Annotated in this window: 47 protein-coding genes and 6 pseudogenes; 26 read left to right on the top strand and 27 right to left on the bottom strand. The window is 49.1% G+C overall.

What is annotated here, in order from left to right; translation table 11 throughout:
* Positions 1–7 precede the first annotated feature (7 nt).
* Positions 8–1,446 (bottom strand): annotated as a pseudogene (locus tag ACOZIO_RS20575) (ABC transporter transmembrane domain-containing protein).
* Positions 1,439–2,713: an HlyD family secretion protein gene (locus ACOZIO_RS20570; protein WP_421595653.1), complete on the bottom strand. Its 1,275-nt coding sequence runs from the start codon at positions 2,711–2,713 to the stop codon at positions 1,439–1,441. The pseudogene ACOZIO_RS20575 and the gene ACOZIO_RS20570 overlap by 8 nt, the downstream one beginning before the upstream one ends.
* Positions 2,714–3,468: 755 nt before the next feature.
* Here ACOZIO_RS20570 and ACOZIO_RS20565 point away from each other — a divergent pair.
* Entirely contained in the window at positions 3,469–3,819 is a 351-nt protein-coding gene (locus tag ACOZIO_RS20565) for a hypothetical protein (RefSeq protein WP_129952602.1), read from the top strand.
* 40 nt (positions 3,820–3,859) lie between these two features.
* On the opposite strand, the pseudogene ACOZIO_RS20560 reads toward ACOZIO_RS20565, so the two are convergent.
* The 3 genes and pseudogenes from ACOZIO_RS20560 to ACOZIO_RS20550 form a co-directional block, all read right to left on the bottom strand.
* Positions 3,860–3,976 (bottom strand): annotated as a pseudogene (locus tag ACOZIO_RS20560) (IS3 family transposase); the annotation flags it as partial.
* A gap of 279 nt (positions 3,977–4,255) precedes the next feature.
* Positions 4,256–4,798, bottom strand: coding sequence for a DUF3916 domain-containing protein (locus ACOZIO_RS20555; protein WP_112198288.1), 543 nt, complete (start codon positions 4,796–4,798; stop codon positions 4,256–4,258).
* Between the two features lie 415 nt (positions 4,799–5,213).
* The gene (locus ACOZIO_RS20550) at positions 5,214–5,939 is read right to left on the bottom strand and encodes a type 1 glutamine amidotransferase (protein ID WP_421595652.1); all 726 of its coding nucleotides are present in this window, start codon (positions 5,937–5,939) and stop codon (positions 5,214–5,216) included.
* A 117-nt stretch (positions 5,940–6,056) separates the two neighbouring features.
* On the opposite strand from ACOZIO_RS20550, the gene ACOZIO_RS20545 reads away from it, so the two are divergent.
* Positions 6,057–6,830, top strand: a complete 774-nt coding sequence (locus tag ACOZIO_RS20545) for an AraC family transcriptional regulator (protein ID WP_129950988.1) — start codon at positions 6,057–6,059, stop codon at positions 6,828–6,830.
* A 150-nt stretch (positions 6,831–6,980) separates the two neighbouring features.
* Positions 6,981–7,103, top strand: a complete 123-nt coding sequence (locus ACOZIO_RS20540; RefSeq protein ID WP_258453513.1) for a hypothetical protein — start codon at positions 6,981–6,983, stop codon at positions 7,101–7,103.
* 7 nt (positions 7,104–7,110) lie between these two features.
* On the opposite strand, the gene gstA is transcribed toward ACOZIO_RS20540, so the two are convergent.
* Positions 7,111–7,722: a glutathione transferase GstA gene (gstA, locus tag ACOZIO_RS20535; RefSeq protein ID WP_129950989.1), complete on the bottom strand. Its 612-nt coding sequence runs from the start codon at positions 7,720–7,722 to the stop codon at positions 7,111–7,113.
* A 130-nt stretch (positions 7,723–7,852) separates the two neighbouring features.
* On the opposite strand from gstA, the gene ACOZIO_RS20530 reads away from it, so the two are divergent.
* Entirely contained in the window at positions 7,853–8,728 is an 876-nt protein-coding gene (locus tag ACOZIO_RS20530) for a LysR family transcriptional regulator (protein ID WP_421595651.1), read from the top strand.
* Positions 8,729–8,967: 239 nt separating this feature from the next.
* The gene (locus tag ACOZIO_RS20525; RefSeq protein WP_421595650.1) at positions 8,968–9,975 is read left to right on the top strand and encodes a hypothetical protein; all 1,008 of its coding nucleotides are present in this window, start codon (positions 8,968–8,970) and stop codon (positions 9,973–9,975) included.
* 179 nt (positions 9,976–10,154) lie between these two features.
* On the opposite strand, the gene ACOZIO_RS20520 is transcribed toward ACOZIO_RS20525, so the two are convergent.
* From ACOZIO_RS20520 to ACOZIO_RS20495, 6 genes are all read right to left on the bottom strand, one after another.
* Complete coding sequence (locus ACOZIO_RS20520; protein WP_129950991.1) at positions 10,155–11,792, bottom strand: dipeptide ABC transporter ATP-binding protein; 1,638 nt, start codon at positions 11,790–11,792, stop codon at positions 10,155–10,157.
* A 5-nt stretch (positions 11,793–11,797) separates the two neighbouring features.
* Positions 11,798–12,661: an ABC transporter permease gene (locus ACOZIO_RS20515; RefSeq protein ID WP_421595649.1), complete on the bottom strand. Its 864-nt coding sequence runs from the start codon at positions 12,659–12,661 to the stop codon at positions 11,798–11,800.
* 1 nt (position 12,662) lies between these two features.
* Complete coding sequence (locus ACOZIO_RS20510; RefSeq protein WP_129950993.1) at positions 12,663–13,592, bottom strand: ABC transporter permease; 930 nt, start codon at positions 13,590–13,592, stop codon at positions 12,663–12,665.
* Position 13,593: 1 nt separating this feature from the next.
* Positions 13,594–15,117 carry an ABC transporter substrate-binding protein gene (locus tag ACOZIO_RS20505; RefSeq protein ID WP_421595648.1) on the bottom strand — a complete coding sequence of 508 codons (1,524 nt, stop codon included), beginning with the start codon at positions 15,115–15,117 and terminating at the stop codon, positions 13,594–13,596.
* Positions 15,118–15,268: 151 nt separating this feature from the next.
* Positions 15,269–16,432 (bottom strand): acetyl-CoA C-acyltransferase FadA, encoded by a 1,164-nt coding sequence (gene fadA, locus ACOZIO_RS20500; protein ID WP_421595647.1) that lies wholly within the window; start codon positions 16,430–16,432, stop codon positions 15,269–15,271.
* A 10-nt stretch (positions 16,433–16,442) separates the two neighbouring features.
* Positions 16,443–18,629, bottom strand: a complete 2,187-nt coding sequence (locus ACOZIO_RS20495) for a 3-hydroxyacyl-CoA dehydrogenase NAD-binding domain-containing protein (protein WP_421595646.1) — start codon at positions 18,627–18,629, stop codon at positions 16,443–16,445.
* Between the two features lie 272 nt (positions 18,630–18,901).
* Here ACOZIO_RS20495 and ACOZIO_RS20490 point away from each other — a divergent pair, with 272 nt between their 5' ends.
* Genes ACOZIO_RS20490 through ACOZIO_RS20475 form a run of 4 tightly spaced genes read left to right on the top strand, consistent with a single transcriptional unit; the run spans position 18,902 to position 24,895 of the window.
* A complete protein-coding gene (locus tag ACOZIO_RS20490; protein ID WP_129950997.1) occupies positions 18,902–20,113 on the top strand; it encodes an aminotransferase class I/II-fold pyridoxal phosphate-dependent enzyme in 1,212 nt (403 codons plus the stop codon).
* A gap of 49 nt (positions 20,114–20,162) precedes the next feature.
* Positions 20,163–21,308, top strand: a complete 1,146-nt coding sequence (locus ACOZIO_RS20485; protein ID WP_217219037.1) for an MFS transporter — start codon at positions 20,163–20,165, stop codon at positions 21,306–21,308.
* A 17-nt stretch (positions 21,309–21,325) separates the two neighbouring features.
* Entirely contained in the window at positions 21,326–22,930 is a 1,605-nt protein-coding gene (locus tag ACOZIO_RS20480; RefSeq protein WP_421595645.1) for a carboxyl transferase domain-containing protein, read from the top strand.
* Between the two features lie 3 nt (positions 22,931–22,933).
* Entirely contained in the window at positions 22,934–24,895 is a 1,962-nt protein-coding gene (locus ACOZIO_RS20475; RefSeq protein ID WP_217156418.1) for an acetyl/propionyl/methylcrotonyl-CoA carboxylase subunit alpha, read from the top strand.
* A gap of 75 nt (positions 24,896–24,970) precedes the next feature.
* Here ACOZIO_RS20475 and ACOZIO_RS20470 read toward each other — a convergent pair whose 3' ends face one another.
* Positions 24,971–25,162, bottom strand: a complete 192-nt coding sequence (locus ACOZIO_RS20470; RefSeq protein ID WP_235174041.1) for a hypothetical protein — start codon at positions 25,160–25,162, stop codon at positions 24,971–24,973.
* Positions 25,163–25,343: 181 nt separating this feature from the next.
* Positions 25,344–25,940 (bottom strand): TetR/AcrR family transcriptional regulator, encoded by a 597-nt coding sequence (locus tag ACOZIO_RS20465; protein WP_129951000.1) that lies wholly within the window; start codon positions 25,938–25,940, stop codon positions 25,344–25,346.
* Between the two features lie 116 nt (positions 25,941–26,056).
* Between ACOZIO_RS20465 and ACOZIO_RS20460 the strand changes: the two genes are divergently transcribed.
* A complete protein-coding gene (locus tag ACOZIO_RS20460) occupies positions 26,057–26,812 on the top strand; it encodes an SDR family oxidoreductase (protein WP_421595644.1) in 756 nt (251 codons plus the stop codon).
* Between the two features lie 238 nt (positions 26,813–27,050).
* Here the strand turns inward: ACOZIO_RS20460 and ACOZIO_RS20455 are convergent, their stop codons facing one another.
* The 7 genes from ACOZIO_RS20455 to nac form a co-directional block, all read right to left on the bottom strand.
* Positions 27,051–27,788, bottom strand: a complete 738-nt coding sequence (locus ACOZIO_RS20455) for an amino acid ABC transporter ATP-binding protein (protein WP_013576021.1) — start codon at positions 27,786–27,788, stop codon at positions 27,051–27,053.
* Positions 27,789–27,800: 12 nt separating this feature from the next.
* A complete protein-coding gene (locus ACOZIO_RS20450; RefSeq protein WP_129951002.1) occupies positions 27,801–28,550 on the bottom strand; it encodes an amino acid ABC transporter permease in 750 nt (249 codons plus the stop codon).
* A gap of 4 nt (positions 28,551–28,554) precedes the next feature.
* Positions 28,555–29,250 carry an amino acid ABC transporter permease gene (locus tag ACOZIO_RS20445; protein WP_013576019.1) on the bottom strand — a complete coding sequence of 232 codons (696 nt, stop codon included), beginning with the start codon at positions 29,248–29,250 and terminating at the stop codon, positions 28,555–28,557.
* Positions 29,251–29,300: 50 nt separating this feature from the next.
* Positions 29,301–30,050, bottom strand: coding sequence for an SDR family oxidoreductase (locus ACOZIO_RS20440; RefSeq protein WP_013576018.1), 750 nt, complete (start codon positions 30,048–30,050; stop codon positions 29,301–29,303).
* Between the two features lie 133 nt (positions 30,051–30,183).
* Positions 30,184–30,966, bottom strand: coding sequence for a LamB/YcsF family protein (locus ACOZIO_RS20435; protein WP_129951003.1), 783 nt, complete (start codon positions 30,964–30,966; stop codon positions 30,184–30,186).
* Positions 30,963–31,403 (bottom strand): acetyl-CoA carboxylase biotin carboxyl carrier protein, encoded by a 441-nt coding sequence (locus ACOZIO_RS20430; protein WP_129951004.1) that lies wholly within the window; start codon positions 31,401–31,403, stop codon positions 30,963–30,965. The genes ACOZIO_RS20435 and ACOZIO_RS20430 overlap by 4 nt, the downstream gene beginning before the upstream one ends.
* 140 nt (positions 31,404–31,543) lie before the next feature.
* Positions 31,544–32,467, bottom strand: a complete 924-nt coding sequence (gene nac / locus ACOZIO_RS20425; RefSeq protein ID WP_129990874.1) for a nitrogen assimilation transcriptional regulator NAC — start codon at positions 32,465–32,467, stop codon at positions 31,544–31,546.
* A gap of 369 nt (positions 32,468–32,836) precedes the next feature.
* Here nac and ACOZIO_RS20420 point away from each other — a divergent pair, with 369 nt between their 5' ends.
* Complete coding sequence (locus ACOZIO_RS20420; RefSeq protein ID WP_217157415.1) at positions 32,837–34,042, top strand: pyridoxal phosphate-dependent aminotransferase; 1,206 nt, start codon at positions 32,837–32,839, stop codon at positions 34,040–34,042.
* 68 nt (positions 34,043–34,110) lie between these two features.
* On the opposite strand, the gene ACOZIO_RS20415 is transcribed toward ACOZIO_RS20420, so the two are convergent.
* The 3 genes from ACOZIO_RS20415 to ACOZIO_RS20405 are packed head-to-tail and all read right to left on the bottom strand — an operon-like array spanning position 34,111 to position 36,662.
* Positions 34,111–35,097 (bottom strand): biotin-dependent carboxyltransferase family protein, encoded by a 987-nt coding sequence (locus tag ACOZIO_RS20415; RefSeq protein ID WP_421595681.1) that lies wholly within the window; start codon positions 35,095–35,097, stop codon positions 34,111–34,113.
* Positions 35,098–35,108: 11 nt separating this feature from the next.
* Positions 35,109–35,819: a 5-oxoprolinase subunit PxpB gene (pxpB, locus tag ACOZIO_RS20410; RefSeq protein ID WP_129951007.1), complete on the bottom strand. Its 711-nt coding sequence runs from the start codon at positions 35,817–35,819 to the stop codon at positions 35,109–35,111.
* A 3-nt stretch (positions 35,820–35,822) separates the two neighbouring features.
* Positions 35,823–36,662: a transporter substrate-binding domain-containing protein gene (locus ACOZIO_RS20405; RefSeq protein WP_041689107.1), complete on the bottom strand. Its 840-nt coding sequence runs from the start codon at positions 36,660–36,662 to the stop codon at positions 35,823–35,825.
* 239 nt (positions 36,663–36,901) lie between these two features.
* Here ACOZIO_RS20405 and ACOZIO_RS20400 point away from each other — a divergent pair, with 239 nt between their 5' ends.
* The 8 genes and pseudogenes from ACOZIO_RS20400 (at position 36,902) to ACOZIO_RS20365 (ending at position 44,094) form a co-directional block, all read left to right on the top strand.
* Positions 36,902–37,822, top strand: coding sequence for a DMT family transporter (locus ACOZIO_RS20400; RefSeq protein ID WP_129990872.1), 921 nt, complete (start codon positions 36,902–36,904; stop codon positions 37,820–37,822).
* Between the two features lie 85 nt (positions 37,823–37,907).
* Positions 37,908–38,066, top strand: a pseudogene (locus tag ACOZIO_RS20395) (IS3 family transposase); the annotation flags it as partial.
* 251 nt (positions 38,067–38,317) lie between these two features.
* Positions 38,318–39,016: a D-galactonate utilization transcriptional regulator DgoR gene (dgoR, locus tag ACOZIO_RS20390; protein WP_013575998.1), complete on the top strand. Its 699-nt coding sequence runs from the start codon at positions 38,318–38,320 to the stop codon at positions 39,014–39,016.
* A complete protein-coding gene (locus tag ACOZIO_RS20385; protein WP_129990871.1) occupies positions 39,013–39,909 on the top strand; it encodes a 2-dehydro-3-deoxygalactonokinase in 897 nt (298 codons plus the stop codon). The genes dgoR and ACOZIO_RS20385 overlap by 4 nt, the downstream gene beginning before the upstream one ends.
* A complete protein-coding gene (locus ACOZIO_RS20380; protein WP_129990870.1) occupies positions 39,893–40,510 on the top strand; it encodes a 2-dehydro-3-deoxy-6-phosphogalactonate aldolase in 618 nt (205 codons plus the stop codon). The genes ACOZIO_RS20385 and ACOZIO_RS20380 overlap by 17 nt, the downstream gene beginning before the upstream one ends.
* A complete protein-coding gene (gene dgoD / locus ACOZIO_RS20375) occupies positions 40,507–41,655 on the top strand; it encodes a galactonate dehydratase (protein ID WP_015690092.1) in 1,149 nt (382 codons plus the stop codon). Before ACOZIO_RS20380 ends, dgoD begins: the two co-directional genes overlap by 4 nt.
* Positions 41,656–41,817: 162 nt before the next feature.
* A complete protein-coding gene (locus ACOZIO_RS20370; RefSeq protein ID WP_217137953.1) occupies positions 41,818–43,134 on the top strand; it encodes an MFS transporter in 1,317 nt (438 codons plus the stop codon).
* A 9-nt stretch (positions 43,135–43,143) separates the two neighbouring features.
* Complete coding sequence (locus ACOZIO_RS20365) at positions 43,144–44,094, top strand: 2-hydroxyacid dehydrogenase (protein WP_129990868.1); 951 nt, start codon at positions 43,144–43,146, stop codon at positions 44,092–44,094.
* A gap of 150 nt (positions 44,095–44,244) precedes the next feature.
* Here ACOZIO_RS20365 and ACOZIO_RS20360 read toward each other — a convergent pair.
* Positions 44,245–45,049: pseudogene (locus ACOZIO_RS20360) on the bottom strand (tyrosine-type recombinase/integrase); the annotation flags it as partial.
* Between the two features lie 580 nt (positions 45,050–45,629).
* On the opposite strand from ACOZIO_RS20360, the gene ACOZIO_RS20355 reads away from it, so the two are divergent.
* A complete protein-coding gene (locus tag ACOZIO_RS20355) occupies positions 45,630–47,102 on the top strand; it encodes an ATP-binding protein (protein ID WP_421595643.1) in 1,473 nt (490 codons plus the stop codon).
* Positions 47,103–47,165: 63 nt separating this feature from the next.
* Here ACOZIO_RS20355 and ACOZIO_RS20350 read toward each other — a convergent pair.
* Positions 47,166–47,311: pseudogene (locus ACOZIO_RS20350) on the bottom strand (integrase core domain-containing protein); the annotation flags it as partial.
* A gap of 462 nt (positions 47,312–47,773) precedes the next feature.
* On the opposite strand from ACOZIO_RS20350, the gene ACOZIO_RS20345 reads away from it, so the two are divergent.
* The 6 genes from ACOZIO_RS20345 (at position 47,774) to ACOZIO_RS20320 (ending at position 56,710) form a co-directional block, all read left to right on the top strand.
* Positions 47,774–50,008: an AAA family ATPase gene (locus tag ACOZIO_RS20345; RefSeq protein ID WP_421595642.1), complete on the top strand. Its 2,235-nt coding sequence runs from the start codon at positions 47,774–47,776 to the stop codon at positions 50,006–50,008.
* Positions 49,990–51,903: a UvrD-helicase domain-containing protein gene (locus tag ACOZIO_RS20340; RefSeq protein WP_421595641.1), complete on the top strand. Its 1,914-nt coding sequence runs from the start codon at positions 49,990–49,992 to the stop codon at positions 51,901–51,903. The genes ACOZIO_RS20345 and ACOZIO_RS20340 overlap by 19 nt, the downstream gene beginning before the upstream one ends.
* A gap of 811 nt (positions 51,904–52,714) precedes the next feature.
* The gene (locus tag ACOZIO_RS20335) at positions 52,715–53,812 is read left to right on the top strand and encodes a topoisomerase (RefSeq protein WP_421595640.1); all 1,098 of its coding nucleotides are present in this window, start codon (positions 52,715–52,717) and stop codon (positions 53,810–53,812) included.
* A gap of 145 nt (positions 53,813–53,957) precedes the next feature.
* A complete protein-coding gene (locus ACOZIO_RS20330; protein ID WP_421595639.1) occupies positions 53,958–54,530 on the top strand; it encodes a hypothetical protein in 573 nt (190 codons plus the stop codon).
* A gap of 9 nt (positions 54,531–54,539) precedes the next feature.
* Complete coding sequence (locus ACOZIO_RS20325; RefSeq protein ID WP_421595638.1) at positions 54,540–55,091, top strand: YfbU family protein; 552 nt, start codon at positions 54,540–54,542, stop codon at positions 55,089–55,091.
* A gap of 299 nt (positions 55,092–55,390) precedes the next feature.
* Positions 55,391–56,710 carry a hypothetical protein gene (locus ACOZIO_RS20320; protein WP_421595637.1) on the top strand — a complete coding sequence of 440 codons (1,320 nt, stop codon included), beginning with the start codon at positions 55,391–55,393 and terminating at the stop codon, positions 56,708–56,710.
* Positions 56,711–56,941: 231 nt separating this feature from the next.
* Here the strand turns inward: ACOZIO_RS20320 and ACOZIO_RS20315 are convergent.
* Positions 56,942–57,553: pseudogene (locus ACOZIO_RS20315) on the bottom strand (IS3 family transposase); the annotation flags it as partial.
* Positions 57,554–57,671 lie beyond the last annotated feature (118 nt).

Raw genomic sequence — 57,671 nt, 5'->3', positions numbered from 1 at the left:
GAAATCCTCATTCCAGATAAATTACCCGGTCTGCCGAAGCTATCGTCGTCTCTCGATGAGCAATGATTACCTTTGTGATGTCTAAAGTTTTGATCGCGAGATTCACCATAGTCTCACTTTCTTTGTCCAGGGCGCTGGTAGCCTCATCTAAGAACAAGACTGCAGGTTTCTTGTAAATCGCCCGAGCAAGGAACAGTCGTTGTTTTTGACCACCTGGTCACAGGCTGAGACAAGGGTGTTGATGCCGCCAAATAGCATGTCCATCTTAGTCACCCGGATCCCGGTATTGATGGTATCGATTTCGAGGTTGAGCCAGTGGGCACTGCGTCTTTCTGCTATCCCCTGCATTTTGACTGTGGCGATCCCGTACAGGGTTTCCATAAAATAGGAACCGGCGCGGGCATTTCTTACTAAAGACTCCTCTGACAGTTGCCTGTAATAACCGTAGGTCAGTAGCCTGAGGAGTACATATAGGGCTGTGAAGGCCATAACTATCCAGGTTAACCAGCCCCCGTACAAAATCATCATCACGAACACGCCGACCACCATGATAATGTCCATAATGGCACCGACAATACTGGCCGTGAAGGTGCTGCGCAATGTATCCAGCGAGCTGAAGCGCGACTGGATATCCCCCAGTTTACGGCGTTCAAAATACCCCAGGGGCAGTCGCAACAAATGATTGAACAACCCGGATTGCCACTGGACGTTGATGAGTGTCGCCATGACCAATGAGGACCAGGAACGCACCATGCTGACTGCCGCCCGCAGCAGAATAAAGAACAACAACCCCGCGCAGATTAAGGTCAGCAGTCCGCGATCGCCGGCAGGGATCGCATGATCCATCACCAGTTGTGTACCAACCGGCATCACAAGGTTAATGGTTTCAATCACCACTGACAGACAAAAAATCTTGCCTAGCGTCCCTTTGAGGCCGTGTACGCTTCCCATCAGCGTGCTAAGACTGAGCCGGTTTTGCACAGTGTCTGCTTTGAATGCAGCGCCTGGCCAGGCTTCGAGTGCCACGCCGGTGAAACTGTGCGACACCTCCGCCATGTTGATGGTCCTTCGGCCTCTGGCCGGGTCATGTATGACCACGTGATTACGCCTGACGCTCACCAGAACGACAAAATGGTTAAACTCCCAGTGCAGTATGCACGGCACTTTTAGCGCACTGAGATCTTCAATATCCAGTGACAGGGGGCGTGAGGACAAACCGAGTTGTTCGGCGATACCGGTTAATCCGGACAACGTGGTGCCACGCGCCGAGAGGTTGAACTGCTGGCGTAGCGCAATCAGATCGACGTTCTTGCCATAATGGCCGCAGATCATCGCCAGACAAGCGAGACCACATTCAGAGGATTCAGTTTGATGAACTAGCGGGACGCGTTGTCGCAGCCGGATGTCGAGCTGGCCGAGCAGTTTTTTGACAGAGAGCCTACTCATTGACCGGTCCCGACGCGCTGTGTTTCATGTCGTAGAACGGTGATAGCATCCATTGATATATCTTTCTTTTTTCCAAAAATAGTGTGCTCTCCGCTTTCATACCGTTTTCAAGGTTCAGGCGTTTACCGTTATACATAATGGTCTGCTTTTTTGGTCTGACAATCACCTTGTAGTAAGGGACTGCAGAGGTCAGCGCGGGTTTGGGGGCGCCCTGATAGGTCAGCATTTCCTGCGGTGACGCCGGTGCTTTGGAAATCACTGACACCGTGCCGGCGAACTGCCCAAATTTCTGAGAAGGGAAGGCCTCATAGCGAATGTTGACTCGGTCCCCTGGGGATATATAGGGAATAGCATCATTAGGTACCCAAAGTACCAGAGAGTAATGATCAATGTAGGGTGGGATAACCTGCAGCAAACTGTCGCCGACGTTAACCATTTGCCCTACCGTGACGCTAAGGGAGTCGACGCGACCGTCAACCAGGGCACGGACGATGATGGTTCCGCCGGCATCGATATTCAGCAGCTCTTTTTGCAGTTCGTAGCGTTGTAGTTCCATTTGATAAATCTGGTTATCAAATTCTGAGGCCTGTGTGTGGATTTGACTTTCCAAAGCGGTGATCTGCAGAGAGTTTTGCTCGTTTTGGCCGGTGAGACCCAATAGATTGTTTTGCTGCTGGTAATACAACGCCACCTGATTGGTGAGTTGATCCTTATTGATAAGCCCCTTGGTCTGATATTGCCGATAGTTCTGCATATTCTCTTTCATAATACGGAGTCCTTCCTCGGCGCGCCGCAGTATGTCGGTGGAGCGCTGGAAAGCAACGGTATATTGTGCCTTTTGTTTCTCCAGCATCTCGACTGTGTCTTTTTTGCTGCTGTCCAGTCGGCTGATGATTTGTGTAATGCGCTCAAGCTGGTTATCGATATCACGGCGTTGGTTGTCGCTGACCACGCCGCGGCGCGTACTTTTACTCACATCAATCTGGTAAATAGGCGTGCCCGTTTTGATTACCTGCCCTTCAGTAACAAATTCTTTAACAATCACTCCCTGAACTCCGGAATAGACGTTTGCCACGCGCGGATAGGTACTAATCTCTCCGGTGACGTTGACTCTGCGGGTATAGTTTACGGTGATGACACAGGTCAGGAAGACTGTAATAAATAAAAGACATAAGGATGCTGTGACCCAAAAGGGAATTCCGGGGAGGAGTAGCGCTCTACCACGCCATTTCATTTTCTGACTATCAATCGCTTCCTGGCGAAACACGGTTTGCCCTTCCTTAGCGAGTTGGTATGTGATGCGTCACGTTTATTATGCCATGACATTATATTGCTCCGGCAAGCGTTTGTTCATCAGTCCTTTTGATCTTCTAACCCTCTATTTTCATCGAAAGATTAATGACTTATCACACGTGACAATATAAGAAGGCCAACCATCGAGCTTAGGTTGATGCAGGCTGTTTCCAGTGAAGGATTGTACTCCTGTTTTGTTAGATAACTTTACTCAACAAACATACTTCAAAAAAAAGATTAACAGTTTCAAAAAATATCGGGTGAATAAAGAGATTTTAGTTATAAATTACAGTATCTTAAAAAACCTACTGTTCTCGTAGCATGAAGGGCAAAGAGAAACGAGAAAAATAACGCTTATCAATTAAATATTAAGAAAATGAGATTAAATGTAACAAAATAAAACAAAACTGACAAAGAGCTTACTTTTGAGCGTATAACTATTTGGGAGCTTTCACGGAGAAGTAAACGAGTAGCTGAGAAATAATCACCAACATACTGTTGGGATTTTTACTTAATGATGATGAGGCTGGTAGATGATTCTTCTTATTAAGAATAGCTTATTGAGGCTTATTTTGTGTGCTTCAATAACATCATTGGTAATATATTGCCTTTCTGGAACTGTTTTTTATATTTCGCATCCAATATTAGTGATTTTTTTGACTGTAGCTGTAGCTGTAATTATATCTAATTTTATCACTTCTAAAATAATACCAATTAAGGATAAATAAAATGTTAAGAGAGCTTACACAAAAGGAAATTAGCATTGTTTCCGGAGGAAATGCTAATTCCAATTATGAAGGTGGACATTGCGGTGGAGCAGCAGTAAAAGGTGGGATCGCTGGTGCCGCAGGCGGAGCAGTCGCGAATGGAATAAGAGGTGGAGTAGCAGGATTGGCTGGCGGTCCCGTTGGTGTAGCAGCTGGTGCAATATCAGGGGCCGGAGAAGGTGCTGTTTATGGCGGTATATCAGGAGCCATTGGAGGTTATATTGGCTGCAGGGACAGAGGCTCGAATAATAATGGTGGAGCGTTTGGCGGCAACTCTAATGCCAACAGTGTCAATGGTCAGTGCCATTGGTAAATAGTTTACATAAAAACTACCCAGAAGTAATAACGACTTTAGGGTAGTTCTGGTCATTTTCGATAGACAAAACCTGGCTGTTAAAATCATCCACGACGTTCGAAGTCCGAAAACGTTGGCCACATGTCAGCGCGTCGTACATAAAAGGACTCAACCAGCCTTAAGAACTTAAAAGCGATAGCCATTGATGCCAGATCAATTCCTTACGCTCTTCGATTGGTTAAAAAATACGCTCAAAGTACAAGAATATCCGTTCTCCAAACTGCCCGAAGCCCAAACCCCTTGTACAGACTATTATGCGGCAATGTCCGCTCCTCGCTCATAGCGGTCCTCCAGCTTCGTTAGCTCATCCGCTACGTGCCAGGAATGCACGTTAGACAAAAGTAGAATCTCCTTTTATAGGAGTTTTATTTCCAATCAAATGAAAGCAACTCTCTTAAGTCACCTGACCATAATACCAGCGTTCTCCCGTGAACCATTCATCCCGGTCCTCGCTTCCATAATATTCGAGTGTGATACCTATTTCCTGTATGTTAGCTGGTAGAACGAGTCCCCACTCAGCAGCAAGGCTACGATCTTTGATCAAAGAAGAAGCACCATTCTCAGAACGATCTTCAGTTATGAAGCCTTGATAATATTCTTCGGAGCGATAAAGACAGACCTCACTTGTAAACATATCCGGAAGACATACAACAGCGGTAATCCGCGGACTGTAATTCATACCAACAGTGGCCGTTATAAGGTTTGAACATGCGTTAATTAAAGCTTGTGCACAAGCTGCTTTGGTTTTAATCGTGCTGTATTTTCCCTGAATGAGATTAATTTCTACTGGAATTTTGAAATTCCAGTAATGCTCATCTTCTGAAAAAATGCTACGTTCAGGGCTATGAAAAGTACCAGCCCAACGATTAAGAGCTTTTATGCGTCGGGGAATATTTCTGACTTTGGTTCGATGATCTCTGTTAAGTCGCCTACTCATGAATAATTTACCTATTAGCTGCTCAAACGTTCACGTTGTGCTCCTACACAAGAGCATTCTATCCTAAGTTGTTCAGCTTATCGTTACGTCTGCAATTTAACGTACTGCAATCGGCTTACGAGAATTTATGCCCGCTCCTCGCTCGCAGCGGACCTAACGAACCTCACACTGGTCTGCTTCGTGCCCAGGCTGTGTGAAAACTTTTTTGGCCGCTGAAAATGCCAAAAACAGAGCTGAAAACCGCGCTCATACGTAAAATTCGGCTCTACTAACCAGTCGATCAATTCCAGATTTTGCGTAGACGTGCGCACTTCAGTTTTTGGTCAGGGTTTTCACACAGCCTGTGCCAGGAACGGCCGCTGCAAAATCTTTCGTGAGTAAAATAGCCCGCAAAAGGAAAGCTCCGGACTTTATTTCATGCTTTTGTCGATTTGTATCGCGCATCAAGTTTGTCGAGAAAAGTGAACAAAACCTTATTCATTTCACTGTAATCATGTGTACGCAGCTCTTCCACGGTATTGACGAAGCGATAGTCTGCGGCCCGGTTCAGGTCTTTCGCGGAATGGGCAATCAGCCGTTCAACCACGTCCGGGGTAAGCTCCATATGGCACTGGAATCCGTAAACTAAATCGGAATAAGCCACGATTTGACGCGGACACCCTTCACTGTAGGCGATAATTTCAGCATGAGCCGTCAGGCCCGGCATATCGTTATGCCAGTGACCTACTTCCAGCGTTGCGCCAAAATGGGTAAACATCTCATTTTTACTGCCCGCCTCGGTCAGGAAAATCGGGAACTTACCTATCTCTTTTTCTGGACTGGGGGCAAACGGGGCATCAAGCGCTTCACCAATCAGCTGAGAACCTAAGCAAATACCAATGACGGCTTTACCAGACTTTATGGCCGAAGCAATTAAAGCCTGCTCAGCTTTTGAGTTAAAATGGGCGCACTCTTCAAGGGTCACGGCCGGATCCTGTGGTCCACCCATGACAATCAATAAATCGATGCCATGAGCATCATATGGGAGCTTTTCACCTGCATAAACACGGGAAAAAGTGACGTCATGACCCCGTACTCTTGCCCATGTTTCATAGGCCCCCGGTGCTTCAAAACTTTCATGTACGATGAAGTGTACTCGCATTGGCATATGCTCCTGTCAAACTTATGATAATCTTCTTTTTTACGTCTCACCCAGCCAATATTGTTCCAGACTGGATGTTTCAACCTGATTATCATACTTGCAGGGGCTGAATCTGAAATGCCAGGTAGTATAGATAAAGCGCCAAGACACGATGACGCCACAGGCTGGTCAGGCACCGCCATATGCTATCAACGCGGGGAAGCTGATCCTCCTCATTATCATATTGAAGGACAACTGCTCTTTGCCACCAGGGGAGTTATGCTGGTTGAAACGGAGGGAAACCGCTGGGTAATACCTCCTCAGCGCGCGTTATGGATACCGCCTCTTCAGATCCACAGTTATAACCTGCTATCGCAGACAGACCTGCGCGCCATCTATTTCAGCAGCAACCTTATCGCTGAATGCACGAACTTTACGAAGAGTAAGCACGTGCACGTCATTACCGCTACCGGGCTGGTGAAAGAATTGATAGCCGGGTTATTCAGTGAGGACTATAGCGAAGCGGGTCAACGGAAAATGGCCCTGTTGCTTCTGGAGATCCTCAGCGAGGCAACCCCCTTAACTGCGCAACTTCCTATGCCCCGTGATGAGCGCTTATTCTGTGCAGCCAGAGAGATAATGGTCAGCTATCGCTGGGAAGCGTCGCTTAGTGAGCTGGCTCATATCGCCACAATGTCTGAACGTACCTTCTCGAGACTGTTTATCAGGGATACAGGATTCAGTTTCAGAACCTGGAAGCAAAGAGCCAGGATTTGTGCTTCGTTAGATCTTCTCGCCAATGGCATGCCCATTAAGCAGGTCGCTTACCAGCTTGGATTCTCATGTCCGGCCGCATTTACAGCGGCTTTTCGTGCCATTTTGGATTCCACACCCCGTAATTTTTTGCCGTAATTTCATGAAAAATCCCTGGCAGAGCACAAATGATGAAGCGTCAGATCCATGCCACCGCGTCGGTGCTTGCAGCCCTTTTTCTGGCCACGTTCTGGACTTCGACGCTGATAACGGCACTGCCAGTTGACTGATGCAGCATACATATTCTGCATGCTGCAAAAACAGGAAAACAAAAAGAATAAAAATATCAAACCGGTACCCACTGCCGGTTACCGGATTGTCACGGAAAGAGCCGATACCGGGTTGCCGGAAGGTTATCTTTTGCCGATGTGACCAATTTCTACGCCAGCTGAGAGGCTTCTGCCAGTAAGGCCGCCTGCACGGCAGGACGGGCATAAATATTTTCCCTATAGGCCGTTAATACAGGCCAGCGATTCAGTTCGATGGAAAAGAATTTACACCAACCCAGCACGGTGAAAAGGTAAGCATCAGCAACGCTGAACGACGGGCCCGTCAGATAGGCATTTTCATTGAGCGTATCCTGCAGAAAATCGAACCGCCGGAAGAGTTTTTCACGAAAAATCGACCTGACGTCTTCAGGCAGTGTTGAGTTGAAAAGCGGTGCGGATCCCGCGTGTATTTCAGTGGTGATAAAGTTTAGCCACTCCTGCAGGCGCACTCGCGCCCAACTGTCCGCTCGCGGTGCCAGCCCTCTTTCCGGCTTCAGGTCAGCGAGGTACTGCACAATTGCCGGACCTTCGGTCAGTATCTGGCCATTGTCCAGTTCCAGTGCGGCGACATAACCTTTAGGGTTAATGGTACGGAAGTCACGTCCGTCAGCGGTGAGTTTGCTTCTGTTGTCCACTTTAACCAGTTCAAATTCAAGCCCGAGTTCACGCAGAACGATGTGTGGTGAAAGCGAACAGGTATCCGGGGCGTAATAAAGCTTCATTATCTCTCCGATAAAATTGAAAAGCTGTTTAACAATGTGCTGTGCGTTCCTGAACACACTGTGCGTAATGTGTTTCCTGCTGTAAAATTAATGATTAACAAATTAACTATTAGATGAGCTACTGATACGCATGATGAATCTTGTGCACTGGCGCTTACTGGTAGCCGTTGCGGATGCCAGTAATATCTCACGCGCCGCTGAAGAGGTAGGAATGACTCAGTCCGGCGCCAGTCAGGCTATCGCCCAGTTAGAGGCTTCACTTGGGTTCCCGGTGTTCACGCGGGAGCGTCGGCACATCGGCGTCACCGCACTGGGTGAGCAGGTTATTGAACAGGCAAGGAGAATGCTTGCGAGCCTGAATGCGATCCGCGTGCTGGCTGATGAGAGCCGCGGTCTATATGGCGGAAGGATTCGCCTCGCCAGTTTTCCCTCAGTGACTTCCACATTTCTTCCTGGACTGCTGCGCGACTTTAAACGCCTGCATCCGGGCACAGAAGTGGTGGTACTGGAAGGTACGGATGAGGAAGTGGAGGAATGGATTGCAGCAGACACTGTTGAACTGGGTGTGGTGATGAACCCTGTACCGGGAAGAGCAGACGTGGTTTTGGGTCAGGATGCGTGGGTAGCGGTAATGCCATCCCATCATTTGCAGGGGCGCAATGAAAGGGCGCATGGCATAACGCTAGAGGAACTGGCCGACCAACCCTTTATTCTCGCGACAGGCGGATGTGTCGTTAATGGAAAAAGCCTGATGGAGCAGGCAGGCTTGCACCTCTCCGATGTACGCGTAAAAGTACGGGATTGGGTCAGCGCCTGCATGCTGGTGCGTGAAGGCATGGGGGTGGCGCTGGTGCCTGAATCTGCCCTGCCAGATGAATTGCGGGGCCTGTGCGTGGTACCGGTGACACCTTCTATACACCGTGAATTTTGTCTCGTATGTTCGCCATCTGGAAAATCTTCCGGTGCGACGCAGGCATTACTGCAAGGGCTGCGTAAAGGAGGATGATTAGCTATCTATCCTATCAACAAAGAGTACTGGGTCAGTGTGATCCTTTCCGGACCATAGTCGTCCAGGGAAATACACGAGCTGCTTGCCGACAGCCATGAATTAACGTCCTGATAATATATTCAAGGATTGATATATATGTGCTGACAAATAGTAAGCGGGCAAACGCGAGTTGACTTTACGCTATCGCTACTTTAAAAAGATCTGGCAGCTATAAAATTTTCAGGGGAAATTAGCGCATGCAACTGCAGGATAGCCTTCAACAGGAAGTTATGACATCTGTAAATAAATCACTTACCTTTGATGTTTTGTATCAGGTTATCAGACCGGATATATCAACGTTTATTGCTGCAAGCTCGAAACTGCCATTAAAAAACCTTGATTACTGGGGATGTTTGATCCGTTGGACAATTTCATCGTCACTTCAAACGTCTCATCCACAATACGCAAGATTTAAGAATTATCGGGTTGGTTCTCTCAAATGGCTGGATGTTTGTAATGCTGATGGTTTCAGGCGGGAAAAAGCATTAAGGACATTATCAGGTGGAGCACCAAATAGTTTTTTATTTGCTTTGGTCGTCCGGAAACTTAATGACTGGGTTCCTCAGGTAAGAGAGGCTGCACGTGATGTATTACCATTAATCGCTGAATGTTCAGACCCGGAGATTATCGTTGATGTCTTGTTTATAACACTCCCCTACTGGAATTCATGGGGGAGAATGGGTGATAGAGAAAAAGATATTCTGATGAAAATTATTTTAATGGAGAAAGTAACCGAGTCTCTTAAAAAACGGCTTATTTATTCCACATCGGGACCTGTTGCCACTGTATTTATGCAAGCCGGTCGTATAAATGCATTAGACGCCTTTCTGACAGAGATTGCAGAATCATCGGTTCAACCCACCCTGCGAGCAAAAGCATATCGTTGTCTGTTTGAAAGCAAATTCGTTTGGGCTGAGGGAATGACATGGCAGTGGATTGACAAAGCATATGGCATAAGACGCAGCGTTCCTGTTTTAAAGGAGCGAATAATAGATACCAAAAGGCCTTTTCTTGAGAATTTAAAAATGGCAACCATTGACCGTTCACCTATTGTTCGGCGTATAGCAGGAGAAATGCTAATCAAGGAATTAGATCATATTGGAGATGAAGCATTCAGACTGGCAAAAATACTGGCATCAGATACATCGCTATCAGTATCTGAACGAGGGAGGTACGCATTGGCCGACTTAGGAAAACGTACGTGACACTGTCACTAATAATATGATGCAATATATGTAAATTATGCTCTGCATGAGCAAGGCCGTTATCGTATTGACGACTTTATCCGCTATTCCAGTAAGTTTCCCGCTATATTTTCATACACGTTTTATCACTTATCCCACTGCTAACCCGACGCCGTAGATATTCCCGTAGCGAACGGGACTCATTTTGTTTCACTTATTGCGGTAAATAATTGCCGGGTGTAATCCTGCTTGGGCTGCGTGATCAATGCCTCTGCCTCCCCGGTTTCGATAATCTCTCCATCCTTCATAACGATGACGCGATGACTCATATGGAGCACTACGCCTGGGTCATGTGAGATTAGCAGAATGGCCAGGCCCAACTGGTGTTGCAGGGTTTTCAACAGGTCCAAAACCTGCGCCTGGGTCGTGACATCCAGTGCTGAAACTGGCTCATCGCAAATCATGATATCAGGATCAGAGGCCAGCGCCTGGGCTATTGCCACACGTTGCCGCTGCCCACCTGAGAGTGTCTGCGGGCGACGTGTCAGTAATTCAGGAGACAGCCCTACCTGCTTCATCAGCAGCAGTATTTTATTCTCTATCTCTTCCCGGTTCAGACCTGGGATGAGCTTTAATGGCTGACGGATGATTTGCCCAATTGTGTACTGGGGGTTGAACGAGCCAAGCGGGTCCTGTGTGATAGTCTGAATTCGCCCCCGCAACGGGCGACGTTGTTTTTCAGACATGCTGCTCCAGGCCTGATTGTTAAGCCTGACCTCACCGGAGTGGGGGGACTGCAACGCGAGTAAAATCTTGCCAAGTGTCGTTTTCCCGCATCCTGATTCGCCGACCAGTCCCAATGTCTCTCCCCGGCGCAGCGACAGAGAGACCTGCTTCAGAACCTGGTGTGTTGAACCATCACCACGGGGATAAGCCAGTGACAGGCGATCGGCACGAAGCACCACCTGTTCAGAAGCCGCCTTCATCCTGGGATCGGGCACGTTGCCCGATGTTGAAAGCCAGCGGTGACGGGTATGAACGCCGGGAATAGCACTTAATAGTTTCCGTGTATAGGGATGCTGTGGTGCCGCTAAAACCCGGGCTGCTTCGCCCTGTTCAACACCGATACCCTGTTGCATCACCAGTACGCGATCGGCGATTTGTGACACGACGGACAGATCGTGGGTAATCAACAATACCGCGTGCCCGCGATCCGCCAGTTGGCGAAACAAAAGGAGGATATGTTGTTGTACCGTCACATCCAGGGCAGTGGTGGGTTCATCTGCAATCAGCATCTGTGGCCCCGCTGCCAGTGCGGAGGCTATCAGGGCGCGCTGCCTCAGGCCGCCGGAAAGCTGATGGCTGTACTGCTGCATACGATGATGGGGGTCAGGAATGCCTGCGGAGGTGAGCAGCCCGGCGACCTGGCGATCAATATCCCGTCGTGGCACACGCCGATGCAACTGTAGCGCCTCTGCCACCTCCTGCCCGATGGTGCGTAAAGGATCGAGAGATGTCAGTGCATCCTGTAAGACAAAACCAATCTCTTTACCACGCAGGGCTTTCCACTGAGGATCTCCTGAGGCAAGCAGATCCTGTGCTTTGCCATCCGCTGTTGTCAGTCGCAGTCGTTGTGCGTCAACGCTGGCTTTTTCACCTGCCAGCCCAACCAGTGCGCGCGCGGTGACCGACTTACCCGAACCGGATTCCCCGACCAGCGCCAGGATCTCACCCGCATACAGGTTAAATGACAGTCCCTTGACCACCTCGACATCCGCGAAACTTACCGTGAGATGCGATACCTCCAGCAGCGGGTTAACAGGACGGTTGTTCTCCATAATGGTTACGCTCCTTTTGATGCAATTGTTTGCAAGCGGCGGCCGGCCAGTGTGAGCGCAATCACCGACAGCGCCACCACGCTCGCGGGCAGCAGGCTTATCCATGGCGCAATGTCGAGAAAGTCGCGGCCGTCAGCCAGCAACGCCCCCCATTCTGCGGTAGGCGGCACCACCCCCAGGCCCAGAAAGCTCAACGCAGACGCGCTCAGGACAGCCTGACCAATGCCGATGGTTAACACAATCAGCAACGGGCGCAGCGAGTTGGGAATAATATGCCGCATGATGATGGTGAAAGGCGTTTCGCCGAGGGCGATGGCTTGTTGCACATAACCCGATAGTCGCACCTGGAGGATCTGTGACCGTAGCAGCCGCGCATACCCCGCGATACCCGATAAACCCACTGCCAGCAGCGTATTGGACGGGCCGCGCCCCAGTACGGCGATCACCAGCAATGCCAGCAATAGTTCCGGGAAGGCCAGCAGGATATCCAGCAGGCGCACCACCATAAACCGTATCGGACGGGGCCCCAATGAGGCGATTACACCAAGCAGAATCCCGCCACAGCCCGCAATCAGGGTGGCGCCAACACCAATACTCAGCGACAACGCTGATCCGTATATCACGCGGGTGTAAACGTCACGTCCCAGCGCGTCGGTACCGAACCAATGGTGTAGCGAAGGCGGCTGCAATATGGCCTCCATGTCCATATCATCCGGCAAGCTGTGGGTAAACCAGTACGGTGCAATGGCAATCAGCACCAGCAATACAATGGCTATTGCCGGGAGCAGGCTTTTTAACGTGAGTAACGGGTGCGCCGGGCGCGATCTGTCACGCTGACGGTTAAGGATAAGGGCCGGAACGCTACTCATATCAGAATGACCTGTTACGAAGACGAGGATCGATGAACAGATAAATCACGTCCATCAGCAAGTTTATGACGATAAATAACAATGCTGAAAGCATTACCAGACCAAGGATAAGCGGCATATCGCGGCTGGCAATGGCCTGAAGCGTGATTTTACCCAACCCGGCGCGGCCGAAAACAGTTTCGGTCAGGATGGATCCGCTGAGCAGATTCGCCAGCATGGTACCGGTCAGTGTAGAAGCGGCAAGCGATGCATGACGCAGTCCGTGGCGCAGGCGTAGCAACGTCTCGCCCGCGCCACGGGTACGAACCGTCATGGCAAACGGCTGTTGCAGGGCCTCTTCCAGACCGTCACGCAGCACCTGACTGAGGATGGCTGTCAGTGGCAGGCTCAGTGCGATAATCGGAAGCACCAGCGAAACCCAGCCGTCGTTACCCGTTACCGGAAACCAGTTCAGGCGGAAACTGAAAATGCTCAGCAGAATAATACCAATCCAGTAGACCGGTGTACTCAGCAGACAAAGTTCCAACCCGGAGAACAGTGCGCGCAGTGGCCACCAGCGCCCGGAGGTCGCCAGAGCGTTGAGCGTAGCCAGTAATACCGCCAGCAGAAGCGCGCAACCTGCCAGTGTCTGGGTCTGTATCAGCGCGGCAGTAATGACTGTGGTTACCGGTGCCCGGAACTGGAAACTCTCACCGAAATGGCCCAGCAGCGCCTGGCCGCAATAATGCAAATACTGCGCCCAGAGAGGCTGGTCCAGCCCAAGTTTCGCCGTCATCGTTGCGCGCCAGGCATCATCAACGACGTTCTCGCCGCCGCTCATGATAAGTATCGGATCGCCAGGTATCAGTTTGATAGCTATAAACGTCAGCGTGGCCGCTCCCCACAGGACGGCAATAATGGAGAGCAGGCGGTGCAGGACAATTTTTGCCATATCAGTTGCTCAGCCAGGCATCATAAAAGTTAGGTTTAGCGTTGGTAGCCCAACTGATACCCTGGACTTTTTTGCTGATCCCCAACTGATACGCCGGTATGTACAGCGGAACGACATAGGCCTGATCAATCACCTGGCGCTGGATATCACTGTATATCTGTTTCCGTTGTGCATCAGGAGCACCAATTGCCAGCGTTAGTTTATCGTCCAGTGCATTAACGTGACTGTAGTTGGCACCTTTAGGTGGGATGTAGGCTGAGTGGAAAACGGTACGCAGAATATCCGGTTCGGCGCGCACGTAGAAATTCGAGACGATATCGTAGTCGTTGCTGGCGGTACGCGCGCTGAAGATACCACTGTCAACCGGATCAAACTGAAGGTTAAAACCGGCCTTCTTCACCTGGAACTGGATGGCCTGGAACAGGGTGACATCCGCGCTTTCGGTCGATGCCGGGTCATAGAGAAAATGCACGGTCAACGGCTGCCCCGGGCTGAGTTGTTTTGCAGGCTGGGCTGCGGAAACGCGGGCGTTAGCGTCGTAATAAAGTGTTTGTGGCCCCAGCACGCTATCCGCAGGTTTCAGCGTACCAAAGAAAGCGACTTTTACCGCAGAAGCGGGATCGACCGCATGCAGAAACGCCTGCCGGACGTTAACGTCGCTGAACGGACCTTTAGACGTATTGAGGTACAACACCCGTGGAATGCCCGGATTTTCTTTGGTCAGAATACTGACTTGTGGATTACGCTGAAGTGCACGGACATTGGCGGGAGGAACGGCATCAATGGCCTGCACCTGCCCGCTGGTTAACGCGCCCAATCGGACAGAGGATTCCGGCAGATATTTAAAGTTAATGGCGGAGAGCCATGCAGGACCCTGATGGTGCGCGTAGCCCGGCCCCCATTGATAATCATCACGGCGTGTCAGCTGGCTGCCGTTGCCCTTGACGAAGGATTTAAGGATAAAAGGCCCCGATCCCACGACGGTGTTGCTGGTATTTGGGGTGTTCTTCAGATAGGTCGGTGATTGTATACCGAGATAAGGCAGACTCAGACCCTGCAACAGTGGCGCAAACGGCGTCTTATAGTGGATCACCACGGTAAAATCATCCGGTGTGGTGATGCTGTCGATCGGGCCAAGCAGCGATTTCGCATAGCTTGAGGTAGTTTTGGGATCCAGGATGCGATCCAAATTATATTTAACCGCCTGCGCGTCCAGCCGGGTTTTGTCGCTGAAGGTCACGTCCTTGCGCAGGTGGAAGGTATATTGCGTGTGATTGTCGTTAATCTCCCAGCGCAAGGCAAGCCACGGGGTAAAACGGTTATCCCCGGCTTGCCCTACCAGCGAGTCCACGACATTACGGGTGATCAAGGCCGTGACTGAGTAACCGGTAATGGAAGGATCGATGATAGGGGTGTCGCTACCTAAGGCGACATTTAATGTCCCGCCCGATACAGGCGATTCTGCTGCGTGGGCCGTTGCGACCAGTGCCGCTAATAATAATCCTACTGCCGCTTTTGTTTTCATTATTCCTTGCTCCGGGGTATTCAGGCTCTGAGGGTATGACCTCACCCTACAAAGTTGAAGATGCTCATAAAAGTAATAAAAAATGCTATTTATATCTAATTTGAGAATATGGAAGAATGCATACGGATCTGCGCTTCCCGCATACCCTGATTCAGGCGCGCTCAAAAACGGTGGCAATCCCCTGGCCCAGCCCGATACACATCGTGGCGAGGCCAAATTGCCTGTCACGCTGTTCCAGCAGGTTGATTAATGTGGTGGTAATGCGGGTTCCGGTGCATCCCAAAGGATGGCCAAGTGCGATGGCGCCGCCATGTTGATTAATCTTGTCGTCGATCTGGTCAAGCAGGCCCAGCCCTTTAATGCAGGACAACACCTGCGCGGCGAAGGCTTCATTAAGCTCAAACAGGTCGATATCTTCGATGGATAGCCGGGCGCGTTTCAGTGCTAATTCGCTGGCCGGAACGGGGCCGTAACCCATGGTTGAAGGCTGACTGCCCACCACCGCCATGGCACGTATACGGGCGCGTACAGGCAGGCCATGTGCATGTGCATACGACTCGCTGGCCAGTAAGACTGCTGATGCGCCGTCTGCCAGTGACGACGACGTCCCTGCAGTGACCGTTCCCGTATGAGGATCAAAAACGGGTCGCAGATTATTGAGACTGTCCAGGCTGGTTTCCGGGCGGATGACCTCATCTTTTTGATGGCGAACCAGTGCGCCATGAGCATCATGACCGTGGGTAGGCACGATCTCTGCGTCAAAAAGCCCCTTAAGACTTGCATGTGCGGCCCGCTGATGGGAACGCAGCGCAAATTCATCCTGCATTTCCCGACTGATGTTATGCATTTTTGCCAGTAGCTCCGCCGTGAGCCCCATGTTGCCTGCCGCACGGGCAACGGTTTTACTCAGGGCGGGATGAAAATCAATGCCATGGGTCATCGGAACATGGCCCATATGTTCAACCCCCCCGGCGATACAAAGAGTGGCGTCACCAACCATGATGGCCCGCGCGGCATCATGTAACGCCTGCATGGATGAACCGCAAAGCCTGTTCACCGTCGTCGCAGGCACCGTGTGAGGTATTTCCGCCAGCAGTGCCGCATTACGGGCGATATTAAATCCTTGCTCCAGCGTTTGCTGTACGCATCCCCAGTAAATATCGTCAATGTTTGTTGACGACAGTCCGGGTTGTCTGGCCAGCAGCTCGCGCATCACATGTGCTGAAAGGGCTTCTGCGCGGACATGGCGAAATGCACCTTCACGGGCGCGGCCCATCGGCGTTCTGATCGCATCTACAATAACGACATTTTCCATTGAATATTCCTTATGCCAGTACGCTGCGTTGAGCATCGGCGGTGGGATGAGGATAAAACGGTGCGCTCTGGTGAGCAGGGGAAAGCAGCAATGCAGGTAACTGATAGAGGCCACCCAGCGCGCTAAAGTGCCGGGCCGCGCGGTTAAAGTTTGCCGTACCCCGGGTATCGACATAACGGCATGCACCGCCGCGATAAACCGGGAACCCCAGCCCCTGAATCAATGCGGTATCTGCTTCAGCAGCGGAGCCGATCACGCCTTCTTCAAGGCAGCGGATAACTTCATTCACCATCGGGATCATCATGCGATCGATAATGTCATCTTCGCTCAGCGGCAAAGGGGGAGACTGCAGTGCGGCCAGCTTCGTCTCAAAATCTTTATCTGCCACACGCTGGCTGCGGCCCTTCTTGTCCTGCTGATAGCGATAAAATCCCTGTCCTGTTTTTTCTCCCAGACGCTGATGTGCGTGAAGAAAATCAATAATTGCCGTGGTATCGGCGTTAAAACGCTCGGGCCAGGCGGCAGAAAGCTGTTTAAAAATGGCGTGTGCGGTATCGATCCCGATAACATCCAGCAACCATGCCGGGCCCATTGGCCAGCCAAAGGCATCTTCCATTACCCGGTCAATATGGCGGAAGCTGATGCCATCACGCACCAGCATCAGCAAACCGCTCAGGTAAGCGAAGAGCACCCGGTTGATAAAGAATCCCGGCCTGTCTTTGACGATCACGGGGGTCTTTCCCAGCCTCCTGGCATAGGCCACCACGGTTGCCAGCGTGGCATCCGAGGTGTTTTCACTGCGAATAATTTCCACCAGCGGCATGCGCTGCGCCGGATTAAAGAAATGCAGGCCGCAAAATTGCGTCGGTCGTGTCAGTCCGCGTGCCAGTTCACCAACCCCAAACGTTGAGGTATTGGTGACCAGCACGGTGTCCCGGGCAATGTTTTGCTCTGCCGTGGCCAGCACGAGGGCTTTTACCGCTTTATCCTCTACCACGGATTCAATCACTATCCCGGCCAGATCAAGCCCTTTATAGCCTGCTGTTACGCGTATGTCTGACAGCACGCGGGCCATGTGATTTCCGTCAATCTGATTTTTCGCCAGAAGCTGGTTAAGCCATTTTTTAGGAGCATCCAGCGCAGCGAGCTGGGATTGCGGTCTGTTAGCGTGTATCAACGCGGGTACGCCATGCAAAGCAGAAAGATAAGCGATTCCCTTACCCATAATCCCGGAGCCCAGTACCGCGACCTGTTCAACAGGCTGACCATATGCCGCCAGCGTTTCTGCCCGTCTGATGACCTGTCTTTTGCTGAGGAACGCCCCGATAGAGGACTTTGCTTCGTCCGTGCGCGCCAGCCTGAGAAACTGCTGGCGTTCGGCGTCTGAGGCTTCGCGGTGGGCATGGGAGGCTGAAAACTCGACAGTACTGATAGCAGCAACCGCGGCCGCCTTATACTTCTGTACCGAATTTTTTACCCCTGCAGACGCATGGAAGAATGTCATAACAGACTCTGTTGTGCTCAGGCGCAGCGGGGCCTGTTTTTCACGCCGTGCGACCCGCCAGTCCAATTCACCCTGCGAAGCACCGGTCAGCATATGTGTCGCCGCACTCAGGAGTTGCGACTGAGCGATCCTGGCATCGATCAGGCCCAGTTTCAGGGCGCGGTCGGCATCAGAAGACTGGCCGGTGGTGATAAGCTCCAGGGCATGATCGACCCCCACCAGACGGGGAAGTCGCACTGTGCCGCCAAAGCCCGGAATGAGACCCAGGCTCACTTCCGGCAGGCCCAGACTTGAAGCCGGTGTGGCGATGCGAAAATCGCAGGCCAGCGCCAGTTCACAGCCCCCGCCCAGTGCCGCGCCGTCAATCGCCGCAAGCGTAGGGAAGGGCAAATAATTAAGTAAGTCTAACGATTTATTAGCGTTGTTGATCCAGACGTCGAGGCTATTATCCTGCCGATATTGCAAACTATGTAATTCATACAAATCGGCACCGAGATTAAAGTTATTTTTAGCCGAGCGAATTAATAGCCCCTTAATTTCATTATGATTGCGAGCTATAGTTAATGCTGCATAGAGTTCCTCAAAGAAAACGGAATTCATGGTATTAACTTTGGCTGCGGTGCTATTCAGAACCAGCTCTGCTAACCCATTATCCAGCCAGTTAACGGTCATTTCACGGCCATGAAAAAGCATTTTTACACCTCATTTATTCGGGTGAAAGAAAGCCAGCGACAAGGATTTAATCGTCACAGTATTTGCTGAGCCTTTATTCGGCTTAATAATGATTAGCACAAAATAGATGAAGGGTTTAAATGCCGATTTTGACGTTTAATATACAAAAATGTAGAGTGTTAATTAAAAATTTTATTATGTTTTTCCGGGTTATTATATTAAGAATTGGCATTTAACTTTCTTTACATTCTGATGCAAGTTTATTCCAACTTAACTAAAACGGGACAAACTGCATGAATACCTGGAGTAATATTAAGAAAGCCGTTCAGATCAGTAACAGCTTCTGGCAGGTAACACAGGACTCAGGTTTATCGAACCTGGCAATCACCAATCTTGGCAATGGTCATCATCAGCAAGTCAACAGTGATCACCGCTTTGTGAATATGTCCTCATATTCTTATCTGGGGCTTGATTCACACCCTGAAATTCTCCGGCAGGCCATTGCCGCCTTGCAAAGTAATGGTTCGCTCAATACCTCCACCTCGCGCATACGCATCCAGTTTGAGCTACTGGGGCAAGCTGAGCAGGCGCTGGCCGATCTTATTGGTGCTGACGTGATTACTGTCGCCTCCTGTGCCGCTGCTGCTCAGGGTATTTTGCCGCTGGTTGCATCCGGGGCGCTGACGGAGAATCAACCGCCGGTGCTGGTCTTCGATAAAAATGCTCATTTCTGTCTTAACATCATGAAACCGGTATGCGCTGATGAAACCGAAGTCATTACCATTGCTCATAATGATCTGGAACAACTGGAAGCGATCTGCAAAAAATATCCGCGCGTGGCCTATGTGGCAGATGGGGTTTACAGCACCGGTGGCCAGGCTCCGGTAAAAGAACTTCTGCATTTACAGGAAAAATATGGCCTGTTCCTGTTATTTGATGAGGCTCATGGCCTGTCTACTGTGGGTAAACTTGGCAGGGGACTTGTACTGGATACGCTCGGAGAAATTAATGACCGGACGGTCATTATTACTTCTCTCAATAAGGGGTTTGGTGCTTCGGGAGGGGCGGTGTTTATTGGCCGGCGACCTTATAACGAACAGCGTACGCTCATTTCTCGCTTTGCCGGTCCATTCCTCTGGTCACAACGTATCAATACTGCCGGGCTCGGTGGGATCCTGGCGTCGGTCGCCCTTCATCACACTCAAGAGCTGACGCAATTACAGAATCAACTGCAGCAAAATATCGAATATTTTGATTCGCTGATTGCAAACGACAATCACAATGACGGGCTGCCAATACGTTTTATTCAGATAGGTTCCGAGGAAGCGACCATCTCAATCGCCAAAACGCTATTTGAACGTGGTTTTTATACCTCGCCGATTTTCTTCCCGGTCATTGCGCGCGGTAAAGCAGGTTTGCGCATTATGCTACGTTCAAACATCAGCCGCAGTGAGATTGCGGAGTTTGCCGGACACGTCAACCAGTTGCGAGCGAACTATGAATGAATCTGAAAGTTACCGTGTTCCGGCCGTGGACACGCTTTCGTTGAGGATCATGTCGCTGGCCTGTCTGGTCGTGTTCATGACGCAGATGGCGACCACCATCTACCTTCCTTCACTTCCGGTCGTGATGCGGGAGCTTGGGATGACCCAGAGCGCGACAGAGTTGTCGATCTCGATTTTCGTCGTCGGCGCGGCGGTGCCCGTTATTTTCTGGGGAGCGGCGGCAGACCGCTATGGACGGCGCATCTCACTGACATTATCGCTGGTGTTATTTATCGGCACCAGCCTGCTGCTGGCGTGGTGCAGGGACGCTAACCTGCTTCTGGTTTTACGTGCCTTGCAGGGGATCGGCGCGGGGGGAGCCGCGATTATCGGGCGCATTCTGGTTAAAGATAACTGGAGTGGTGCGGAACTGGCAAAACGACTTTCCGTATTGTCGGTAGCGTTTATTACCGCGCTGGGCGGCGGACAGTTTATCGGCGGACTTATCAGCTATTACCTGCACTGGCAGGTTGCCTTCCTGGTGCTGGCCGCCACCGGCTTTGTTGCGCTGCTTTTCTCACTGACGGTGCCGATGGCGTATGCCGAACCTGCCAGGATCAGCAAGGGTATGGCGCACGCCTACTTAACCATTCTGCGGCGCCCAGGGTTTTTTTGGCCAGCGTGCGTGGGAGGGCTGGGCTTTGCCACGACCGTGACGTTGCAGGAAGTCAGTCCGTTTGTCATGCAGCAGAGTTTTGGTCTGGAGGTGACCAGCTTTGGTCTCTTTGGCCTGCTTATCGGCATCTCCTATCTGGCCGGCGCATTGACGGTAAATCGCATCGTGCACGCTACGGGGGTGGTCACCTTAATGCGTCGTGGCTCGTTGATGGTCGCGATCTCCGCGCTGGCGCTGCTTGTTCTGTGGTGGGCTGGGCTACTTAGCCACACATCGGGACTGGTTATTTTTATCCTGCTGTATTGTCTGATTATTTTCGGCCAGGCGGTGATGTTCCCAAGCAGCATGTCGGCGGCGGTGAACGATGGTAAGGATTTCGGTGCTTACGCGATGGCGCTGTGCGGGTTTCTGCAGCAGGGGATGGCGGGAATTGCCTCCTCATTTGCCGTGCTGCTGGAGCATCACGGCACATGGACGCTGGCCATCTTGCTGACCGGACTGGCGAGTTTTCTGATCGCCCGGTTCAAAGTCCACGCTTAATTTCTAAGAGAGGCACCATGGCGACAATTGCAGCACGTCATTACACCGATAATCCGACGTTTCGTGAAAACCAGCAGGCATTTGCCCGGATGCAGCAGCCAATAGATGAAGCGCGGCAAGCGGCGCTCCAGGGAGGAGGGGAGGCGGCTCGTCAGAAACAGGCGGCGCGTGGCAAACTTTCAGCCCGTGAACGTATCGCCCTGCTGATTGACGTAGGCAGCGCCTTTGTTGAAATTGGGCAGTTGGCTGCTCATCAGGTATATGAACATTCGGTGCCGTCGGCCGGGATCGTGACCGGTATCGGTATTATTAAAAATCGCGCAGTGGCGATTTACGCCAATGATGCTTCGGTAAAAGGCGGTGCATATTATCCGCTGACATTGAAGAAGCATCTGCGCATGCAGCAGATTGCCCGTGAAATGGCACTTCCCAGCGTCTATCTGATGGACTCGGGGGGCGTTTATTTGCCGCTTCAGGAAGAGATTTTTCCTGATGAACATCATATCGGGCGCATTTTTCGCAATATTGCTGAAATGTCCGCGGCGGGTTTACCCCAGATCGCGGCGGTGTTGGGTTCCTGTACCGCAGGAGGAGCATATATACCCGCAATGTGCGACGAAACGGTGATTGTCAAAGACAACGGCACTATTTTCCTCGGCGGCCCGCAGCTGGTGCGTGCTGCAACGGGGGTAATTGTTGATGCCCAGACCCTTGGCGGTGCCGATGTCCATACGCTGGATAGCGGTGTGGCCGACCACTATGCAGAACATGACCGTCATGCGTTGCACATTGTCCGTGACATTATTGCCCGCAGCGATGCCGGTAAGCTTGCGTCACCGCCGATGGCGGCGGTTGAGCCGCTGTTCGATCCGCGCCAGATCCCTGGCATTATCAGCGCAAATCCGCGTGAACCTATCCCCGTTCGGGAGATTCTTGCCCGCCTGCTGGACGGCAGCGAGCTGACGGAATACAAAGCCCGCTATGGGCGCACGCTCATTTGCGGAACGGGCCATATCGGCGGTTTTCCGGTCGGGGTGTTGATTAATGACGGGGTGCTGTATTCAGAAAGCGCGCAGAAGGCGGCGAACTTTATCGAGCTGTGTGTACAGCGCAATATCCCCTTGTTGTTCCTGCATAACATCAACGGCTTCATGGTGGGGCCGGAGTATGAAGCCGGGGGCATTGCCAAACACGGAGCCAAAATGATGAATGCGGTCGCCTGCGCCCGTGTGCCTAAATTCTCTGTCCTGATTGGCGGCAGCTTTGGGGCGGGCAATCTGGCGATGTGTGGTCGCGCGCTTGGCCCGCAGCTCATGGCAATGTGGCCGAACGCGAAAATGTCTGTCGTCGGCAGTGAGCAGGCGGCAACGGTGATGGCACTGATGCGTGAGGAGCATTTAGAAAAAAAAGGCCAACCTTTCACCGCTGAAGAGGCTGAACGGGTCAAACAACCGGTCCGCGATGCTTATGACCGGCAGGGACAGGCATTGTATGTCGCTGCACGTTTGTGGGTGGATGCCGTTATTCTTCCCGAACATACCCGCGACTGGCTGGCGTTGGGACTTGCGCTTGCCCACCAGGCACCCCAGCAGACGACCCATTTTGGCGTTTTCAGGATGTGAACCATGTTGAATCGAATTCTTATTGCTAACCGTGGCGAGATTGCCCGACGTATTGCCCGCACCGCCAGAGAAATGGGTATTGAGTACGTAGCGGTTTATTCTGATGCCGATACCGAAGCCGATCATCTGTCAGGTGCAATACGGACCGTCAATATTGGTGGCCCGCTTGCCGCCGACAGCTATCTGAACATTGATGCGCTTGTGAGTGCCGCACGTCATTCGGGCTGTGATGCGGTTCATCCCGGCTACGGATTTTTATCTGAAAACCCGGAGTTTGCCGAGGCGGTTTCCCTGGCTGGGCTGACGTTTATCGGACCGTCGGCGAATATCATCCGCGATATGGGCAATAAAATTCTGGCCCGGCAACAGATGGAAAAAGCGGGAGTGCCAGTACTCCCCGGATCGCAGGAAGCTTCTGAATCCTTCAGTGTGCTGAATGCGCTGGCTGAAGAAATAGGATATCCGGTGATCCTCAAGCCTGTCGCGGGTGGCGGGGGTAAAGGAATGCAGGTGGTGGAGCAGGCTGCTGAAATGCAGGCGGCCGTTGCCGCGGCCGTGCGTATCGCCAGGGCTAACTTTAACGATGGCCGTCTGATGATCGAACGCTATATCCATTCGCCGCGTCATATCGAAGTGCAGATCATGGGTGATAAGCACGGGCAGGTGGTGCACCTGTATGAAAGAGAATGTTCACTGCAACGGCGGCATCAGAAAATTATCGAAGAAGCCCCGGCGACGTCCATTTCTGCGGAGGTTCGCGAAGCAATGTTAAACGCGGCCGTCAACGGGGCACGGCAAATAGGCTATTTTAATGCGGGAACATTTGAGTTTATCGTTGCGCCTGACAACCGGTTTTATTTCCTTGAGGTCAACACCCGCCTGCAGGTAGAGCATCCGGTGACGGAAATGATCACAGGACTGGATCTTGTTGAGTGGCAGATCAAAATTGCGGCGGGTGAACAACTGCCCTTGTCTCAGTCGCAGATAGTCAGTAAGGGGCATGCTTTTGAGAGCCGTATATATGCTGAGGATCCGGACGATGACTTTACTCCCTCGCCAGGACCGGCCTCAGTAACATGGCCGGAGACAGCCCGGACCGACAGTGCTTTCGACCACCATGGCGAGGTACCTGCGTTTTACGATCCGCTGATTGCTAAACTTATTGTCCATGCCGCAGATCGCGAGCAGTCCCGGCTTAAAATGGTGCAGGCACTGACTCAGACGTGGGTGTTTGGGGTAACGACCAATAGTGGCTTTCTCCTGGAATTATTAAACCATCCCCGGGTGATGGCCGGTAACCTGCATACCGGGTTAATTGACCAACTTCTTACGGAGCGTGACGTCTCAGTCGGGCCACTGGCTGCCGTTGCCAGCGCAGCTGCACTGCTGGCAAAGCAGGAAAGTGCAGGGCGTACCTCTTCCCCCTGGTACGGGCTACAGGGAAACAGTGACCGGCAGGCATTAGACCCGGCGGCACCCGCAGGAAAAATATATATCCGCTATCAGGGGAATGAAATTGCTGTCAATCTGCTGACGCTCGGTAATACCCGGGTACTGACGGCTATTGGTCCGGAGACATTCACCATCACTATCGCGCCGGTGGATCATGGCTGGGGCGGGCAGTGTGGTGATGTGAGCTGGCAGGGAAGAGAGAGAAAAGGGATCGTGGAAGTGATACTGGCGGGCAAGCGATACCGGGTCGATAGCCAGCTGCATCTGGAAGAGAATAACCGTTCGACTGGCAATGGCGTAACAGCCCCCATGCCGGGAACCATCGTATTTATCGCGGTAGAACCGGGCGCATTCGTTAAGGAAGGCGATACGCTTGCCATCGTCGAGGCGATGAAAATGGAAAACCGGGTGGTGGCTGTCACCGGGGGGGTGATTGCTGAGGTGCTGTGCGCAACGGGTGAGATCGTCAGTAGCGGGCAGCAACTTTTTACCCTTGAGGAGAGGCCGGGTTAATAACCGCATTTTCACACATTGGTTTATAGGGGTTACGGATGCCGGGGAACAGAATCGTAAACCTGGAAAGGTTTTTCAGAAGGCTGAGACGGCGGATTTTAGTGTCGTTAAGATACCTTTGGTGGCCACGTCATTATCGAACCGCAAACTTTTGCGGATCCGGAACCTCATCACATATAACCAGCCAGGGACCGAACCCACCGGAATACGACGGCGGTCTTCTTCCAGAGATGCGCCACCAATTAAGACGTTGTCTGGATGGAGCATGTCGTAATCCCGGCAAATAAGAACGCCTTTGCGTCTGATGTTTTTAACCCGATCCACGTATTGCAAATATCAACCAATATCAGGCTTAAAAAATAATGAAAAGACGAGGCAATTATTATTCAGACCCCCGGGAGACTTCGGCTGTTTCGCCACTCTCCTGCATGTACGCTGTGGTTGTCGTCTACTGAGAAACTGAGCGTAGCGGTGCCCCCGCGCGCAGTCCCGCCATCACCATGTCGATGAGCCAGGTTAGCCGGGGCTGCCACTCATCATTAAAATCGAGCTGCCATATCCCTGCAATTGCCAGGAAAAAGTCGTCAGTGGTAACCCCCGGGTGGATAGTTCCCGCTTTCTTATTGGCATCAAGTAACAACTGAGCGGCAGCAATGACAGGGGCATAGCCTGCCTTTTCCGGACAGTCCCGCGAGAGCGATACCTCGCGAATGGCATTGGCCAGGCCTGCTTTGGTCATTGCGTATTCGGCAAGGCGATTCATCCAGTCACGCAACGCCTGTTCGGGTGCGCAGGTCCGGAGCAAATGTTCTGCAAACTTTGTGACCTGCAACATCTCATAGCGATAAACCTCCATCACTAATACCTCCCGTGTCGGGAAGTTACGATAAAAAGTGGCCTGCCCGACGCCTGCCTTCTTCGCGATCGTGCTTAGGGGCACGTCTGCGGAAACGGTCAGTTCCTGAAGTGCAACCGACAGAATACGCTCGCGGTTTTGCTGCGCGTCAGCACGTGCCGGGCGCCCCGTTTTTTGTTGCTGTGTCACCAGTCCTCCTGTCCACAATATTAAAACTTGCTTAACGGACAATTGTCCGTTAATTTTTTCCAGTCGGACAACTGTCCGTTTGGCATTCTACCTTTTTCATCAATCCGGAGAAACATATGAAAACTTCAGGTAATACGATCCTCATCACGGGTTCCACGTCGGGGATAGGGCTGGGCCTTGCGGTACGTTTTCATGAAGCAGGCAATAAGGTCATTGTAGCTGGCCGTCGCAAGGCTTTACTTGATCAAATCACAAACGATTACCCCGGCATCGAGGCCATTGAACTCGATATTGCCGATGCCGGTTCCATTACCCGGGCAAGCGAACTCGCAGCAATACGCTACCCCGACCTGAATGTTGTCATCAACAACGCCGGTATTATGTTGAGCGAAAATGTTTTGGATCAGAATGCAGTGAAGATTGCGCAACAGACTGTTGAGATCAACCTTCTGGGGACCATTCGTATGACTTATGCGTTCTTGCCGCAGCTGGTTAAAAAGAATGACAGTGTCATCATTAATGTCAGTTCCGCACTGGCGTTTGTTCCGTTCCCTATTGCCATGACCTATAGCGCCACAAAAGCTGCGGTTCATTCATTCACTGAAAGCTTGCGTGTTCAGCTCGCCGACACTTCCGTACGCGTAATTGAGTTAGCGCCCCCAGGCGTGCAAACCACATTGTTTGGTCAGGAAAGTGACGAGCATGCCATGCCGCTGGAAGACTTCATTAATGAGACGATCGACCTTTTGCATGCAGAGCCCACACCTGATGAAATCATCGTTGAGCGCGCCAAATTTTTACGTACTGCCGGGGCTACGGGTCACTACGACAGCGCCCTTAAAATGCTTTCTGAATGGAAGGCTGCAGACTAAGAGCGTTCGTGGCAAAGAATATGGGCAACCCCGACGCAGCAGATTAGTCACTCCATAATCGAACTGAAATGACCCCAAATCTGACGACCAAATTCTCCCGATGCGGAGGGAAAACTGAACATGCATCGGGAAGACTTTTCATGCTAGCTCGTTGAATTTAAATGATACAAAGGTTCGTTCAGTTTTATGAAAAACAAAAAGCCCGCTTAAGTTTCCTTAAGCGGGCTTCTCTAAATAATTAATGGTGCAATAAGTCACTTAAAAACTTCCTGGCACGTGGGTGTTGCGGATGATTGAAGAAGTTTTCCGGTTTGGATTTTTCCAGAATTTTCCCCTGATCCATAAACCAGATTGTGTCCGCCACGTCGCGGGCAAAATTCATTTCGTGTGTGACGCACATCATGGTCATACCTTCACGTGCAAGACTGCGCATCACATTCAGGACTTCACCGACCATTTCCGGATCAAGCGCCGACGTCGGTTCATCAAACAGCATCACTGGCGGTTTCATGGCTAATGCCCGGGCGATGGCAACACGTTGCTGCTGCCCGCCGGAAAGCTGTGCCGGATAGGCATTGGCTTTGTGTGATAATCCGACACGTTCCAGCAGTTCACCCGCGTGCTTGCGCGCTTCCTGACGTTTCACGCCGAGCACCTTTACCGGCGACATCATGATGTTGTCCAGCACCGAAACGTGCGGGAAAAGATTAAAGTTCTGAAAGACAAAACCGATACGCGTGCGCAACTGGTTCAGTCGGGTGCTGGTGCCATGAATATCCATGCCATCGAACAGGATCTGGCCCTCTTCAATAGGTTCCAGCCGGTTGACGGTGCGGATCAGCGTTGATTTGCCCGAGCCGGACGGTCCGCAAACCACTACGACTTCACCACTTCTAATTTCAGCACTCAGGTCGGTCAGCGCCTGATATTCGCCATACCATTTATTAACCTGATTAAATAAGATCATCGGTCGCATCGTCGTTCCTTATTATGGTTGAGTCTTCAGCAGTGGAGCCTTCGTCATTTTCTCCGCTTCCGGCATCCGGTTCTGTCGTTTGCGCGTGATACGGGCTTCAAGCTTATTGGCCAGCCACGTCAGGCTGAAACAGATGATGTAATAGCCAATCGCGACAATCGCGAAGACTTGAAAAGGTTTGGTCAGCAGTTGGTTATTCACCTGATTAGCGGCAAAGGTCAGCTCCGGCACGTTAATGACGTAACCCAGCGTGCTGTCTTTAATGATAGAAACCAACTGGCTGACCAGACTTGGCAGCGTGTTGTATAACGCCTGCGGCAGAATAATCAGACGCAGCGTTTTGAAATAACTCATCCCTAAAGCGCGCGCCGCTTCGTACTGGCCGCCCGGCAGCGCCTGAATGCCGCCGCGCACGATCTCGGCGATATACGCACTTTCATAAATCACCAGCGTACACAGCATAGTGCTGAAGCCGCTGATGTTGTGACCGATTAACAGTGGAACGCAGAAATACGTCCAGAACACCACCATCAGCAGTGGAATGCCGCGTAAGCCGTAGACCCAGCAGGCAGCGGGCCAGCTCAGCCAGCGGAAAGGCGATAAACGCGCCAGCCCGAGCAGAATACCCACCGGCAGTGCAAACAAAACGGCCAGCAGGGAAATCAGTAACGTACAAAGTATCCCGCCCAGTGGCCCCTGCGGGTATTGCCCCATCAGGAACAGCATCCCGTTGTCGTGCAAAATCGTGAACATCTCAAGCATGTGATTACCTCGCGTAGGCCCGCTGGAACCGGCGGGCCAGCAATGCGCCAGCACCCATCAGCAGCAGAGAGAAGAACAGATAACCGGCAGAGGCCACCAGATACGATTCGAAAGTCCGGAACGTCTGGTTTTCAATATCACGGGTCACGTAAGTCAGTTCAGCTACGCCAATGACCATAGCCAGACTGGTGTTTTTGAACAGTAAAACGGTGTGGTTGAGCAGCGAGGGCAGCGCGTTGCGGATGCCCTGCGGTAAAATAACCGAACGCAGCGATCGGGTGTAACTCATGCCCAGCGCGCGTGATGCTTCGGTTTGCCCTTCAGGAATAGCGCGTAATCCGCTGCGGATGTCTTCAGAGAAATACGCCGCCTGACACAATCCGAGCGCAAACATCGAGAACAGAAACTCGGCGTTGAAATCGTTAATCCACATCTGCACAGATTCCGGCAGCAGCGTCGGAATGGCGAAATACCACATCATCAGCTGAATAAGCGTCGGTACATTGCGGTGATACGACACATAGGCGCGGACGAAATATTCGGCGGCGCGTTTGTGCGTCAGCCGGATGACGACCAGCAGCAGGGCAATACACATCGCGAGCAGCCAGGACCCCAGCGCCAGCTTGAGGGTGACAACCATGCCATCGACGATCATCTGCCCGAACTGACCGGTCAGGACTTTGCTGAAATCGAGCGTCATCGTATTTTCACCCTCCTGAATGGTTGTACTGTGGGTTTATAGGAAAAAGATCACAGACCTTCGCCGGGGCGCATGGTGGAAAGGCCACCGGGAACCTGCAACGTCGGGGTGATTTCGATGTTGCCGATGTTGACGGCAATCGGCGCAGAAACGGCAAACGCCACGCAATCGGCGATGTCTTTGGCTTCGGGCAGTTCAAAACCGTCAATGAAACGGCGGCGGGCTTCTTCGTGATCGCCGGAAACATTGCCGAAAATATCAGTCGCCACGCGGCCCGGGCAGATTTCAGTGATGCGCACACGCTTGCCGTAGCAGTCAACGCGTAGCTGGCGTGACAGGGCGTGAACTCCGGCTTTGGTGGCGTGATAAATCGAGTTGCCGCCGAAGTTATAAATCGCGGCAATCGAGGTGATGTTGATGACGTGGCCGCGATCGCGTTCCATCATGCCCGGTACCAGCAGGCGGCAAAGATGCAAAACGGCGCGCAGATTCACATCCACCTGCGTATCCACGGATTCTTCATCGGCGCTCAGGATAGAGCCGGGACGGGAAACCCCGGCGTTGTTCACCAGAATATCCACGCTGATCTCGCTGCACAGGCGCGTCACCGCGTCGAGGTCGCTGACGTCGAGCGCATGCGGAATACAACCGGTGCGGGCGGCGAGGGCGGCCAGCTGATCGGCGCGGCGCGCGACGGCATGAACGGTGATCCCTTCCTGACAAAGGCGTTCGACAATGGCTTCACCCATGCCGGCCGATGCGCCGGTCACCAGCGCGGTTTTGTAATCTGAAAATGGCATTGCGACTCTCCTGTTAAACCTCCGGCTCCATCATGTTCTGCCGGTGGGTGTTTTCTGACTGTATCCAGTAATTCTCAGACGGTATAAGACATAAACCGTGTGAGGCGATAAGAGGGGCTTATAACAGCGTGTTTTACCGTGCCATCTGGCGGCGTTGCCGGGCTGGCGGCATCAGCGCGATGTCCATTTCGGCAATAATTTCCCGCAGCGTATGCACCATTTCGAGGGATTCCGGCGTATCGCCGTGAACCAGAATCGATGTCGCATCCACCGGCAACGTCGCGCCGTCGATGCTTTGCACCGTGCCTTCGCGCAGCAACTGCCGGATGCGCGCGCGTACCTGCTCTTTGTCATGAATAACCGCGCCCGGCAGCGTCCGGCTGACCAGCAGGCCGTTGCTTTCATAGGCGCGGTCGGCGAGAAACGTACCAATCACCGGCAAATCCAGCGCCCGCGCCATGCGTTCGACGGCGTTGCCGGGCATCGTGCTGATGATCATTTGTGCATCGAAATTCTTCACCGCCTGCAATAACACCCGCGCCAGCCGGGCGTCTTCGGACACCATATTGCCCAGCGCACCGTGGAAACTCATGTGCGTCAGCGGGTAATCCGCCGCTTTCGCAAAAGCAGAAAGCGCGCCAAGCTGATAGGTGACGTAATGCGCCATCACCTCCGGTTCGATATGCATCCGGCGGCGGCCAAACCCGGACAAGTCAGGGAATCCGACGTGCGCGCCGAGATCCACCTGATACTTTTTCGCCAGCGCGACGGTCTTCGCCATAATCACCGCATCCCCCGCGTGAAACCCGCAGGCCACGTTGGCGGAGGTGATCAGCGGCATCAGCGCGGCGTCGTCGGCGATGGTGTAATCGCCAAAGCCTTCGCCGATATCGGCGTTTAAATCGATGTATTTCATGCGGCCAGCTCCTCGCGGCGTAAAGTGAAAATCTCCGCACCGTATTCCACGCAGTCACCGTCTTCCACGAACAGGGATTCCACCACGCCCTGCACCGGGCTGCGCAGCGGCAGATAAATCACGCCGACTTTTAGCAGGCCGAGCAGCGCATCTTTCCCGACTTTTTCACCCGGTTGTGTGAACGGAATTTTGTTGAGCGGATGCCGTAACAACACAATGCCGGGGAAAGGTGCACACACCGCGTCGGGAGCGGTCAGCACGGGAAGCGCAGGCGTTTCGTCCGGCATGCGGCATGGCAAAATGGCGGGGGAGACTGGCGCGTATTTCATGCTGATCCGAAAGCCGTTTCCGCTGAGTTCAATCTGGCTCAGGCCGGACGTACGCATCTTTCGTGCGATATCTCGCAACTCGCTGAGTGCTGGTGCTTTTTTTTCCATATCCTTCCCGTCGAAGAGAGAGTGTCCCCGCGCAATAACGACGACAAAACGACCCGCTTTGCGGGCGGTAAAAGCACTCTATCGTGTCACTGCCGACGTCAGGAAAGAGGATTTCGCTTTGCGGTAATAAGGTGTGCTTATTACCCCACCAGCGTCAGTGGCCGGTTATCCACCGTGCGGCTGGCCATCAGCGACAGTAAAATCGCTTTGACCGCTTCGGCGGGCTGGGACAGCGGCAGATGGTCGGACATGCAAAATGACAGCGCCGCCTGAATATTCGGTTTATCAATTTTCGCCATCCACGAACCCGAGGCTTTGAGCATCGCGCGGGCGGCGGATTCCGGCATGATCGTGCAGCCTAAACCCGCCGCCAGCGCAGCATTGAGGGTGGTTTGCGATTCGATTTCGCATTTCACGCGGTACGTCACTGCTTCATGGATAAACGCGTCGTCGATGACTTTACGCATGATGTTGTAAATGCGCGGCAGGAACAGGTCATACTTTGCCACCTGCGCCAGACTGACGGATTTCAGCGGTTTGCTCAGCGCGTGCGGGCAGACGAAATACAACTCTTCTTTCATCAGCGGCATAAACCGTAATCCGTGAATTTCCCGGTTGCCGTAAATCACCGCCATATCCATCCGGCCATTCATGATCAGCTCGCTGAGCGTGGTGCCGAAGTTTTCATTGAAATACAATACGATGCCCGGATATTGCCGGTGGACTTCTTCCATCAGCGGCAATGCCAGTTGCTGTGCGGCGGTGCCCGGCGCAAGCCCGACAGAAACGCTGCCCGAAAGTGCCAGCGCCGAGCCGTCAATCGCGCTCTGGGCCTGATCGCACTGGCGCAAAATGGCCTGCGCGTGGATATACAAAATCTTGCCCGCTTCGGTCGGCGTCACGCCGCGTTTGGTGCGGATCAGCAGTTGCTGATTCACTTCGCCTTCCAGCGTCGCGAGTTGCTGGCTGAGCGCAGGCTGCGCAATGTGCAGGATATCTGCGGCCTGAGTGAGGCTACCCACATCGACAATCTTGATAAAATATTTAAGGCGGCGGAGATTCACGATGGCATCCTCATCACGGAAACAAGTGGTGTTATAAGTAATGTGTATGAAGCAAGATGAGTGCCAACACGCACTAACAGGCTGATTTATGTCCGATATCCAGTTTTCCTTCTGATTTACCCGCCGATTTATTCACTGTATAGCCGGATGTTTTCTGCCTTTGCGCAGCCTCCCGAATAATGAAAATTCCCGCCTGCACTGCGCCGGTGCAAATTGCCTGATTTGCGCGTTCAGCCATTGTTTTGTGTTATGTCACCACAACAAAGCGCTATTGGTCGGCGCGGTCCGTTCCTCATTACTCTTTCCCCTGAAGTGCCTCATCGCTGTCCGTCTTTTTACGTTCGATAAAAACAATGGAACCCCAGGACCATGCCTGATATCGCCGATCGCTTAAAAAATGTCTCTGTTTCTGCCTCCGTCGCCATGACGCAAAAGGCCCGTGACCTCGCAGCCGCAGGCGTGAACGTCATTGCGCTTTCTACCGGTGAACCGGATTTTCCGACGCCCCCTCATGCCACGGAAGCCGCCTACGCCGCCGCGCTCGGCGGTGATACCCGTTATCCGCCAACCGATGGAACCCCGGCGCTGCGGGCGGCCATTGCGCGTAAATTTCAGCGCGATAACAACCTGAATTACGACGTGGGCCAGATCCTCACTGCAGGCGGTGCGAAGCAAATTATTTTTAACGCGATGCTGGCGACGATTAATCCGGGCGATGAAGTGGTGATCCCGACGCCGTCGTGGATTAGCTATGCGGATATCGTCAAATTCGCGGGCGGTATTCCGGTGCCGGTGGCCTGCCCGGAGGAGAACAATTTCAAGCCGTATCCGCAGGACATCGACGCGGCGATTACGCCGAAAACCAAGTGGCTGCTGCTGAATTACCCGAGCAATCCGACCGGTTCCGTGGCAACCCGCCAGGAATTGCAGGCGATGGGCGAGGTGATGCTGCGCCATCCGGGCGTGTGGATCCTGACCGATGACATTTACGAACATCTGATCTATGACGACGTGACGTTTTATACGCTGGCCGAAGTGGAACCGCGTTTGCTCGATCGCGTGCTGACGGTCAACGGCGTGTCGAAAGCCTATTCCATGACCGGCTGGCGTTTAGGTTTTTGCGGCGGTCCGCAAGATCTGATTAAAGCCATGAGTAACGTGAACACGCAAAACAGCGGCGGCGTCACCACGCTCACGCAGGCAGCGGCGGTCGCGGTGCTTAACGGCCCGCAGGATTTACTGAAAGAGCGCGCCGAAATCTACCGCCAGCGCCGCGATTACGTGCTGGAGCGGTTAACATCCGTGCATGAACTGCGCTGTCATAAACCGCAGGGTGCGTTCTATCTGTTCGTGAACATTGAAGGCTGCATCGGGAAAACCACCGCAGGCGGGCGTCACATCAATAGCGATGCCGATTTCGTGATGGCGCTGATCGAAGAAAAACACGTCGTCACCGTGCAGGGCGCGGCCTACGGCATGAGTCCGTATTTCCGCATTTCGTATGCGACCAGCATGGAAGTTTTGCAAGACGGCTGCGACCGGATAGCAGAGTTTTGTGCGGAGCTGAAGTCATAACGTCTGAGTCAGAAGCATAAAAAAACGGGCCTGTTCTGGCCCGTTTTCTGTTTCATCCATAGGGCGTTTTAAACACCCATGATTTTCTTCACCGGCATAACGCCATCGCGCAGGCGGGTGAGCCACTGGCTGATCTGCGCCGCAACAGCAATGGCCTCGCGTGCATCGCTTTTGACCAACTGAATGCTTTGACCGGGCTGAACCTGCGCCAGGCGCCATAAGTCTTCTTCAATAATTCCGGCAATTTTCGGATAGCCTCCGGCGGTATTGGCGTCAGCCAGCTGAATGATCGGCTCGCCGGCAGGCGGAACCTGAACGATGCCGGGGACTAAACCGTATGAACGCATTTCGATGACTTTCGAGGGCGTGACCGGCGCGCCGGATAAGCGGTAACCGGTGCGGTTGCTGTGCAGGGACACTTTCCACGGCTGCGACCAGAAGCGGGGAAGATCGGCTTCAAACAGCGTGTATTCTCCGGCGGGAATAGCCCGCAGTTGCACGCATCCCTCAGTGCTGGTCGGGAATACGTTTGCCAGCGCGATCTCCGGCGGCTCGATGCCCATACCTTGCGCAGGCAGGGGAGATGCGGTGGTTTTACCCGCCGCGAGGCGATCGTTTTTCTCCAGTGGTCGTCCGTCTAAACCACCAAAACCACCACGCAGCGCGGTACTGCGCGAGCCCATAACGACCGGGACGTCAATGCCTCCGGCGACGCACAAATAGCTGCGCGCACCGTAACGCGGGAACTGCATTTCCAGTTCCTGCCCTGCGCGGACGGAACACGCCCACCAGGGCGGAAGATCTGTACCGTCGAGCTTCGTGCGGCAATCTGCGCCGGTGATGGCAATGCTGGTATCGGCGAGAAACCGGACCTTAAACGGAAACATCTGCACTTCAATGCAGGCGGCGTTTTCGTCATTGCCCAGCATGATGTTGCCCGCGTGAAACGCCAGCGGATCCATCACGCCGCTGACGGACACGCCGATATCCCGAAATCCGTTGCGGCCCGCGTCCTGAACGGTATTCAGCGGGCCGGTTTTCACTATTTCAATCACGGCTGGTTCAGTCACAATTCAATCCTTTCTGGCAGAAAGCGCACGCTGTCCCCCGGTGCCATGAGTGCAGGATTCTCCGCCTGCGGGTCAAACAGCGTCAGTTCGGCGAATCCGATGGCGTTCCAGCCGTTTGGCCCGGTCAGCGCGGAAATCCCGGTCTGTGCGCCGCCGATGGTCACGGTGCCTTTGAGCATATTCAGCGAGGGGACTTTTTTACGCGGCGTGGCCAGAGACGGATCCAGCCCGTGGAGATAGCCAAAACCCGGTGCGCTGCCCAGTGAAAACACCGTGTAGCAACCCTCGGAATGGCGATGGATGACCTCGCGTGGCGAAAGCCCGGTATGCTGGCAAACCGCGTCCAGATCGGTGGCATATTGGCCGCCGTAAATCACCGGAATTTCAATCAGTTTGCCTTGCGGATGTACGGCCTGTGCCTGTTCCCAGGCGGCCACCAGCAGGGCAAAGGTGGCGTCGTAATCTGCCGGTGTCTGGCGAAACAGCACCAGCAGATTGGTCACGCCGGGGATCAGTGATTCGATATCATTACGCGCACGCAATGCGACCGCCAGTGACCAGATGCGGCGCTGAGCGGGCAGGTCGAAATCTCCTGGCGCTTCAATCAGCCATGCACGGCTGCCGATGGTGGAGATTTTGATGTTGTCGCCCTGACTGGCAAGAATAAAAGAGGCGCGGGAAGGCGCCTCGTGCGACGCAGTGATCATCGGTTATTCCAGAGGTTCGAATTTAAGGCTGGAGAGCGGCTGTACTTTGTCTTCGCGCACCATTTTGTATTCGGTATTTGGCCCGATCCAGGTATCCCAGATTTTATCGATGGTGCCGTCGTCATCCATCGCTTTCAGGCTGCTGTTAACCTTCGCCAGCAATGCCGGTTCGTCCTTTTTCATGCCGACGCCAATCGGCTCCAGCGCCATCGGCTCTTTGATCATCCCCAGTTCAATGCCGTCTTTTCCGGCCTGAGAAATCATTTTGATGGCGGTCATGGTGTTGGTCACAAAGCCCACCGCTTTATTCTGTTCCAGCGCCAGAAAGGCCGACGCAGCATCCTGGAAGGTCACGGCTTTTGCGCCTGCCAGATAAATCGATTGTTCAGACGTTGTGCCTTTGGTGGCGCTGATGCGTTTGCCTTTAAAATCCGCACGAGTTTTATCGACGTTGGGCTTTTTCACCACCAGCACTTCTTTCGCCACATAATACGGGTCGCTGAACTGAATCTGTTGGCCGCGTGTTTTGGTATACGCCAGATTGGCAATCAGCACGTCGGCGCGCCCAGTGGCGATCACCGCAATACGCGCTTCAATAGACGTCGGCATCAGATTGAGTTTTACGCCCATCTGTTTGGCTAACGCCGTACATAAATCGACGTCCATTCCCGCAAGCTGGCGCGTTTTCGGATCCGGCGACGAGAACGGCGGCACATCGGAATACACGGCACAATTGAGTGAACCGCGTGCCTGAATATCAGAAAGAACATCCGCTTTCGCAGAGGAAAAGGCCGCCATCAGTGGCAACGCCAGCAAGGAACAAGACAGTAACTTCAGTTTCATCATTCATTCTCCGGGATTTTTTAATTAGCAGTGTGTGACGACAACTTCCCCTGGCTCACTGTGAGCAAAACTGGCTGCGGTTTCTTTATGAGTCAGCCCGACTATATAAGCTCACCCTGGCGTTGTATAAGAAGTAAACCCTGTATGGCGATACGCTTTTTGTATGACCGGGAAAAAGGCAGCTCTGCCAGAATAGCGGACAGATTCATCCCGCTGCTCACCAGGAACGAAGGTTAATAATGAACGCCAGAATGGGTATTTCGCTAAAAATATTATCAGCCCTGTGTGCCACATTAATGCTGGCCTGCGTGAAAGGGTTAGGCGGAAATATACCTACCGGAGAAGTGATATTTTTTCGCTCTTTTGTTGCCTTATTCCCGCTGCTGATCTGGCTCAAATTGCAGGGCCCTGTTTTCCCGCAAATTAAAACGAAGAATATATTCGGCCATTTAATTCGCGGTTTTTCCGGCACGGGTGGAATGTATTTTAACTATCTGGCGTTAGTGTATATCTCGCTGGCGGATGCCACGGCGATAAGCTACGCCGCGCCGCTATTTACGGTGGTCATGGCCGCGGTTTTACTGCGTGAAAATGTTCACGCAGCCCGCTGGCTGGCGGTGGGCATCGGTTTCACCGGCATTATCGTCATGCTGTGGGCGCATCTGACAGACAGCGGTTCGCTGCTGTCGGGCAGTGTTAAGCAGGTTTCGGCGGGGCTGGGCGTGATTCTGGCGCTGCTGGCGGCGATGTGTACTGCCGTCTCTTCGGTGCAAATCCGTTTTTTAAATGGCATCGAAAGACCGGGCGCGATCGTTTTCTACTTCTCGCTGATGACCATGCTGATTGGTCTGGCGACGATTTTCTTCGGCTGGAAAATCCCGACTACCTTGCAGCTTTTACTGCTCATCGGTTGCGGATTTTTTGGTGGAATGGCCCAGATCCTGATTACGCTGAGCCTGCGTTACGCCGATGCGTCGCTGCTGGCGCCTTTTGATTACACCACGATGGTCTGGTCGATGATGCTTGGTTTTCTGTTCCTCGACAGTTTTCCATCATCTTCCACGCTGGCCGGTGCGTCAATCGTGGCCGCAGCCGGGATTTTCGCCTTATTGAGTGAGAGGCGTATAAACAGAACGGCTATTATCAAATCAGCAAAGTAGGGGAGTAAGGGGGGCGGTAAGCATCCTGATCTCCTCCAGGATATCTCAAACGTGCGTGGAACTAAAACAGGTGTGCTTACATAATGGCTACGCGAATTTTAGCCAAGCCAGCACGGCAATAACGAATTACATCACAGGATATTACAGCCAGCTCAGACCCCATCAATATAATGGTGGTTTGACGCCGAATGAATCAGAAAGATTGTTCTGGAAAAACTCTAAAGCCGTGGCCAGTTTTTGTTGACCAGTACAGACCTCATACTCATTTTCCTCCAATCAGAAACGTCCTTCGTGCTAACCCATCCTATTCAGCAAAATCGCAAGGCATCGACCGTTTTGTGATCTGTATTGCAGTACATGATTAACACTTTGTACTACAATTTACATCAAGGTTAAGAACAATAATTGTGAATTGTGCGGTGATATTGCGACGCATAGGCTCGATACAGGTAAAGTACCCGGCAACTTTTCCTTTTAGTCTTTTGTGGAGCATCTATGAGTAGCCAGGAGTTGAGCAAAACCGATCGCATTATTCTCGAGATAGGGCAGCAAATCGTCAGTGGCAAATATGCCCCAGGGTCTGCATTGCCGGCGGAAACCGAGTTGTGCGAAGAGTTCCAGACGTCACGGAACATCATTCGTGAAGTGCTTCGCTCGTTGATGTCGAAGCGGTTGGTGGAGATAAAGCGTTATCGCGGTGCCTTTGTGGCTTTACGCAACCAGTGGAATTATCTGGATACCGATGTTTTGCAGTGGTCGTTGGCGAATGATTATGACCCGCGGCTGATCCCGGCGATGAGCGAGGTGCGTAATCTGGTTGAACCGGTCATTGCCCGCTGGGCTGCGGAAAGGGCGACCTCCAGCGAATTAGCGGTTATTGAAAAGGCACTTAACGATATGATCGCCGATCACCAAAATCGTGACGCATTCAATGAGGCTGATATCCGTTTTCACGAAGCGGTACTGGCGTCGGTGCATAACCCGGTGCTGCAACAACTCAGTGTGGCGATAAGTTCCTTGCAGCGTGCCGTATTTGAACGGACCTATATGGCCGATGAAGCCAACATGCCGCGCACATTGAAGGAGCATCAGGATCTGTACGATGCGATACGGCATCAGAACGCAGATGCAGCAGAACAGGCGGCACTGACAATGATCGCCAGCTCGACCAAAAGGCTGAAGGATATTACATGAGAGAAAGTTATATCGCCATTGACTGGGGTTCGACCAACTTGCGCGCCTGGCTCTACCTGAACGGTGAATGTACCGATCACCTGGAGTCAGAAGCGGGGGTTACCCGGCTCAATGGCCGTACTCCTGAACAGGTTTTCCGCGACACACTTTTACCCTGGCAAGCTCATCAGGTACCGGTTCTGATGGCGGGAATGGTTGGCAGCAATGCGGGATGGATGACGGTACCGTATCTGCCTTGCCCGACGCGGCTGACTGATTTCTCCAGACAGTTAACGCGGGTGGAGCAGGCCACACCGTTCAACGCGTGGATTATTCCCGGTCTGAGTGTGGTCAGCGAGGGTAATTGCAATGTCATTCGCGGTGAAGAAACACAGTTAATCGGTGCTTATACAGAATGTCCGGCTTCGCTTTATCTGATGCCGGGAACGCACAGTAAATGGGTACAGATGGACGGTAGCGAGATTGTTGATTTCCGTACCGTCATGACCGGCGAACTCCACCATTTGCTGATGCACCATTCGCTGATTGGTATCGGGCTGACTGAGCAACAGGCGAATCCGGCGGTATTCCAGCAAGGGCTGGAGAGTGGTTTCAAAGAAACCAACATTATTCGCAGTCTTTTTGAGGCCCGCGCGGCGCATGTGTTAGGGCAATTAGATAAAAGCGCCGTCAGTGAATGGCTATCGGGGTTGTTGATCGGCAATGAAGTGTCGCAAATGCAGCGGCAATACGGCATCACTGGCGATCAGCCCATCACCTTAATTGGGAGTCCCAAACTGACCGCACGTTACCAGCAGGCATTGAAGTTTGCCGGACTGACCTGGCAAACGCTGGAAGGCGATCGCGCTTTCCAGACAGGTATAAGGAGTATTATCAATGAGTTGGAGTACTAAACTTCCATTAATCGCCATTCTGCGCGGTATCACACCACAAGACGTTCAGGCGCATGTGACAGTATTGCTGGAGGCAGGTTTTGATGCAGTGGAGATCCCACTCAACTCGCCTGACTGGCAGCGCAGCATCAGTGAAACGGTGAAAGAGTTTGGGCATCGGGCGCTGATTGGTGCCGGGACGGTTTTACAATCTGCGCAAGTTGATGAACTGAATGCAATGGGTAGCCGTCTGGTGGTCACCCCTAATATTCAGCCGGAAGTGATTCGTCGGGCTGTGGGGTATGGCATGACCGTTTGCTCTGGTTGCGCGACCGCGACGGAAGCCTTCAATGCACTGGATGCGGGCGCTCAGGCGCTGAAAATCTTTCCTTCCAACGCATTTGGACCGGATTACATCAAAGCGTTGAAAGCGGTGCTACCGCCAGAAATTCCGGTCTTTGCCGTGGGGGGGATCACTCCTGAAAATTTACATCTCTATCTTAATGCCGGTTGCATCGGTGCAGGGTTGGGAAGTGATCTCTACCGTGCCGGACAGTCTGTTGAACGTACGACACAACAAGCTAACGCCTTTGTTAAAGCTTATAAGGAATCAACCCGATGAAAGTGACCAAACTAACCACCTACCGGCTACCGCCGCGCTGGATGTTCCTGAAAATAGAAACTGATGAAGGCATTGTCGGTTGGGGAGAACCGGTTGTTGAAGGCCGTGCCCGCAGTGTGGAGGCTGCTGTGCATGAGCTGTCTGAATATGTGATCGGACAGGATCCGGCGCGCATCAATGACATTTGGCAGACTCTGTATCGCGGTGGATTTTATCGCGGTGGGCCGATTCTGATGAGCGCGATTTCCGGTATCGATCAGGCACTGTGGGACATTAAGGGCAAAGCCCTGGGCGTTCCTGTTTATCAACTGCTCGGTGGTCTGGTTCGCGATAAGATTAAAGCCTACAGCTGGGTTGGCGGCGACCGCCCGGCAGATGTGATTGAAGGCATTAAAAAGTTGAAAGGCATTGGTTTTGATACCTTTAAACTCAATGGCTGCGAAGAAATGGGCATGATAGACAATTCACGTAAAGTTGACGATGCCGTCGCCGTCGTGGCGCAAATACGTGAAGCATTCGGTAACAGCATTGAGTTCGGACTCGACTTCCATGGCCGCGTCAATGCACCTATGGCGAAGATTCTGATCAAAGAGCTCGAACCTTACCGTCCGCTATTTATCGAAGAACCGGTACTGGCCGAACAGGCAGAATACTATCCTCGTCTGGCTGCTCAGACACATATTCCCATTGCAGCCGGTGAACGCATGTTCTCGCGCTTTGAGTTCAAACGTGTATTGGCCGACGGTGGTTTAGCCATTATCCAGCCGGATTTGTCGCACGCGGGTGGGATCACGGAATGCTTTAAAATTGCGGCGATGGCAGAGTCTTACGATATTTCGCTGGCACCGCATTGTCCGTTGGGGCCGATCGCACTGGCTTCTTGCCTGCATCTGGATTTTGTGGCGCGTAATGCGGTATTCCAGGAGCAGAGTATGGGTATCCATTATAATAAGGGTGCCGAATTATTGGATTATGTCATTAATAAAGAAGATTTTACCATGACGGATGGTTATTTCTATCCGCTGAATAAACCTGGACTGGGCGTTGAAATTAATGAGGAGTTGGTGATTGAGCGCAGTAAGAATGCCCCTGACTGGCGCAACCCAATTTGGCGTTATGAAGATGGTGCTGTCGCCGAATGGTAACCTGTTATATATATTTTAAGTAACAGAGATAACAAGTAAAACCATATCAATAAAGCAATTAATAATAATATCGATATATCCGTATTTGTTTTTTAATCCACATTAGGTGGGATGGCCATCTTATGCCCTGACACCAGGGACAGACTCATTAAGGTGATAATAATGAACATCGATCTGTGCTCTACAACACTAAAAAAATTAAACGCAAAAATAATACCTTTTATTATTATTTGCTACTTTGTTGCCAATCTGGATAAAACCAATATATCCGTTGCGGCACTGCAAATGAATGCCGATTTAGGCTTGTCTGCCAGTATGTATGGCCTGGGTGTCGGTATGTTCTATATCTCCTACATTATTTTTGAAATACCCAGTAACGTCATTATGACGCGGGTTGGTGCACGCATCTGGATTGCGCGCATCATGATTACCTGGGGGATTGTCAGCGCCGGGATGTCACTGGTCCATACGCCGACACAACTGTATGTGATGCGCTTTTTGCTGGGTATGGCAGAAGCCGGGTTTACACCGGGGATTATCTACTATATCTCCTGCTGGTTTCCCAAGAGCAACCGCGCCCGTGCCATGTCGTTCTTCTATATGGGATCGGTGCTGGCGTCAGTGATTGGATTACCGATTTCCGGCAGTATTCTCAATATGCACGGCATTGCCGATATCGCGGGCTGGCGCTGGCTGTTTGCGATGGAAGGCATCCCGGCCATCATTCTCGGCTGTCTGGTACTGTTACGTCTGCCGGATACGCCAAATCATGCCACCTGGTTGAGTGCGGACGAGAAAAAATGGCTGAACACCCGGTTACAACAAGAGAATAGTGACGTAGAAGTAGGGAAACATCATTCATGGGCCAGTGCGCTCAGGAATAAAGTGGTATTGATGTTGAGTCTGGTGTGGTTCCTGCAAGCATTTTGCTCAATTGGTATTACACTCTTCCTGCCGCTCATTATTAAAAGTGTGGCTACAGAACAGAGTAATTTTGTTATTAGCGTTTTGTCGGCCATTCCTTTTGCCTTTGCCGCGATCTTTATGTACGTGAATGGACGCCATTCAGATCTTACCAAAGAGCGCTCGCTGCATCTGGGGGTGCCGTTAATTATTTCCGGCTTACTGCTGGCTGCCTCGATATATACCAGTAACCTCTTTGTTGCCTATATTATGCTGGTATTGACCGTCGGCTTTAACTTCGCGCTGACCCCGATATTCTGGGCGGTAACGACCGAAAAATTAGCGGGTGTTGCGGCGGCGGCTTCTATCGCTTTCATTAATGCCATTGCCAACTTTGCCGGTCTGGGATTGCCGCCATTGCTGGGGAAAATAAAGGATGTCACCGGCAGTTTCCATTATGGCTTATTGATCATTGCTACGGCACTGGTTATCGGCGGCATCGTCGGTATCTATGTTGGCCGTCCGGCTAAAGTAATAGCGACAAAATCGTCAGCCTCGTCATTATCGCAACACTAAGGTCTTGTTATGAAGAATATCGCGGTTAAACAGAAAATATTGAAGCAGGCATCGCTGCCAGATCAGTTGAATGCACAACTGAACGCGCTATACGATGTGTATGAATACAACGACATGGCCGCCGGGGAGTTTGACCGGCTGGCCGCCGAGTTTCGTGTAGTACTTACTAACGGCGAAGCCGTGGTCAGTCGCGAATTTATGGGACGGCTACCTAACCTTGAACTTATCAGCGACTTTGGTGTTGGCTATGACGGTATTGATGTTGCCGCAGCAAGAGAACGTGAGATCGCTGTGACCCATACCCCCGGCGTATTGACGGATGACGTCGCCGACCTGGCCATGGGGTTGATACTGGCAACGTCACGCCAGATCCCTGGAGCACAACGCTTTATCGAACAGGGGGCATGGCAGAAGGGAGGTTATCCCTGGACCCGCAAAGTCTCAGGAGCGCGGTTAGGCATTATTGGCATGGGGCGTATTGGGCGTGCTATCGCCAAACGCGCGGCTGCATTTAATATGTCGATCGCCTATACGGATCGCGCAGCACTTGCCGACATGGATTACACCTTCCATGCGACATTGCTATCGCTGGCCGGGGCGAGTGATTTTCTGGTGGTCTGTACCAACGGTGGTGCAGAAACCCGCTGCCTCGTTAATCGCGATGTATTGAATGCTCTGGGCGCAGAAGGCATTCTGATCAATATTTCCCGTGGATCGGTCGTCGATGAGCGAGCGCTAGTTGAAGCCATCGAAGAGGGAGTTCTCGGGGGAGCCGGTCTTGATGTTTTCAGCGACGAACCGCACGTCCCGCACGCATTGTTACACCGGGCAAATGTGGTGGTCACGCCGCATATGGCCAGTGCTACCTGGGCGACGCGCAAAGAGATGTCGCGTCTGGTGCTGGAAAATGTCAACGCCTATTTTGCTGGCGAGCCGTTGGTGACGCCTATTCCGCAGTAACCGAGTGAAAACGTATTCTGCATTTAAATCAAAGCGTGGCGTTAAGTCGCGCTTATTTATTGTCAGCGTTAAGCCACCTCCCGGGAGGTGGTGATTGTCCCTGTGAGGCTTTAGCCTGAAGGAAGTCCATGTCAGCTTACTCACCACAAGTGATCCAACCCGCGAATAGCGGACACCAGGGATAGCTTCGCGTGTAGCTGGAATGGTCCAGATTTTGTTTCTGATATCGATCTCAGACCAACGTGCGAAACGCAGTTCGCTGGAGCGGATGAACAGGTGAAGGGTGAGTGATACGGCCAGGCGGGTTAACTCTCGTCCTTGCTGGTAGTCCTTAATGCGAATCAACAGTTCCGGCAGTCGCTCCAGCGGAAGGGCGGGGTAGTGGCGTTTAACGGGAGGGGTGATGATACCCTCCAGATTTGCCGCCGGATTGTTCTCTATCAACTCCTGATGTACGGCATGACGCATTATGTTGCACATATGCTGCCGGGTACGTGCTGCGACTTCCAGCAGACCTTTTTGCTCAATGCCTTTCAGCAGGGCGATAAAGTGACGAGGTTTCAGTTCAGCTACCGGCATGTGTCCAATCACAGGGAATATATGATTGTGTAGGCTGGCAAGCAGACGGGAGGCGTGGTTCTCTGACCATATGCGGTTGCTTTTATGCCAGCTCAATGCCACGGACTGAAAGGATTTATCCTGTGAGCGAGCAACTCTTTTAGCAATTCGCTGTTGCGCGGGATTGATATTCTGCACCAGCAACTTGCGGATACCATCACGCTGTTGACGGGCATCGGCCAGAGAAGCGTCAGGATAGGCACCCAAGCTAAGATTATTTTCTATTGATACGATATTTGAGATACCAGAGACGTGAACCGCCTGGATTGATCAGCTGATACAGACCGTGGCAATTGCAGATTGTAAAGGGTTTATCAGAAGGTTTAAAACTGCGGATTTTTTGTCATCAAGACACCTTTGGTGGTCACGTCATTATCGCACCGCAAATGCCCCTCAATCAGCCCCCACATCTCTCCCGGACGACAGTTGCCTAACGCAAAAAACCAAAAAGCCCGCTTAAGTTTCCTTAAGCGGGCTTCTCTAAATTTGGCTCCTCTGACTGGGATCGCCTTCGCCAGTAATTGGCTAATAAGTAAGCTAAACCTCAAAGCTCTCCCTGTCAAGACCACCAGAATGACCACCATTAGTAGCAGGTTACATAAATCAGGTTTGAGCGTTCCGCAGCATTTGATGATCGTTACTGTGATGTTCATTGAAAAGCAAACGTATCTAGAGTGAGCATCTACGACTCTATACAAAGAGGTCTTATTGCATGCTCAGTGCCAGAGCGGACATCTACATATCAATTTTAGTAAACTGTGACCTGTGTGTTTTTTAATCAAATCTGAACTGACTTTGTTAAAATAGTTGAACCTAACTCCAAGACGATAAGATTTGCATCGAATGAAATTTATTGATAATAAATTCAAATAGAGTAGTGACTGTCAACCTGTGTGAGACAAAAAAGGAAGAATATATTGAAAAGTTTAAATATTTTGTCGTTGGTCCAGGCTCATGAATCATTAAATCGTGAGGGTTTTGATCTTTTCATGCAGCACTATGGAATAGAAATTAAGCATGCAGAACTACAGGAGTTGCAAAAATTATCAGAGTCATTGCGCGCAATAACAAATAATATATATATCTTCAGTGGTTTTTATGTTGGTTATAAAATACCGCAAATAGGCAAGGAGTTTGATCTGCTGCGGATTACAAAAAATTGCGTGATTAATATTGAACTTAAGCGAACAAGCTCAGAAGATAAGATTAGAAAACAATTAATTAGAAATAAGTATTATTTGAGTTTCATTGGAGAGCGGATTTATAATTTATCATATATATCAGACATCGATAAACTTTACATTCTTGATGCGGATGATTCCTTGAGATTAGTGGAGTTCAATAATTTAGTTAATTTGTTAATTAATTATAAATTAGATTTCAAAGAACATATTGACACTTTATTTAATCCGTCAGACTACTTAGTATCACCTTTCAATTCAACTCAGAAATTTCTTAGAAATCAATATTTTTTGACTCATCAGCAAGAAGATGTAAAGAATAAGATCCTACGCTCGTTATTCTTTGCGGTTGCTGCTAACTTTATCGCAGTTGTAGGGGGGGCTGGAACAGGAAAAACCTTGTTAGTATATGACATTGTAAAAATTCTTATGCGAGAGGGAAAGAAAGCATTAATTATTCACTGTGGGTATTTAAATGAAGGGCAAGAAGAGCTGAAGAGTTGCGGTTGGAAAATCATTCAAATAAAAAATTTTTCCTCCTATGAACTATCTAATTATGATATTGTAATCATTGATGAAGCTCAAAGAGTTTACCCTGAACAATTAGAAAAGATAGTATCATCAATAACCACTAATAAAGGTGATTGCATATTCTCATATGACAAAATGCAAACTCTTGCGAAGTGGGAAGAAGCAAGAGACATAGATGGAAAGATAAATAAAATAAGCAAAATATCTACATATAAATTATCAGAGAAAATAAGATCAAATAAAGAGATAGCTAACTTTATAAAAATGCTATTTAATAACAGACGTTCTTTGGAATTATCAAATACTGGTAATATAGAGATAAACTACTTCAAAAACATCGATGACGCAAGATGCTATCTTGAATTACTAGATAACAAAGAATGGGAGGTTCTTCGGTTCACTCCATCACAATATAAAAATGAACATCACGAAAAATATTCAGATCTGTCCAAAAAAACATCGCATCGAGTAATCGGACAGGAATTTGATAACGTTGCTGTTACGATAGATGAATATTTTAAATATGATGCAGAGGGTATTTTGGTTTATCGTGGTAGTGCATATTACTATCCACTCAAGATGCTTTTTCAAAATATCACTCGTGCTAGAAAGAGATTGAATATTGTAATAATTAATAACGAGGAATTATTGAATCGGTGCATGGCTATTTTACAATAGCAGATCTCGATTATTTGATTAGGGTCATGCACTATCAATGTTCTACTCCCTGAAACAGTGCTAGTATAAATTGAAGTATATGGTCGTGATTTCGCATACTCCATTCAGTGTTCTGAACAGGTAAAATTAAGCATTTTTGTCCTGTACTTCCTGTTAAAACGTTCGATATACGTATCCTGTGTCGGCTTGCCCGATTTTATAAATCTCAGTCTAGTATCATTGGTGCTGGCATCAGATATACCTAAGTGACGGCAGACGTTCGTCACAGGCCTGGTGTACCAGTTTGGCCTGCTTCATGGCAAAGATAATCTTCTCTTCAATGTTTTAAAGATAGATTTATCAATTAATTCGTAAGTAAAAAACTCAAGTTATATGTGCAACATTAAAAATTATGAACTTCATCTTTTCCATTAAAAATTAGATGCTTCTTTAACAAAATAAATTATGATATTCATATTTTATAGATGTTTATAGAAATTTTTCCAATTGACTTAGTATCGTAAATTGATGATAATTGTAATTTCCGTATGATACACGTGATTGTGAGGTTTATCGATTTGATCACATAATAAAATATGCAAAGAAATAGTCCTCAGTATCATAAAAATATAACTTTTCTGAATTCAATTGATTATGAATTTTTTCTTAGTCGCTAATAAAAGGATAAGGTTATGCGAGTTATAAAAATAAACATAAAAAACTTCAGGCAATTAAGGGATACTACTTTAGATTTAGAAGATGAACTTACAGTTGTAATTGGTAAAAACAATACTGGGAAAACATCCTTGCTATTGTGTCTTGAAAAATTTATAGGTGCTTCATTTAAAAAAAATCCATTTACTTTTGAAGATATAAATTTAGATGCTAAAAATGAGCTTCAGAGCATAGTTGTCGATGGGACTGAAAACTCTAAAAATATAAGTATCTCACTCAAAATTTTTATAAAGTATGGCGAAGATGATGACCTTGAAAACTTGGGTGATAAAGTCATCATGGATCTAGAAATAGAAAATAATATCGCTGTAATTGCATTTGAATACTATATAACACCAGAAGAAATTTTGAGGTTAAGAGAAGATTTCTTGAAAATTTCGCAAAAGAGATTTGGAGAAGGAAAAAAAGAAAAAAATCTTTTTGATTTTTTAAATGATTCGCATGCAAAATATTTTTCTACATCTCGGCGAAGTTTACACTTTGACTGGCAGAAAAATAAAGAAATTGACGATAAATTTGTAGATTTAGATCGAGAAAATATAGATCTTTCTAAGGTGATTAACTTCAAATGGATTAGTGCGCGCCGAAATGTTTCCAACCAAGATACTGAGAACTCTTTATCTCAGCTCTCTGCCAAATTATATAAGAAACTTGAATCTAACGAAGCAAGTGAATCAGTTGTGGAAAGTTTTAAGGAAACATTATCTGATACTGACTCAAAACTAAATGTAGTGTATGGTGAGATATTTAAAGACGTCATAAATGATGTGCGTAGATTTGGAGGGTTGACTAAAAATGATTCAGTTATAAAAATAGTCTCATCTCTGCAACACCGCAACTTATTAGAAGAAAATGCAACAGTTATGTATGGTTTGGGTGGTGGTCAGCATGATTTGCCCGAAAATTATAATGGGTTGGGTTATCTTAATCTAATCAGTATGATTTTTGAAATTAAGCTTAAAATACATGATTTCAATAAAGAACTTCACGAGTCACCAGCAGATATAAACCTTCTTTTTATCGAAGAACCTGAAGCTCATACACACCCTCAGCTTCAAAGGATTTTTATTAAAAATATCAAATTACTTTTGAATTCAGGCATTTTTAGGTCTGATGGCATTTCACAAAAAATTCAAACAATACTGACCACTCATTCTTCATACATTGTTTCTGAAAGTAACTTTGAAGATATAAAATATCTTAAAAAAACTGATGGTGGAGTAATTGCTAAAAACTTAAAAGAATTGAAGGACTACTATGAAGACTCGCAGCATTACACTTTCTTAAAACAGTATTTGACTATTCATCGTTCAGAGATTTTCTTCGCCGACAAAGCAATTCTCATTGAAGGTGATACTGAGCGAATTCTTATTCCTGCAATGATGTCGAAAATAGACAATGAAGACCTGATTCAGGAAATCGAAAGTAATGTTTCATCTGGTACCCCATTGCTCTCACAAAACATATCCATGATTGAGGTTGGTGCCTATTCACATATTTTTGATAAATTTGTTAATTTTATAGGCGTTAAAACATTAATCATTACTGATATAGATTCATCAAAATTGGTGCAGTCTGTCGACTCGAACGGTAATGACAAACTCGATAAGGATGGGGAACCGGTAAAGACTTTACAAAAGTGCTGCATTGAAGAATCAACTCATACTACAAACTCATCACTTAAGTTTTTCTATAAAAACTCTGAAATTAATTTTTATTCTGAAATGAAGTTTCAAGACAAATCTTTAAGCAAAGACAAAGATTCTAATTGGATTCAAAATGTAGAAGGTAATTTATTGTGTGCCTACCAGACACTTGAGAAAAACGCCGAGGGAGAAAAATATCATGCTAGGAGTTTTGAAGACTCATTCTTCCATATAAATAAATCTTTTATAAAAAATATATCTTATGATGAAAATCATGAGTTCACCGGCGGTGAAAAGTTACCATCGTTAGTACAAAAGCATTTGAAGAGTTTTGTAGATGGTAAAATTGGACCCTATGATTTTGCTGAAAAAGCGATAGGTAGTAAACCATCTTTTGCTATGGAAGTTTTACTAAATAGTACTATTGAAGAAAAATTCATTTTAGAGCCCACAAGTAAAAAACAAATAAAAATATCAGTTGAATTTCATAATTGGAATACACCGTCTTATATTGAGGAGGCGTTAAAATGGATCAAAAAAGACTAGGACTTGAACCCGAAGTGGTTCAAATTTTCAAACTTATGGATGAAAATAAATGTTTCTTATTGAGTGGCGGGGCCGGTAGTGGAAAAACATATTCATTAGTTCAGGTTATCAATCAAGCTCTTATTGAAACTCCTTGTAAAGGCATCGCATGTATAACTTACACAAATGCAGCTGTAGATGAGATCCGAGGGAGGATCGCTAACAAGCGTCTTTACGTGGCCACCATTCATGAATTTTTGTGGGATTTAATAAGTCATTTCAAATCGGAGTTAATAGATACACTTATAAAATTACTTAATAAAGATTCACAACCAAAAATAAATATTCCTGATGATGACTTTGATCCAGAAACATTACGAGGTAAAACCCTACAGTATAAAGAATATACTTTAATAAAAGAAGCGATAATTTCTCATGATGAAGTATTGATTATTGCGAATGCAATGTTTGAATCCTATAAAAAAATTTGCGATATAGCTAAGGATAGATATAAATTGATCTTGGTTGACGAATATCAAGATACGTCAGAGCTAGTGACTGATATTCTTCTAATACATTTACATAAGAGTAAAAGAAATAATATAGTTGGTTTCTTTGGTGATTCAATGCAATCTATTTATGATAATGGTGTGAATAATCTAGATAAATATGTAGAGTATAAAATGGTTTATCAAGTGAAAAAAATGCAAAATAGAAGAAATCCAAAACTTATATATGAATTAGCCAACAGACTTAGGACCGACGGTATAGTTCAAAATGCTTCATCAGACAATAATGCCCCAAATATGTTTGAAGGAAAAGTAATTCAAGGCGATATGAAGTTTATATACACTTTAACAGATTCAGATAAAGTGGATGAGGTCAAGAGATTCATAGGATGGGACTTCACCGAAACGCAGCAGAACAAAGAACTAAACCTGACTCACAACTTAATTGCTCCCAAAGCTGGTTTTTCTAGACTAATGGAAATATATGATGGTGATAAAATAATTTCCTACAGGAATCGGATTAAGGAATTCATAAAAAGTATGAAACCAGATTTTTCTTTTGACGATCTCTCATTTGGAGAGGTAATAGATTATTTAGTAGAATTTTATCCTGATCATAAAAAAGAAGTCTCGCCCACCATAGATATGCATTTATTTATTTTAAATAATATGGCTCTTTATGAAAAAGCATTATTAATCCCTTTTAATGAATTCAAAAGTATTTATATTTCCAAAGATGCTCTTATTGATGACAAAAAAGAAAATCTGAATTCAAAAAATAAGTCAAATAGCCAGCGAGATGTTCTAATAAAACATATTTTTAAAATCCAAGAGATTATAGATCTCTATCAGAATGAGATGTATAATGAATTTCTAAGGAAAACAGAATTTAGGGTTAGAAGTTTTTCAGACAAGAAGAAACTTAAAGACATAGTCGATAAGCTTGTATCAATGTCTGATTTACCAGTTTCAGATGTCATATCCTGTGCCGATTCACTTGGGATTTGTAGGGTTGACGACAGACTGCTTGATTTCAAGAAGAAAAATGGCTACCTTTTTGATAGAGTAATGAAAATAGAGTTCAAAGAATTTCAGAATCTTTTTTATTACCTAGAAGGGTATACTCCATTTTCCACTCAGCATAAAATTAAAGGTGCACAATTCGATAATGTTCTTGTTATACTTGATAATGGAAGGTGGAATAAGTATAACTTTGGTTACCTTTTTGAAAATAAGGGGGCTAAGCCTGTTATCGAAAGAACGAAAAAGCTATTTTATGTATGTTGTACGCGTTCCAAGAAAAGCTTGGTTGTATATTACAGTAAGCCTAGTGACGAAGCTTTAAAAACCGCTAAAAACTGGTTTGGTACTGAATGCGTCATCTGCATTGATGAATTGGAAAGTTAGCAGGTTTTTACTTTCATAAATGCTCGAACAATGGTTATACACCATTGTCCTGACTTAACAACGTGATATATACGGTTATTTAAAGGGAATGATAAAGTTACTATATTTATCTGACCCATTAATCAACATTTGTTATACGGATGGATAATGTTGATTTAATCCACTTTTATAGTTGCTGAAGCTATATGATTTCATGATCAAAAACGAATAGCTTGTTGAATAAATCGAACTTTGGCCGTAATCAGGAGCAGATCACCACATTCCTCATCCTGTGGCGTTACGCCGTGACAAAGAGAAACTGGACAGATTCTTCAGGCGTAGCACGCTGGCATTCTGGCTTTACAAGTCCGCTGTTCAGGCTTGGTAACCGTAAAGCTAGCGCTGTATGCAGCCATTAAGCCAGTGCTGGTAAATTAGATGCCCACTTGTACAGATGGACATCTAAGTCTGTAGTTCCAATCCTGGCGAAAAGACCCCGTAAGAATTATTCGAATGACTTCAAACTCCGCATGGTTGAACTTGCTTTCCGCCCCAGAAGCCTGCGTTGCTCAGATAGCCCGTGAAAAAGGCATCAATGATAACGTCATCTTCAAATAGTTGCGGCTCTGGCAGTGTAAGTATCCCGCCCTAACGGATCATGCATTTTTAGATATCTGACCTAAAGTTCCGTAACGTTCGTGATGTCTGCTAATGGCGAGAGCTGCCGCTCAGATTGGATGGTTCAGGAATCGCATTCTATCATGGTCTTGCGGCGGATAGCCCTAGGTTACAATATGTGAGTTAGATGGGATATGTGGAGACGGTAAAGAAGATGACAAAAAGAGATCCTGCAAAGACACTGCGCAATCGGCAGATCGCCAAGTTGACTGATGAGATAAATGCGCTTCTTGGTGAAGTGCTTAATTTGACGGGTTATCAGAGCGAACTTTCTCTTAATGCGACCTACGGGGGAAAGTATGCGGAGTACATCGACATCAGGAACGAGGTGATCGATACACCGGAGCAGTTCGTGGCTTTGTACCTTCAGGGTTTTCTGCGAACTCTGGAAGGACTGGGTATCTCCGCACAGTCGGGCAATCGCTACTACGATGCATATGCGCATGTCCGGAAGCACAAGAAGGTGCTCAAGTGGCTCAAGCTCTTCCTGATACGTACCTATCTCAGGAAGTATGACGCTCTGTCCAAGAAGCGGCCAGGAGTTGAAGAAGCGGAGATCTGGATCGGCCAACGGAATGCTGACTATGGACTTTTCGTGACACCGAGGTTCAATAAAGGGGGATGGGAAAACGACAAGAGCGAGATTAGGCACTTCAAGCCGAAGTATTGGACAATCGGCCACATCTTAGAGACCGGATTCGTCGTACCTGATGAGAACGAGCGTATTACGTTCAACAACGCCGAGCAGTATCTTTCGTTCTTTCACAACACACTTGTTCGGAACTCCGGTTCAACTCACGAGCTTGCCATCGCCAAGCTCTACTGCAAGTTCGTTCGAGAAAGTGCGGTACCGGAAGATGTGCCACTACTCATCCCCGAGCTGCGGTACGGCGGGAAAGATGTCAAGCACGAGCATCGACTTGATTTCACTGTCATCGATCCGTACACGCTTTCCAAAGTAGGTTTCGAGCTTTCTCCTTGGTCTACGCATGGCCTCCTTTGTGGCATCAAGGGAAAAACCCAAAAAGCCATCAACGAGGAGGCACAAGCCAACTTCGAGAGAGAAATGTCGAAATTGAAGGCGTATTTCCGCAAGCGCGGAATTCCCGTGATCGTCTACACGGACAAGGATCTCCAAGACTACAGTAAGATCTTCTCCGATATTGAGGACTATTTAACGCCAGCCAAGCGGCCTAAGCAACTTGAGTTTCATGCTTTGGAGGATTTTCTTGCGTTCAAGCCACCGAAGTAATTCCAGGAGGAGTCCAGAGTGCCCACAGATTGCTTCCGGCCAAAAGCTGACAGTCAAATTCCTAACAAGGTATTGTAGTACAAAAACTTAGATTGTCCGCGGACGGTGTCTGAGCACTCCGGGTAGGAAATGTACAGAATAGTATTTGAACTTTAGCGATTTGATGTATAAATATAAGTTGCGCTATATGCAGCGGCTAAAGAAGCTCAATGCAGGAGGCATTGTGGATACATTTGTATGGTGGTTAGGGCTAATATCTGCGTTAGCTTCAATAGGTAGCGCCATCTGGGCAGCCGTCGAAGCACGATCTTCAGCCAAGTCGGCCTCTCAAGCTGAACTCGTGCGTGATCGAATGGTTAACCACCGTTACGTGGCAGAATCACATCAACTTCTCCAGTCCACACGTGCGATGCTTCAGACGGTTTCTGCAATAGGCCCATCGTGTATGCAACGTAATCTTCGTGGCCTTGATGTAAGAAATATATCCGCACAACTTGTAACCTACTGCACTACATTAAATGAAAGTAGCTATCTCTTTGCAGACAATGACAACCCTGCAATCGAGCTTTCCGTTGAGCTTTTACAAAGGGCAGGAATTATTGCGGCCGCCCAGTCGTTAGAAGATGTAACGCTAGCGGGACGACAGGCTTTCACAGGTATAAATTTGTTTTTGCCAAAGATAAAGCAAATATCGGATGAACGACGGGAAAATGTATGAGGGAGTCCAATGAAACTAACTAATGGCGAACGATTGATAACGCTGATGCTATGCGAGTTATACGACAAGCTAGACGTTATGGGTGAGGTCGATCCGGATTTCTTACGCACAGCCATTTATACCGAGAACGAATGGAGCTTGGCATGGAAATACCCGGGCATTCCTTTTGAATCGGTCGAAGAGCCACCCGAACTAAGGGAGGTGCTTGATATTCTAGAAATGTGGAGTTTTATCGAAATGTCGTACAATGAGTTAAACGAGCAGGAAAAAAACTCCTTAATATCCAAAACACATCCTTTTACAACAGCACCAAAATTTCCGGGTTTCGATGGAAACAATGAAGCTGAATACATCAGCATCAGCTCAATACTGATTGATCAGCTTGACCGATTCCAATATTTTAATGGGCGAGACCTCAACGCACATATGCCAACATTAGAAATGCATCGCAGAATGCTCGAGAAATTCAAAGAGGTCAGGGAGGAAAATTGGAATCTCCTAGGCATTGATGAGCTTGAGAGTGTTTTGAATGAAAGGGTTCACCCTGAAAATCGAGCTTAAGAATTGCGGCACCAATTGGGAGGTTTAGTATCCACCGGAGCCGAACTGGCTCGCTTCTGCATTCGGTCGATTACGCTTTTTACCAGGACGTAATCGACTAGCGGCAGGCATCCGTGGCTGGCAGTAATAAACAAAAGCGAACATTCAAGCAACGACGTTCCTTGAAAATAGGTATCACATATAATGCAATCCACTTTATCCTTTAAGATAAACAAAATTAAAGAAAACTTAGACTAACGAGTTCTCTATGCGCAAGACCAAAAGAATTAAAAGCACTCTAAATATTATGAGAATAATTTATGATTGAAAAAAAAGATTTCGACATTAATCATCCAATTGATGGATTTGGTTATCCTTTTTCTCCTGTTGAGAAACGGCAAGAACAATACTACTTGGGAGACAGCGTAACCTTTGAGCTACTAGATCGCCTAAATGACCTATTGCCATCTATATTAGTAAAGCATGAGAGGGTCCTAGAGACATTGTTCGTGCTGAGGATGCTTAAAGACATTACAGATATCCATATTCCAGGCTCTCTGCTGAGCATGATATTCAAGAGTTTTGAAGCTTCGGACTTGCACGAGTACGGCTACGGAACAGATTTGTGGGTTAACGATTCGGGTAGAATTCTAATCACAGAAATGCTTGATATAGTTTTTGAATATAAACGCCCTGCAGACATGGCTGATATAATGAAGTTGTTAACATGGGATCTTTTTCATATACCAAGCCATATATTTATGTTGATCAGAAAGCACAGATGGAGTGAACTACAAAGTCGGATAAATAGCAGATACAACATACGGGAAGAATATGATCCAATGATTAGGAGTCAGCACTTTTTAACTGAGGAAGCTCTAAAGACAGAATGGTCACCTGAGGATGAGCTTTTAAGCAACTCTCACAAAGAGCTTATTGCATTAAGGCGTGGATTGAGCGAAGTTACAAAGCCAGTGCTATATGTGGAGGGGAAAACAGATCGCATGATCTTAAACACTGCTTATAACAAACTTTTTCCAGATCATGAAATGCCATTCTTGATAAAAGAATGCGATATAACTGGAGGGGCTAAGGGTGGTTCCGGGGGAGCACAAACGCTTTCCAGCTTCATATCTACTGTAAGAAAGGATAATGCCTATCCAGCACTGGCTCTATTTGATAATGATCGAGAAGGAGTTGATGCTTACAAAAAACTCCCAAAATATTTTAGAAATAGAGGTGAAGGAAAGTACGCTAAGCCAGGAAAATTTTCTGAGAGCGGTCGCGCAGGGGCGATGTTGATACCCGCTTCTAAAGATCGAGAAAAATATGTGGAGATGCAAAACTACTCCATAGAATTCCTTTTTGATGATGATGTGCTAAACAAAAAAAACGAACAGGGACATGGTCTTAAATTAAGATATCCTGACTTAGAGATCAGGATAAAAAATGGGCCTGGCTTGGTGATTGATACAAGAAAGAGTGACATTCCAGAAACAAGAGAAATTTCAGGAGGCAAGTTGGAGTTCGCTAGAGATATCGTTCCTGAACTGGATTCATCCAGATTTTCGCGATTCTCCAAACTATTTTGGGATGTGAAAGATTTCTTACTGTCTGACATGGAATCCGCCGCCGAATAATTTCACACATCAAACTATCAAGTTTTCGGTACGAAGTATCGCTTATTTTGTGGACTAATTCAAACGGCAGCTTCTGACACAAAGTTGCCAGTCAGATTAGGTTATGGCTCTGAACCCTAAACCAGAAGAATACGGCATTCTCTGATGTTCAAAACGCCAGTACCATGCAGACATACGTTGGATGCTATGGACCCCTTGAATGGCTTACGGGCAAATGTAAGTAACCCAGCTTTAGTTCCACACACTTTTTGAGATTTCCGGTTTCTCAGCCATCAGCCGGTATTCTTCCGGCGTCAGGTTATTCAGGGATTCATGGGGCCGCTCACTGTTATATTCATTCAGCCAGCGCTCCGTTATTTCCCGTGCTTCATTCAGTGTTCTGAACAGATAAAAATCCAGTATTTCGGTCCGGTACGTTCGGTTAAACCTTTCTATAAACGCATTCTGTGTTGGCTTACCCGGCTTGATAAATTCCAGCATCACGCAATGCTCTTCGGCCCATTGCGCCAGAGCCAGTGATATAAGTTCCGGTCCGTTATCCATCCGCATCTTAAGCGGATATCCACGGTTTGCCGCTATCCTCTCCAGCACCCGGACGACACGCTGCGCCGGGATATTCAGGTCAATTTCTATCGCCAAAGCCTCACGGTTAAAATCATCAACGACATTGAAAGTCCGAAAACGTCGGCCACATGTCAGCGCGTCGTGCATAAAATCAATCGACCAACTCTGGTTGAGTGTTTCCGACGTTGCCAGCGGAGCCGGATTGCGCACCGGCGGGCGTTGTTTACCCTTACGACGAAAATTCAGTTTGAGAAGACAGTAAATCCGGTGGACACGTTTGTCGTCTAATCAGTCAATATCTGGATCAGATGGGGTCTTTGTCGTCTTCGTAGTCATTTTTTAGATGCTACAACATGTTGCCAGACGTCGTCTTCATTCCTATGTGATTCCCGCAGGG

The organism is Rahnella sp. PD4 (genome assembly GCF_049199325.1).
Lineage (GTDB): Bacteria > Pseudomonadota > Gammaproteobacteria > Enterobacterales > Enterobacteriaceae > Rahnella > Rahnella perminowiae.
The sequence above is the reverse complement of the archived record's forward strand: the minus strand, read 5'-3'. Positions and strand labels throughout refer to the sequence as shown.

What these genes read in the sequence shown, in the direction of transcription:
- ACOZIO_RS20565 (WP_129952602.1), top strand. Translation starts at nt 3,469, where the DNA reads ATGTTAAGAGAGCTTACACAAAAGGAAATTAGCATTGTTTCCGGAGGA.
- ACOZIO_RS20555 (WP_112198288.1), bottom strand. Translation starts at nt 4,798, where the DNA reads ATGAGTAGGCGACTTAACAGAGATCATCGAACCAAAGTCAGAAATATT.
- ACOZIO_RS20550 (WP_421595652.1), bottom strand. Translation starts at nt 5,939, where the DNA reads ATGCGAGTACACTTCATCGTACATGAAAGTTTTGAAGCACCGGGGGCC.
- ACOZIO_RS20545 (WP_129950988.1), top strand. Translation starts at nt 6,057, where the DNA reads ATGCCAGGTAGTATAGATAAAGCGCCAAGACACGATGACGCCACAGGC.
- ACOZIO_RS20540 (WP_258453513.1), top strand. Translation starts at nt 6,981, where the DNA reads ATGCTGCAAAAACAGGAAAACAAAAAGAATAAAAATATCAAACCGGTA.
- gstA (WP_129950989.1), bottom strand. Translation starts at nt 7,722, where the DNA reads ATGAAGCTTTATTACGCCCCGGATACCTGTTCGCTTTCACCACACATC.
- ACOZIO_RS20530 (WP_421595651.1), top strand. Translation starts at nt 7,853, where the DNA reads ATGATGAATCTTGTGCACTGGCGCTTACTGGTAGCCGTTGCGGATGCC.
- ACOZIO_RS20525 (WP_421595650.1), top strand. Translation starts at nt 8,968, where the DNA reads ATGCAACTGCAGGATAGCCTTCAACAGGAAGTTATGACATCTGTAAAT.
- ACOZIO_RS20520 (WP_129950991.1), bottom strand. Translation starts at nt 11,792, where the DNA reads ATGGAGAACAACCGTCCTGTTAACCCGCTGCTGGAGGTATCGCATCTC.
- ACOZIO_RS20515 (WP_421595649.1), bottom strand. Translation starts at nt 12,661, where the DNA reads ATGAGTAGCGTTCCGGCCCTTATCCTTAACCGTCAGCGTGACAGATCG.
- ACOZIO_RS20510 (WP_129950993.1), bottom strand. Translation starts at nt 13,592, where the DNA reads ATGGCAAAAATTGTCCTGCACCGCCTGCTCTCCATTATTGCCGTCCTG.
- ACOZIO_RS20505 (WP_421595648.1), bottom strand. Translation starts at nt 15,117, where the DNA reads ATGAAAACAAAAGCGGCAGTAGGATTATTATTAGCGGCACTGGTCGCA.
- fadA (WP_421595647.1), bottom strand. Translation starts at nt 16,432, where the DNA reads ATGGAAAATGTCGTTATTGTAGATGCGATCAGAACGCCGATGGGCCGC.
- ACOZIO_RS20495 (WP_421595646.1), bottom strand. Translation starts at nt 18,629, where the DNA reads ATGCTTTTTCATGGCCGTGAAATGACCGTTAACTGGCTGGATAATGGG.
- ACOZIO_RS20490 (WP_129950997.1), top strand. Translation starts at nt 18,902, where the DNA reads ATGAATACCTGGAGTAATATTAAGAAAGCCGTTCAGATCAGTAACAGC.
- ACOZIO_RS20485 (WP_217219037.1), top strand. Translation starts at nt 20,163, where the DNA reads ATGTCGCTGGCCTGTCTGGTCGTGTTCATGACGCAGATGGCGACCACC.
- ACOZIO_RS20480 (WP_421595645.1), top strand. Translation starts at nt 21,326, where the DNA reads ATGGCGACAATTGCAGCACGTCATTACACCGATAATCCGACGTTTCGT.
- ACOZIO_RS20475 (WP_217156418.1), top strand. Translation starts at nt 22,934, where the DNA reads ATGTTGAATCGAATTCTTATTGCTAACCGTGGCGAGATTGCCCGACGT.
- ACOZIO_RS20470 (WP_235174041.1), bottom strand. Translation starts at nt 25,162, where the DNA reads ATGCTCCATCCAGACAACGTCTTAATTGGTGGCGCATCTCTGGAAGAA.
- ACOZIO_RS20460 (WP_421595644.1), top strand. Translation starts at nt 26,057, where the DNA reads ATGAAAACTTCAGGTAATACGATCCTCATCACGGGTTCCACGTCGGGG.
- ACOZIO_RS20455 (WP_013576021.1), bottom strand. Translation starts at nt 27,788, where the DNA reads ATGCGACCGATGATCTTATTTAATCAGGTTAATAAATGGTATGGCGAA.
- ACOZIO_RS20450 (WP_129951002.1), bottom strand. Translation starts at nt 28,550, where the DNA reads ATGCTTGAGATGTTCACGATTTTGCACGACAACGGGATGCTGTTCCTG.
- ACOZIO_RS20445 (WP_013576019.1), bottom strand. Translation starts at nt 29,250, where the DNA reads ATGACGCTCGATTTCAGCAAAGTCCTGACCGGTCAGTTCGGGCAGATG.
- ACOZIO_RS20440 (WP_013576018.1), bottom strand. Translation starts at nt 30,050, where the DNA reads ATGCCATTTTCAGATTACAAAACCGCGCTGGTGACCGGCGCATCGGCC.
- ACOZIO_RS20435 (WP_129951003.1), bottom strand. Translation starts at nt 30,966, where the DNA reads ATGAAATACATCGATTTAAACGCCGATATCGGCGAAGGCTTTGGCGAT.
- ACOZIO_RS20430 (WP_129951004.1), bottom strand. Translation starts at nt 31,403, where the DNA reads ATGGAAAAAAAAGCACCAGCACTCAGCGAGTTGCGAGATATCGCACGA.
- ACOZIO_RS20420 (WP_217157415.1), top strand. Translation starts at nt 32,837, where the DNA reads ATGCCTGATATCGCCGATCGCTTAAAAAATGTCTCTGTTTCTGCCTCC.
- pxpB (WP_129951007.1), bottom strand. Translation starts at nt 35,819, where the DNA reads ATGATCACTGCGTCGCACGAGGCGCCTTCCCGCGCCTCTTTTATTCTT.
- ACOZIO_RS20405 (WP_041689107.1), bottom strand. Translation starts at nt 36,662, where the DNA reads ATGAAACTGAAGTTACTGTCTTGTTCCTTGCTGGCGTTGCCACTGATG.
- ACOZIO_RS20400 (WP_129990872.1), top strand. Translation starts at nt 36,902, where the DNA reads ATGAACGCCAGAATGGGTATTTCGCTAAAAATATTATCAGCCCTGTGT.
- dgoR (WP_013575998.1), top strand. Translation starts at nt 38,318, where the DNA reads ATGAGTAGCCAGGAGTTGAGCAAAACCGATCGCATTATTCTCGAGATA.
- ACOZIO_RS20385 (WP_129990871.1), top strand. Translation starts at nt 39,013, where the DNA reads ATGAGAGAAAGTTATATCGCCATTGACTGGGGTTCGACCAACTTGCGC.
- ACOZIO_RS20380 (WP_129990870.1), top strand. Translation starts at nt 39,893, where the DNA reads ATGAGTTGGAGTACTAAACTTCCATTAATCGCCATTCTGCGCGGTATC.
- dgoD (WP_015690092.1), top strand. Translation starts at nt 40,507, where the DNA reads ATGAAAGTGACCAAACTAACCACCTACCGGCTACCGCCGCGCTGGATG.
- ACOZIO_RS20370 (WP_217137953.1), top strand. Translation starts at nt 41,818, where the DNA reads ATGAACATCGATCTGTGCTCTACAACACTAAAAAAATTAAACGCAAAA.
- ACOZIO_RS20365 (WP_129990868.1), top strand. Translation starts at nt 43,144, where the DNA reads ATGAAGAATATCGCGGTTAAACAGAAAATATTGAAGCAGGCATCGCTG.
- ACOZIO_RS20345 (WP_421595642.1), top strand. Translation starts at nt 47,774, where the DNA reads ATGCGAGTTATAAAAATAAACATAAAAAACTTCAGGCAATTAAGGGAT.
- ACOZIO_RS20340 (WP_421595641.1), top strand. Translation starts at nt 49,990, where the DNA reads ATGGATCAAAAAAGACTAGGACTTGAACCCGAAGTGGTTCAAATTTTC.
- ACOZIO_RS20335 (WP_421595640.1), top strand. Translation starts at nt 52,715, where the DNA reads ATGACAAAAAGAGATCCTGCAAAGACACTGCGCAATCGGCAGATCGCC.
- ACOZIO_RS20325 (WP_421595638.1), top strand. Translation starts at nt 54,540, where the DNA reads ATGAAACTAACTAATGGCGAACGATTGATAACGCTGATGCTATGCGAG.
- ACOZIO_RS20320 (WP_421595637.1), top strand. Translation starts at nt 55,391, where the DNA reads ATGATTGAAAAAAAAGATTTCGACATTAATCATCCAATTGATGGATTT.